The sequence below is a fragment of the Rhizobium sp. 1399 genome (assembly GCF_031455475.1).
GTDB lineage: Bacteria > Pseudomonadota > Alphaproteobacteria > Rhizobiales > Rhizobiaceae > Rhizobium.
The window spans coordinates 1-57072 of the sequence record NZ_JAVDSU010000005.1; the positions used below are offsets into that span (position 1 = coordinate 1).

A 57072-nucleotide genomic window follows, 5' to 3' on the forward strand; every position below is an offset into this window, starting at 1 on the left:
GAGTTTCTTTAGAACGAAAGACTTCGTCGCCAGCAGCGCCGCCGCCCTCGTTCAGTGAGTGGGCTTATAATCCTCACACATCGAAACAGTCAACACTACTCATCCAACTTTTTTGACATTTTTGTAACAGGTTGATTCGACAGGGGATTTTCTGGTGGAAAGTTATCCACAGGCCGCCCTTTGGGGCAAAATCCCCGAACAATCTTTTACCAGGCGATAAAAAATCATTCGGAACCCCTCCAGAAAACGCGGAAAGGCCAGGAAAAAACAGTGCCTTGGCCAATTTTATGGTTAACACAGAATAAACGCCGACCCCATCACCACTGTCAAACAACCGTCATATTGGATTGTGGCGAAAGGTTCGGAACCTAACGCGGTTTTTCGTGTTTCCCTCCCCATTGAAGGAAAGGAGACAGACATGGCCGCCAATACCGATGATCTCAGAACTTCCGTCAGCAAGGATATCGCCGCTCTGCAGCAGGAGGTCTCCCGCCTGCAGAAGATGATTTCCGCTCAGGGCGCCGAAGCCTATTATGAAGTGCGCGACCGCGCCGGCAGGGCTTACGAAGACGCGCTTCCCCGCGCAAAGAGCGCTGTCGCCCAGATCCGGGCCGAAGGTGCCGCAGTCGCCGGCACGGCCCGCGAACACCCGGCAGCGACCACGACGGCGCTTCTGGTTGCCGGCGCGATCGGCTTCCTGGCAGGTTATATGTTGTCGGGCGCCTCGCAGCCCGAGCCGCGTCACTGGTGGCGTTGAACTGCCAAGCTCCAGATCCCGTATTCTTACGCATCCTGCAGATCCATTTTTTGCAGGATGCGTAAACACTTATGTCTTAGAAAAACCAATTTTTAATGCGACTGATAGGAACATAAAAATGAAGGGAGGACATTATGGACAATAAGAGAGAGAAGCTGATCGTTGAAGTCAGCGTCGACGGCAGCGATGGACGTCGCGCAGTCGGCATTATGAACATGCGCCAGGCGCTCGATCTGCCCGAAATGCCGAGCCTCTCGTATACGCATCCGGACCCGGCCAAGGCCGCAGCCGGCATTGTGATGAGCCGGCAGGAACTCGCCGGTTTTATGGCCTGCACTTGAGGCGATAGAAAAACTCTTCTTGCCCACTGCGCTTTGCCTAAAGCGTCGATGATTTCTTTCGGCATCCGAAATCCCCTACTCCCCAGAATTTCGAGCACCATTGCTGGCATCCGTGCGTCGTTCGTGCAAGGAACGGCTTTCGCAATCGCATCAGGGATGGCGAAGTGAAAGGCCGGCGATCACCACAGAAAACACACGAACGCAACAGACCTCAGGCCGAACCGGCCGGCAAGCGGGTCACGCTTCCACGTGCGCTCTCCAAGCTTGGCTATTGTTCTCGCACGCAGGCCGAACGGCTGATCGCTGAGGGCCGCGTCGCGGTCGGTGATCGCATTGTCACAGATACCTCGGCATGGGTCGATCTTTCGACCGCCCTTATCAAGGTCGATGACAAAGAGATCGTCGCAGAGGCCAGGATCTACCTGATGCTCAACAAGCCGCGCGGCCTTGTGACTACTCGTCATGATCCGGAGGGCCGCCCGACCGTCTATGACTGTCTGGCCGATTTTGATGCCCCACACCTCTCTCCTGTCGGTCGGCTCGACAAGGCGAGCGAGGGGCTGCTGCTCTTTACCAACGATACGGAATTCGCACAGACGCTGCTCGATCCAATCACCCACGTCTCGAAATCCTACCATGTGCAGATCGATCGGATCGCCGATGACGACATGCTGGCGGCGATGATGTCAGGTCTTCGGCATGACGGCGAACTGCTGCGCGCGACCGCTGCCCGCAAGCTGCGCGAGGGTGACCGCAATTCCTGGATCGAAGTGGAATTGCAGGAGGGCCGCAACCGGCAGATCCGCCGAATGCTGGAAGCGCTCGATATCGCCTGCCTGCGGCTCGTGCGTGTCGCGATCGGTGGGCTGGAGCTTGGCGACCTGCCGAAGGGATCGGTCAGGGCGCTGACTGAATCTGAACTGAAGGACCTTCGCCGGAAGGTCGGTACCGGCAAGGCAATACGGGATTGAGAATGAACGAGATGAAGCCGCATGATTTCTGGCAGGAGATCCATCCGCCGGGCAGTTTCGAACCGGGCGGCCATTTCACCTCCTTCTTTACAGCGGAACTGGAAGATGGCAGGCAGTTGCGGCTGCCAATCCGGGTACTTTCGGATGGTGAGCATGCGCTGGCCTCGCTGATCATCAATCAGGCAAGCTTTGCGGTGCTGGATGTGCTCGCCGAAAACCTTGCGGCAAAGATAGAACCATCAGGCATCGATGTGGTCGCCGGCCTGCCGACACTCGGCCTGACGCTTGCGGCGGCCGTCGCCCAGAAGCTCGGCCACAGCCGTTATGTGCCGCTCGGCACCTCCCGCAAATTCTGGTATCGCGACGAACTGTCGGTCGCCCTCTCATCGATCACCACGCCGGAACAACAGAAACGGCTCTATGTCGATCCGCGCATGCTACCCCTCCTGGAAGGACGCCGCGTCGCGCTGATCGATGACGTCATATCGAGCGGGACCTCGATCGTCGCAGGTCTCGATCTGCTCGCAAGCTGCAGCACAGAACCCGTCGTCATTGGCGCGGCCATGCTGCAATCGGACCGCTGGCGCGACAAACTCGACGCCGCAGGCCCTCAATGGCAGGCCCGCACGAAAGGCGTTTTTACCACGCCCATCCTAGAGCGGACAGCCGAAGGAAAATGGCGAAAACCTGCCTGAGCGACATCAAGATCACATCTGAGGACCGATCAATCTTTCGTCTGAACGGCCTATACAGCGCCGGACGAAGAGCTACATTCGGCGTGTGATCGAAGACAGGAACCACCGATGACGCTTGAGCAAGCAGCCCTCCTGATCCTGCTGGTGGCGATGCTCTTCCTGTTCTCCCTCGACCGCCTGCGCATGGAAGTTATCTCGATCGGCGGATTGCTTGCGGGCTATGTGCTCGGCCTTTATCCCGCCGATAGCATCTTTGCCGGCTTCGCAAGCCCTGTCGTCGTCACCGTGGTCGAAATCCTGCTGATCGTCCAAGTACTGGCGCGCACCAAACTCTTTGACAGCCTCACCGAGCGCTTCGTGGCATCGGGTCTCTCGCATTTCCGGGTCATAACAGGCGTCTCCGCTCTGACCGGCTTCATCTCGATCTTCATGAACAATATCGGTGCCTTTGCGATCAGCTTGCCGCTGGCGTTGCGACTGAGCACGCTCATGAGCATTCCGCGCCGGCAGCTCGTGATGCCGATCTCCTTCGCCGCTCTTCTCGGCGGTCTCGTCTCTTTGATCGGCACGCCCGCAAATCTTCTCGTCAGCGATGCGCTTGAAAAAACCACCGGCGAAGGTTTCCACTTCTTCGACTTCGCTTATGTCGGGCTTCCTGTCGCCATAACGGGCATTCTGCTGATCGCGCTGATCGTGCAGCGATTGTTTTCAAAGCCGGACGAGGCCGCGGAAGTGCCAACTCCGCCGGCCCGCCGCATCGTCGTGGAGCGCAGCATTCCCGAACATTCGCCACTCGTCGGCGTAACACTTGCCCAATGTCCCGAGCGTTTCGGCATCCAGCCGCATGCCCTGATCCGCGACAGGGCGTTCGTCTTTGGCCCACTCGAACAATCGGTCATCCACCCGGGCGATGTTCTGCTGGCGCAGGGCGCGGATTCGGTCTTCGCGGATCTGGCCGCCTCGCAGGCGCTGGTGCCAGACGCCCATCCGCACGGACTGCAGCCGGATTTCGCCAGCATCGAAGCCGTCGTCATGCCGGAGAGCACAGTCGTCGGCTCGCGCATCGCGTCGCTGGAAGTCTTCCGCACTCGCGGCGTCACTGTTTCAGCACTGTCGATGCGTTCTCCCCGCATAGAAGGACATTTTGCGGATCTGCAGCTTTCGATCGGCGACATATTGGTGCTGGAAGGACCGAAAGCAGCGATAGCTGAGGCGTTGGAAGAGTGTGAATGCCTTCCGCTTGCCTCCGCAGCGCCCTCCCCCGGATCGTCAGCTTCATGGCAGCCTTTTGCAATCTTTGCCTGCGGCGTTGTCGCTTCCGCCTTCGGCCTACGCCCCGATATTGCTCTTGCCTTCGTGGTGCTGGCGCTCGCATTGCCCGGCTATCTCAACATTCGCCATGCAATGGCGGATCTCAACTGGCCAATCATCATCATGCTCGCAGCGATGATCCCGATCGGCCAGGCGGTCGCAACAACCGGCACGGCCGAGACCATCGCAGCATGGCTGAGCCTGGCATTCCCGATCAGCCATCCCCTCTGGGGCATTGCACTCGTTCTGTTTCTCGCCATGGCGCTGACGCCCTTCGTCAACAACGCGACGGTCGCAATCGTGCTTGCGCCGATTGCGCTGGAATTTGCAAGAGCCGGCCAGCAGCCGCCGCAGGCCTATCTAATCGCGGTGGCGGCCGGCGCCTCGCAGGATTTCCTGACCCCCTTCGGCCATCACAACAATACCCTGTCGATGAGCATCGGCAGCTACCGCTTCGGCGATTTCCTGCGCGCCGGCTGGCCGCTGACGCTCGCCGGCTATATAGTCACGCTCATTCTCATCGCCCTCTTCTGGCTTTGAATGAGCCTTTGCTTGACTTCCCCGGCAATGAAACTAGAGCAGGGACAGTCTAAGCCGATAGAAGGACAGCCAGGCACCGTGCGTATTCTCTCCGAAGCCCATTTCCCGGAACTGCCGAACTACTATCGTGGCAAAGTGCGCGAGAATTACGATCTTCCGGATGGGCGGCGCATCATCATCAGCACCGACAGGCTGAGCGCCTTCGACCGCATCCTGACCTGCATTCCCTACAAGGGACAGGTGCTGACTGAGACGGCCCGCTACTGGTTCGAGGCAACGAAGGACATTTGCCCCAATCACGTTCTCGACTATCCCGATCCGAACGTCGTCATCGGCAAGCGGCTCGACATTCTTCCGGTCGAAATCGTTGTGCGTGGTTATCTCGCCGGCACGACCGGCACCTCGATCCTGACGCTCTATAAAAAGGGTGAGCGCGAGATGTACGGCATGCTCCTGCCCGACGGCATGCGCGACAACCAGATTCTTCCCGAGCCGGTCATCACGCCGACCAGCAAGGAGTTCGATGGCGGCCACGACGAGCCGCTGACGCCGGCCGAAATCGTCAGCCGCGGACTGCTGACGAAAGAGCAGTGGGAAACGCTTTCGAAATATGCGCTGGCACTTTTCGCCCGCGGCCAGGAAATGGCGGCAAAACGCGGCCTGATCCTTGTCGACACCAAATATGAATTCGGCACGGACGAGAATGGTAACATCATTCTCGCCGACGAAATCCATACGCCCGACAGCAGCCGATACTGGGTGGCGGAAACCTATCCCGCTGCCTTCGAAGCCGGAAAGCGGCCGGACAGCTTCGACAAGGACTTCGTGCGCGCCTGGGTGGTCGAGCGCTGCGACCCCTACAAGGATGAAATTCCGGAAATTCCAGTCGAGCTGATCGAGCAGACCTCGGCCGTGTATATCAAAGCCTATGAATGGATCACCGGTGAGCGCTTCGTACGCGACGACAGCGGCGAAACGCCAGCGGTGCGTGTCCGGGCAAATCTCGCGCCCTATTTTTCCTGAACCGTTAAAGACAAAGCTGCAAGCCTGCTTGCAGCCTTTAAACCAAACGCGCTAGCATTGGGAAAAGGGGTGCCGGGCCAAGCCCGGCGGGGGACAGATGGCACGCAGGCCCAGACGCAAGGCCGAAGAGACCAGGGAGGATATCCTCTCGATGGCGGAGACGCTGTTTCGCCAGCACGGCTTCGTCGCGGTTTCCATCGCCGATATCGCCTCGTCGCTGCACATGTCGCCGGCCAATGTTTTCAAGCATTTTCAATCAAAGGCGCTGCTTGTCGATGCGATTGCCGAGCGCCATCTCGGCAATGCCACGGAGCGCTTCGCCACCGTCGACACCAGCCTGCCACCGAAGGAGCAACTGCTGAGCTTCGTCCTGCGCCTACTCGACAGTCATCTGCAGGACATCCAGCAGAACCCCTACATCTTCGAAATGGTGATCTCGACGATCGACGCCAAGCTCGACGCCGGTCATCGCTATCGCGAACGGATAGAGCAAAAGCTCGGCGAGATCATCCGCGAAGGCGTGGCCGAAGGCAATTACCATTGCGACAATACGGACGCGGCAGCCCGCACCGTTGCAGACGTTCTGGCCTGTGTTCTGCATCCCATTCTCATTGCCAAGGACGACAAAAACACACTTGTTCACCGTGCAGAAAAAATCGTGTGTTTCGTGGATGCCGCACTGCAAAATAACCCTTGCTAAGTGACGATTGCTGAATTACGTCACTTCGTAAAGCTTTTCTTAATATGGGATAACGGCATCTGTTTCCGGATCAATCATCACTCTTATATAGAGCGGCGCCTCATAGGGCCGGCGATTGAACCGCTACTGCCAACCGCACAGGAATTCAGCATGATTCGGCGTGCCCTCATCGTCTCCACGGCCCTTTTGCTCGTTATGGGCCTCGCTGCCTGCAACGAGAGCGGCAGCAAACCCGCCGGCAATGCAGGCGCAGGCGGCGCTGCCCAGCAGGCTGCCCCGGTCGGTGTGGTCACACTGAAGAAGGATACCTATCCGATCACCACGATCCTGCCTGGCCGCGCCGAAGCCTTCCAAGTGGCCGATATCCGCCCGCAGGTGAACGGCATCATCCGTGAAATCGCGTTCAAGGAAGGCGGCGAAGTCAAGAAGGACGATCTGCTCTACCAGATCGACGATGCCGCCTACCGCGCAGCGGTCGAGCAGGCCCAGGCTGCGATTTCCAAGGCTCAGGCAGGCGTGCCGAGCGCCCAGAGCAATTTCGACCGCTACCAGCGTCTGGTCGGCAGCGGCGCAACACAGATCGAATTCGAAACCGCCCGCACGGCCCTTGCCCAGTCAAATGCAGAGGTCGAATCCGCGAAGGCGGCATTGAGCGCGGCGCAGATCGACCTCGATCACACGAAGATCACTGCCCCCTTCGACGGCGTCATCGACCAGACGGCCTACAACATCGGCAACGTCGTTGCGGCCAACCAGTCGACCGCACTGACCACCGTCCGCCAACTCGATCCGATCTACATTTCGCTGACGGAATCGAGCACCAACCTGCTGAAGCTGCGCGATGCGATCGCTGCCGGCGAGGTCAAGGGCGAGGACAACAACATCGCGTTCCGGCTGATCCTCGAAGACGGCCGTGAATATAATCAGAAGGGCAAGCTCGACATGTCGAAGCAGGTCGTCAGCGAAACGACCGGCACCTTCATCATTCGCGTGGTTTTCCCAAATCCAGACCGCGTCGTCCTGCCGGGCATGTATGTCCGCGCCACAGTCGAGCTCGGTGCTGAAGCCGGATATTCCCTGCCGCAGCTTGCAACAGCTCGCGATGCCAACGGCCGCCTGACCGCACAGTTCATTTCCGCCGAGGGCAAGGTCGAGACCCGTGTCTTCGAAAATGCCACACCCTCCAACAATTCCTGGCTGGTGACGCAAGGCGTGAAGGACGGCGATCAGCTGATCGTCAGCGGCCTGCAGTCGATTGTATCAGGCATGCCGGTAAAGCCGGTTCCAATGAAGATCAACGACAACGGCGTGGTTGTCCCTGCCGATCAGCCGGTGGCCGGAGGCGAACAGAAACCTGCAGCAAAGTAATGCGCAGGCACTTTCGTATCGTCACCGTCCCAGCCGTACAGGAATAACCGATGGCCAAGTTTTTCATCCGACGACCGATCTTCGCCTGGGTCATTGCGATCACTATCATGCTCGCAGGTCTGCTCGCCATCTTCACGCTGTCGATCTCGCAATATCCGGACATTGCGCCGACCACGGTCCGCATCAACACCAGCTATCGCGGCGCGAGCGCCGAGACGGTCGAAAAATCGGTGACCACCATCATCGAAGACGGCATGACTGGTCTCGACGACCTCACCTACATGACCTCGACCTCATCGACAGGCTCAGCCAGTATCTCGCTGACCTTCGGGACCAGCATCAATCCTGACATCGCGCAGGTGCAAGTGCAGAACAAGCTGCAGCTCGTCCAGTCGCAGCTCCCAGGCGACGTCATCGATGCCGGCATCAGCGTCACGCGCTCCACCTCGAGCATTCTTCTCGTCGGCTCGCTGGTCTCGACGGACGGCAAGCGCACCTCCGTCGACCTCGGCAACATCATGTCGACCTCGATCGAGGACCAGATCCAGCGCCTGGAAGGCGTGGGCAGCATCAACGTATTTGGCTCCGGCTACGCCATGCGCGTCTGGCTGGATCCGTTCAAGCTGCAGAAATACCAGCTTACCCCTGGCGACGTGACCTCGGCCATTCAGGCACAGAATACCCAGGTCTCCGTCGGCTCGCTCGGCGCCCAGCCGGCTGTCCCGGGCCAGCAGATCAACGTGACCATCACCGCACAGAGCCAGCTCACCACCGTCGCAGATTTCGAGCACATCATCCTGAAGGTGGAAAAGGACGGTTCGACAGTCCGCCTCAGCGATGTCGCCCGCGTCGAGATCGGTCAGGAAAGCTATGGTGGCAGCTCGCGCTATAATGGCCTGCCATCATCAGGTTTCGCCATCAACCTTGCGATCGGCGCGAATGCCATCGACACCGCCACCCGCGTCCGCACCGCGCTCGAAACGATCGGCCGTGGCCTGCCGGAAGGCGTCGAGATCACCTATCCCTACGACACGACCCCCTTCGTCGAGCTGTCAATCGAGAAGGTCGTGCATACGCTGATCGAGGCGATCGTGCTCGTCTTCGTGGTCCTGCTTATCTTCCTGCAGAACCTGCGCGCGACATTGATCCCGACTATCGCCGTTCCCGTCGTGCTTCTCGGCACGTTCGGCGTCCTTGCGGCAACAGGCTATTCGATCAATACGCTGACGATGTTTGCCATGGTGCTGGCGATCGGCCTTCTCGTCGACGACGCCATCGTCGTCGTGGAAAATGTCGAACGCATCATGTCGGAGGAAAAGCTCTCGCCGCTCGAAGCGACCGAGAAGTCGATGGGTGAAATCACCGGTGCCATCGTCGGCATCGCTCTCGTGCTGACCGCCGTTTTCATTCCAATGGCCTTCTTCGGCGGCTCTACCGGCATCATCTATCGCCAGTTCTCCATCACCATCGTTTCGGCCATGCTGCTGTCTGCACTCGTCGCCATCGTGCTGACGCCGGCGCTCTGCGCCACGATGCTGAAGCCGGTCAACGAGCATAAGAAGCATCGCATCGGCGACTGGTTCAACCGCAACTTCACCCGCTCGACCAACGGCTATGTCCGCACCATCGGCTACCTCTTGAAGCGGCCAATCCGCGTCATGTTGCTGTTCCTGCTGGTCGGCGTCGGTTGCGCCTATCTTTTCACGCGCCTGCCCAGTTCGTTCCTGCCGCAGGAAGACCAGGGCGTACTCTTGACCATCGTCACCACGCCGCCGGGCTCCACCACACAGCAGACGCAGGCCGTCGTTGAAAAGGTCGAAAAATACTTCCGCGAAAACGAGAAGGATGCGGTGGATTCCGTCTTCGGCGCGCTCGGCTTCGGCTTCAACGGTTCGGGCCAGAACAGCGCCATCGTCTTTACCAAGCTCAAGGACTTTTCGCTGCGCACCGATCCCAATCTCAGCGCGCAGTCGGTGGTCAACCGGGCTCTCAAGAACTTCTTCACGATCCGCGAGGCGCAGGTCTTTGCGCTGCTGCCGCCCGCGATCCAGGGTCTCGGCGTGTCGAGCGGCTTCTCCATGTATCTGGTGGACACAGGCGGTCATGGCAATCAAGCTCTGACGGCCGCTTCCAAGCGGCTGATCCAGATGGCTGGCGCCACCGGCAAGGTCGTGGCACTTCGTTCGAACAACAAGGAAGTCGAGCCGCAGATGAAGATCCTGATCGATCAGGAGAAGATCGGCGCCATGGGTGTCGACCTCGCCTCGGTAAACTCCATGCTGTCGATCATCTTCACCGGCCGCGACGTCAACGATTTCACGCTGAACGGTGAGATCAAGCCGGTCTACGTTCAGGGCGACGCGCCCTTCCGCATGCAGCCGACCGATCTGAACCACTGGTATGCCCGCAACAACGCGGGCGAGATGGTGCCCTTCTCCGCCTTCACGACAACCCAATGGGTCGATGGCGCGCCGTCGCTCGCTCGCTTCAACGCCGTCAGTGCTATCCCGCTCGACGGAGCGGCAGCTCCTGGCGTCTCCTCGGGTGAAGCCATGAACGAGATGGAAGCCCTGACCGAACAGCTCGGCGGCGGCTACACGGTCGCCTGGCAGGGCATCTCCTATCAGGAGCGGCTCTCCGGCTCGCAGGCACCGATGCTTTACGCGATTTCGGTTCTCGTCGTCTTCCTTTGCCTGGCTGCCCTCTACGAGAGCTGGTCGATCCCGTTCTCGGTCATCATGGCAGTGCCGGTCGGCGTGCTCGGCGCACTTGCCGCAGCAACACTATTCGGGCAGGCGAACGACGTCTATTTCAAGGTCGGCCTGCTCACGACTATCGGCCTTGCCGCGAAGAACGCGATCCTGATCGTGGAATTCGCAAAGGACCGAATGGAGACGGGCATGGGGCTCTTCGAGGCAACGCTGGAAGCAGCAAGGCTGCGCCTGCGCCCGATCATCATGACCTCTTTGGCTTTTATTCTCGGCGTCGTGCCTTTGGCCATCGCAACGGGCGCGGGTTCCGCTGCCCAGAATGCGATCGGCATCGGCGTGCTTGGGGGCATGCTTTCGGCGACGATGCTCGGCATTTTCTTCGTGCCGTCCTTCTTCGTCGTGATCCGCCGCATCTTTGCCACACGGCAAAAAAATGAGGCGGGAGTGTGATATAAATGCACTGTGAGAAAGCTTTCCGGATTGCTACATTGCGCACGGACTGCTTCGGCATGTGTTTAGCGTAAGGAACGAGGCGCGTCAGGCCGATAGTGAAGCATGACGCTTCGGACAAGAATTGACTTGCTCGAGTTACAGGATGAAATGCATGGTATCTCTTCGTTATGCCACACCGGCGCTATTGTTATTGCTGTCGGGCTGTGTAGTAGGCCCTGATCACGTACCTCCTGAAATGGCGCTTCCTGGAAAATTCAGTGAAGGTGGCAAAAAGAACATCGGCGATGTCGCTACCACGGCCTGGTGGACCGCCTATAACGACCGCAAGCTCGACAGCCTTGTCCAGACCGGCCTTAGCCAGAACCTGACGATTCAACAAGCGATCGAGCGCATCAATTCCGCATCCGCCAACGTAACCATCGCCGGCGCCGGTGCCTTGCCCGCCCTCGATGTCGGCGCTTCCCACACCGTCAGCGGCCAGACCGGCGAGCTGCGCGACCAATTTAACACCCGCAATACCAGCGCCGGACAGCTTTCCCTGTCCTGGCTGCTCGACCTGTTCGGGCTCTACAAGCGCAGCAAGGAAAGCGCCCTCGCCTCTCTTGATTCCGCTTACGCGGGTGCCGACATCGCCAAGCTGTCCTACATCCAGGACCTTGTCTCAACCTACATTGATCTGCGCTTCTTCCAGCAGCGCCTGGCGCTTTCGAAGGCCAACCTGAAGTCCCGTCAGGAAACCTACGACCTCACTAAGTTCCAGCTTGATGCAGGTGCGGCGTCCCGCCTCGACGTGGTTCAGGCTGAAGGTCTTGTCCAGTCGACGCTGGCAGAAATTCCCGGCCTCGAAACCAACATCCGCGTTTCGGCTCATCATATCGCCACCCTCCTCGGCCAGCCGGCCGGTTCGATGGTTGATGAACTGTTGCGTGGCTCCGGCCAGCCGACTTTCCGCGGCGGCATCAATTCCGGCATTCCGGCCGACCTGATCCGCAACCGGCCGGATATTCGCCAGGCCGAGCGGAACCTCGCCGCGGCTACCGCCCAGATCGGTGTCGCAGAGGCTCAGCTCTACCCGTCGATCTCGCTATCCGGTTCGATCTCGCCGAGCTACATCAACCAACGCGGCTTGCACGGCGGCCTGTCGGCATGGTCCTTCGGCCCGACGCTGAACCTGCCGATCCTCGATGGTGGCCGCCTGCGCGCCAATGTCGACGTTTCCAAGTCCGATGCAGTCGCATCCTATCTCGCCTGGAAACAGACCGTCTTGACGGCAATCCAGCAGGTCGAGGATGCCCTTTCGGCCGTTCGCCGCGACGCCCAGACGGTTGACGCGTTGCGCGCCCAGGTCCGGACGACGCAGGAAACCCTCGAGCTTTCGACGGCATCCTACAAGGACGGCGCTTCCTCGCTGCTCGACGTTCTCGACGCCCAGCGTCAGGTCTCTCTCGCTCAGGCAAGCCTTGCCGCCGCTGTTCAGCAGATGGCGAAGGATTACGCTGCGCTCAACATCGCAACCGGTGGCGGCTTCGCTCCGGGCGGCAAGACCACCGGTCCGGGACCGGTCAAGGTTACCAAGGGCAGCTAAGGTCCTCGCATAGTGTTATTCGAAGCCCCGCGGTTTCCGCGGGGCTTTTTCTTTGCGTGGATATCTGCCGGGATAGATAATATGCGCATGGGAAGAATTTGGATTCGACAAGCCGCAATCGCTACGCTATGCAGTTGATTAAACGATTAAGCGCAGCACTTCGAAACAATGGCTTCACAACGTCCGGGACCCAACCTCAGCAGGATAGCGACGTCGCTCGGCGTCTCTGTTGCGACCGTCTCGAATGCGCTCTCCGGCAAAGGCCGGGTTTCCGACGCTCTGATCGAGAGAATTCGCACGCATGCTGCCGAACTCGGTTATGTGCCGAGCCAGGCCGGCCGGGCTCTGCGCACCGGCCGCAGCGGCGTGCTGGGCCTCGTCCTGCCCGACATTGCCAATCCTCTCTTTCCGAAGATCGCCCAGGCCATCGAATATGCTGCATCAGCTGCAGGCTATGGCGTGCTGATCGCCGACTCCCGCGGCGATATCACGGCGCAGACTGAGGCGATCAACCGGCTGGTGGAGCGTGGCGTCGACGGCATGGTGGTCGTACCGCGCCGCGCCACCCGCATTTCCGCCGCAAGCTGCCCGGTCGCAGTCATCGATACCGCCTCCACGCCCGGCAATACGGTCGCTGCCGACCACTGGCAGGGCGGCAGGGAAATCGCCGCCCATCTCGCCGGCCTCGGTCACAAGCAGATCCTGATCATCGGCAACAATCACGAATCCAATGTCCAGAATGACCGCGCCGGCGGCATCAGGGCCGGCCTGCAGCCTGGCATGCGCTCCGAAACACTCTGGATCGAGCGGTTGGAGAACGAGACGGGCGCCGGTTGCCGGCTGGGCCTTGCGGAAAAGGCACGTCAGGGCTTCACCGCCTTTGCCGCCCTTTCCGACCTGCAGGCGCTGCGCGCGCTGACCGAACTGCAGCAGGAGGGGATCAGCGTGCCCGCCGATGTCAGCGTCACCGGCTTCGATGATCTCATCTGGTCGCCTGTCGTCACGCCGTCGCTGACGACGGTAAGGATGGACATGGATACCATCGCCGAAATCGCCGTCTCGGCACTGGTCGACAGAATAAACGAAAGCGGCACACGAGAGGGCGTGCTGGTTACGGCGGAGACCGAACGTGTGCCCATGCAACTCATCATCCGCCAGTCATCCGGGCTCGCGAACCCGGCACCAAAAACCTCAGAGATGGAGAACTTATAGAATGAAGAAAGCTCTTATTGCATCAGTGGCGCTCGCCGCACTTTCCCCCCTCGGCGCCGCGGCACAGGAACGCACGCTCACCATTTCCGTCTACGCCTTCGCGCAAGATGACTACAAGACGATCGTCTACGATCCCTTCGAAGCCAAGTGCGGCTGCAAGCTCGTTGTCGAAACCGGCAACAGCGTCGAGCGCATCGCCAAGATGGAAGCCAACAAGGCCAATCCTGTGGTCGATCTCGCCGCTGTCTCCATGGCTGACGGCCTTGCCGCTTCCCGCGCCGGCCTGATCGACAAGGTCGATACGTCCAAGCTCGAAAACTTCTCCAAGCTCTATGATGTCGCCAAGGATCCTAACAGCGACGGCATGAGCGTCGGCTACACTTTTTACGCCACCTCGATCGCCTATCGCTCCGACAAGATGAAGATCGAGTCCTGGGCCGATCTCTTGAAGCCGGAATATGTCGGTCACGTCGCCTTCCCGAACGTCACGACCAACCAGGGCCCACCGGCGCTCTATATGCTCGGCCTCGCGCTCGGCAAGGACACGCCTGATCTCAAGGCGCCGATTGAGGCGCTTGGCGAAAAGAAGGACGAGATCGTCACCTTCTATGAAAAGTCTTCCCAGCTCGTACAGCTGATGCAGCAGGAAGAAATCTGGGCCGCTCCGATCGGCCGCTTCTCTTGGGCAGGCTTTACCAAGCTCAACGTCCCCGTCGCCTGGGCAACGCCGAAGGAAGGCCAGACCGGCGGCATGAACGTGCTGGTCCTGACCAAGGGTTCGAAGAACCAGGACCTCGCCCTGCAGTTCATGGATTTCTGGCTCTCGACCGAAGTCCAAACCAAGCTCGCCGAAAAGCTGATCGACAGCCCGGCCAACAAGGAGGTCAAGGTCTCCGACAAGGTCGCCAACAACATCACCTATGGCGAAGACACCGCCAAGAGCCTGAAGCTGATCCCCTCCGCAGCCGCCCTCGACAACCGCAATGGCTGGCTGAAGGAATGGAACGAAAAGGTCGGCCAGTAAGCCACTGCTGAAATCGGTCCCGGCACCGACCGGGACCGACCCTTCCTCCGCTCGAAAGGCGTCTCATGTTTCAGAACCGCGCAGAAGCCCTGGCGCTTGCCCTGCCGGCAGCGATCTTCGCCGCCGTGGTCTTTCTGCTGCCCGTCGCGATCCTGCTCTCCGAAGGTTTTCGCAGTGGTGGAGCCTGGACACTTGCCGCCTATACGGATTTCTTCTCCGAAACGCTGAACCGCACCGTCTTCTTCCGCACTTTCCGGCTCGGCCTCGAAGTGACGGCTGTTTCAGCCATCATCGGTTATGCCGCTGCCTTTGCGATCGTCAATCTTCCGCCGAAGGGCAAGGGCCGCATGATCGGCCTCATCACCCTGCCGCTGATGATTTCGCCGGTCGCCCGCACCTATGCCTGGATCGTCATTCTCGGCCGCACCGGCATCGTCAATGAAGCCATCACCGGCCTCGGCCTGAGTGCGGAACCGCTGCGACTGCTCTTCACCGAAACCGCCGTCTTCATCGGCCTGCTGCAACTTTTCTTGCCGCTGATGATCCTGTCGCTCATCAGCGCACTCGAGAACATGCCGAAGGATGCCATTCCAGCTGCCCGCGTGCTCGGTGCCAACTGGTTCCAGGTCTTCTGGAAAGTCATCCTGCCGCTCACCAAGGAAGGCCTCGTCGTCGGCGGCACGCTGGTCTTCACCGGCTCGCTGACGGCCTATATCACGCCGGCCATCCTCGGCGGCTCCAAGGTGCTGATGCTGGAAACGCTGCTGTATCAGCAGGTCTCCGTCGCCAATAATTTCGTCTCGGCGAGCGTCATCGCCTTCATCCTGATCGTCATGAGCTTTGCCGCCAATATCCTGCTGAAAAGGCTTGCTACAGCGAGGAACAGCCGATGAGCATCCGCCTCCTCTCGCCGGTCGTACTGTTCCTGCTGCTGGTCTTCCTGATCGGCCCTTTCCTGATCATCATCGCCGCTTCGCTTTCGGCCGGCGACACGCTGGCCTTTCCACCGCAGGGCCTGTCACTGCGCTGGGTCGCCAAGGTCTTCACCATCGATAGTTTCCGCGAGAGCTTCGCCATGTCGATGTTCCTTGCGGTCTTCGGCACGCTGGCGGCCCTCATTCTCGGCATCCCCGCCGCCTATGGCCTGTCGCGCTACCGTCTGCTGGGCGCAGAGACGGTGAGAACCATCGTCTCGCTGCCGATCATCGTGCCCGGCATCATCGTCGGCCTGGCACTACTACGTTACCTGGTCGTGCCTTTCGGCTTCAACATCACGCTGGCTCTCTTCTTCGCCCATACCGCACTCGTGCTGCCCTACGCAGTGCGCGTGGTGTCCGCAAGCCTTGGCAACCTGCGCTCGGACATCGAGGAAGCCGCGGTCTTGCTCGGCTCCTCGCGGCTCGGCGCCTTCTTCCGCGTGGTCATGCCGAATATCCGCGGCGGCATTCTCGCGGCCTTCATCCTCGGCTTCGTCACCAGCTTCAATCAGGTGCCGGTCTCGCTCTTCCTCTCCGGCCCTGGCGTGCGCACGCTGCCGATCGACATGCTGGGCTATATGGAGACAACCTACGACCCGTCCGTTGCCGCGCTTTCGGCGCTGCTCGCCTTCCTTTCGATCGGCATCGTCTTCCTCGCCGAACGCTTCCTGGGATTCTCACGCTATGTCTGATGCCTACCTTCAACTCGACAAGCTGACGCTCGCTTATGGCGATACGGTCGCGGTGAAGGACCTCGACCTGTCGATTGCCAAGGGCGAGTTGGTAGCCCTTCTTGGCCCTTCCGGCTGCGGCAAGACGACGACCATGCGCGCCATTGCCGGCCTGCTGAACCCCGCTTCCGGCCGCATCAATCTCGATGGCGCCGAGATCACCCGCGTCTCCGCCAACAAGCGCGCCGTCGGCCTCGTCTTCCAGTCCTACGCGCTGTTCCCGCATCTGACTGTCTATGAAAACGTTGCCTTCGGCCTGCGCTTGAAGGGCCTTCGCGGCGAGGTTCTGGATGGCAAGGTCAATGCCGGCCTCAAATCCGTCGGCCTTGCGAAATTTGCCGGCCGTAAGCCGGGCGAACTTTCGGGCGGCCAGCAGCAGCGCGTGGCGCTCGCCCGCTCCATGGTCATGGAGCCGAAAGTGCTGTTGCTCGACGAGCCGCTTTCCAACCTCGACGCCCGCCTTCGCCTTGAAATGCGTGCCGAGCTGCAGCGCGTCCAGAAGGAAACTGGCGTAACGATGATCTTCGTCACCCACGATCAGGCAGAAGCGCTTGCGCTCGCCGACCGCATCATTGTCATGCTGAACGGCGGTATCGAACAGATCGGCACGCCCGAGGACATCTACAACAAGCCTGTTTCCTCCTTCGTCGCCGATTTCGTCGGTTTCGAAAACATCTTTGCGCTGAAGGACGGAAAGCTTGCGACGCCGAACGGCCCTGTCGCGCTTTCCGCCGCAGCACCTGACGGTGCGGCGGGCCTGGCCTGGCGGCCGCGTGCGGTGGTCCTTGGTTCTGGCCCTTTCCACGGCACCGTGCGTGGCACATCCTTTGCCGGCAATAGCCGCGAATATCTGCTGGACAGCGTGCTCGGCCCGATCAAGGCGGAAGTCGATGCCGCCCTGCCGCAATACGAACTCGGCAGTATGATCTCCTTCGACCTGCCGGTCGCAGCCTCCGCAAGCCTCAAACGTTTCGGGTGAACATCATGGGCGTCTGGATCGACACGGATATGGGCTTCGACGACATTGCCGCCATCATGGTGGTGACGAATGCCGAGATCGACATCGACGGTGTCTCGCTGGTCTTCGGCAACGCGCCGCTGCCGCAGGTGCGCACCAATGCGGCGGGCGCAGCCAAGGCCTTCGGTTGGAAATTTCCGATCCACACCGGCCGCGACATGCCCGTTCTCGGCAAGCTAGAGACTGCCCAGGCGATCCTCGGCGAAAGCGGCATTCCGACGACCTGTAGACATCTGCCGCCGGCCCCGATCCTGCCGGATAGCGATGCCTTCGTCGCGCTTTGCCGCTGGCTGGAACTGGAAGGCCCTCACCGCATTCTGGCGCTTGGACCGCTGACGAATATCGCCGCACTCGCGCTCGCCCGGCCCGATCTTGCCGCCCGCATCACCGAACTCGTCTGGATGGGCGGCGGTGTTACCTCCGGCAATCATACGGCCTCCGCAGAATTCAATGCGCTCGCCGATCCAGAGGCGCTCGCAATCATCATCGCCCACGAGCTGCCACTGCGCATGGTCGATCTCGATCTCTGCCGCAAGGTTCTTGCGAAACCCGAGGATGCCGATCCGGTCCGCGCTGCCGGCGGCACCAATGCCGAGCTGATCGCCGATATGTTCGCAGGTTATGTTCGCATTGGCACGAACCGCGGTCGTCCCGCTATGGCGATCTATGATCCTTCGGCTGCCGTCGCCTTCGTCGCTCCGCAAGTGGTGAGCTTCCGCCCTGCCCGCATCGACGTCGAATTGCTGGGGCAGCATACGCGCGGGCGCACGGTCGTTGAAACCCGCGCCACTCACGCCACGTTCAATGCACAGTTCGCCGCCGACATCGATGCCGACATGGCGCGTGTCATCATTCTCGCCGCCCTGGTCAACGAGGCTCGCAAATGACCGCTACTCCGCGCCAGGAACCCGCCGATCTCAACGAGCCCGCCTTACGCGCCCGCGCTGTTGCCGCCGCCCGCGGCGATGCTCCCTTCGATGTGCTTGTGGCCGGCGGCCGCATTCTCGATGCCGTCACAGGCCTGATCCGCGAGGCCGATATTGGCCTCATCGACGCTTTGATCGCAAGTGTCCACGCACCGGCGAGCCGCACGGACGCTGCCAAAATAATCAACGCAGCCGGTAGCATCATCTCTCCCGGCCTCATCGATACGCATATGCATATCGAAAGCTCGATGGTCACGCCGGCTGAATATGCTGAAGCCGTGTTGCCTCGCGGCGTGACAACGATCGTCTGGGATCCGCACGAATTCGGCAATGTCCATGGTCTCGACGGGGTACGCTGGGCAATCGAAGCCTCGCGCAATCTGCCGCTGCGCACGATCCTGCTTGCCCCCTCCTGCGTTCCTTCCGCCCCTGGCCTGGAACTCGCCGGTGCAGATTTCGACGCCGGTGTCATCGCCGAGCTGCTGCGCTCGCCGGCGATCGGTGGCGTGGCGGAAGTCATGAACATGCGCGGCGTCATCGACGGCGATCCGCGCATGACTGATATCGTCAATGCCGGCCTCGCCTCCAGCAAGCTCGTCTGCGGTCATGCCCGTGGACTGGAGGGTACCGATCTCAACGCCTTCATGGCCGCTGGTATAACCTCCGATCACGAGCTCACTTCGGGCGCCGATTTGCTGCAGAAGCTGGCGGCCGGAATGACGATCGAGCTGCGCGGCTCGCACGATCATCTGCTGAAGGAATTTGTCGATGCATTGAACGGCATCGGCCACCTTCCACCGACCGTCACGCTCTGCACGGATGATGTCTTCCCCGATGAACTTTATCAGAATGGCGGCCTCGACGACGTCGTGCGTCGCCTCGTGCGCTACGGCATGCGCCCGGAATGGGCATTGCGCGCCGCGACCTTCAATGCCGCGCAACGCCTGAAGCGTTCCGACCTCGGGCTCATCGCCGCCGGACGCCGCGCCGATCTCGTGCTGTTCGAGGACATGAGCGAATTCAAGACCCGCGCCGTCATCGCCAACGGCCGACTAATCGCCGAAAATGGCATGGTCAGGGATCGCCTTCCGTCGTTCGACGCCGGGCCGCTCATGCAATCGGTCAAGCTCGCACCGCTTGCCGAAGACGATTTCCGCATTCCCGCCAACGGCACGAAGGTGCGCCTCGCAACAATCGACCGTCCACGCTTCACCCAGTGGGGAGCAACCGAAGCGGATGTCCGCGACGGCTTCGTCGTACCGCCGGCTGGCAGCGCCATGATAGCGGTTGCACATCGCCATGGACTGGCGGATGGCAAGCCGCGCATCGGCTTCCTGACCGGCTGGGGTGAGTGGCGCGGCGCCTTCTGCACCACGGTTTCACATGACAGCCACAACCTCACTGTGTTCGGAGGAAATATCAGTGATATGGCGCTTGCCGCCAATGCCGTCATCGACGCCGGCGGTGGCATGGCCGTGGCAAAGGATGGGCGCATCGAAGCCCTGTTGCCCCTGCCACTCTCCGGCCTCGTGACGGATGCATCCCTGCAGGAAACCGCCGATGGCTTTGCTGCCATCCGCAAGGCAATGGAAAAGATCGTCGACTGGAAACCGCCCTATCTGGTCTTCAAAGCCTGCTTCGGCGCGACACTTGCCTGCAATATCGGCCCACATCAGACCGACCGCGGCATTGCCGACGTCATTACCGGCAAGGTGTTGGAAAGCCCCATACTGGAAACGTTTTGAGGCGGCTTACGCCTCAGCCTTGAGCTCCCGCTCAACCAGCGCCACCCAATAGGCAGCTCCATATCCGAGCGCCTCATCATTGAAGTCGTAGGCTGTATTATGATGCAGCGCTCCATCGACGGCCGGGCCGTTGCCAAGCCAGACATAACAACCGGGCGCATTTTGCCCGAAGAAGGCGAAATCGTCGCCGGCAGTCGACGGCGGAAAGCTCGTACGCGCCTTTTCACCGAACACCGACTGTGCGGCGCCTAGCGCCCGCACAGTCGCATCCGCGTCATTGACGACGGGTGGAATGCGGCGTTCGAATTCATAGTCTACCGAAATGTCGAACATGGCGGCGGTTCCCTGTGCCAGACGGCCGATTTCGGCTTCAAGCTGGTCACGCACCTCAGGCGAATAGGCCCGCGCCGTTCCGCCGATCTCGACTATATCGGGGATGACGTTCAATGCCTTCGGATTGCCGGCCTGGAGTGAGCAGGCGCTGACGACTGCCGGCTGAAGGGGATCGATGACGCGCCCGACGATCGTCTGCAGAGACGAAAGGAAAGTGGCGGCAGCTGTGATGGGATCGCGGCCGAGGTGCGGCTTTGCGCCGTGCGTACCCACACCCCGGAAGATGATCCGCCAGCTATCCGAAGAAGCAAGCTGCGGCCCCTCGACGACCGCGATCTCATCCACGGCAAGCCCGGGCATATTGTGCAGCCCATAGACGGCATCGCAGGGAAACTGCTTGAACAGCCCTTCCTCCACCATGCGCTTCGCACCGCCACGGCCCTCTTCGGCCGGCTGGAAGATGAAATGCACGGTGCCGGAAAAACCGCGCGTTTCAGCCAGATACCGTGCCGCGCCGAGCAACATCGTCGTATGCCCGTCATGGCCGCAAGCATGCATCTTGCCCGGCACGGTCGACTTGTAAGGGCGATCCGCCGTTTCCGGCATGGCGAGCGCGTCCATATCTGCCCTCAGCCCGATCCTGCGCGTACCATTGCCGATCTGCAGCGTTCCGACGACACCGGTACCGCCAAGGCCGCGGTGCACCTGGATACCCGCCTCATCCAGAAGTTTCGCGACGATATCGCTGGTACGCTCTTCCTCGAAGCCGAGTTCGGGATGGGCATGCAGATCACGGCGGAGAGAGGTTAGAAAAGGCAGATCGTTGCTGATCCGGGCGGGAATGCTCATGAGCCTGGATATCCTGTAAAGCGAAACGGGCGCCCGACGGCGCCCGCATCAGATCGTTCTTTTTTCAACAAACAGGCCGTAAGCGCAAGCCCTTACGCCTCTTCGACGAAGACCTCCTCGCGCTTGCGCTTGACGCTCGGCAGGAAGACGATGATCAAAACCGCCACGGCAATCGTCAGCAGGATGGCGCTGATCGGCCGCGTGACGAAGGTGGTCGCATCGCCGCGCGACAGGATCATGGCCCGTCGCAGGTTTTCCTCCAGCAGCGGTCCGAGCACGAACCCGAGCAGCAGCGGCGCCGGCTCGCAGCGCAGTTTCGCCAGCACGTAGCCGATGAGGCCAAAGAAGGCGACGGCGTAGAGGTCGTAGACGTTGGAATTGACGCTGTAGACCCCGATCGAGCAGAAGGCCATGATGACGGGGAAAAGCACGTAGTAAGGCACTGTCAGCAGCTTCACCCACAGGCCGATCAGCGGCAGATTGAGGATGACGAGCATCAGGTTGCCGATCCACATGGAGGCGATGATGCCCCAGAATAGCGCCGGCTGCTCCGTTGCCACGTTCGGCCCCGGCACGATGCCCTGGATGATCATCGCGCCGACCATCAGCGCCATGACCGGATTTGCAGGGATGCCGAGTGTCAGCAGCGGAATGAACGAGGTCTGCGCACCGGCATTATTGGCTGATTCCGGTCCGGCGACACCGGCAACTGCGCCGTGGCCGAACTCTTCCGGCTTCTTCGAGACACGCTTTTCCACCGTATAGGAAGCGAAGGAAGCAAGGATCGCTCCGCCGCCCGGCAGGATGCCGAGCGCCGAACCAATGACCGTCCCGCGAATAACCGGCGCGATCATCTCCTTGAATTCCTCCTTCGACGGCAACAGCCCTGAGACTTTTGCCATCAGCACGGTGCGGGTCTTCTCGCCTTCCAGATTGCGCAGGATTTCCGCAATGCCGAAGACGCCTACGGCAAGAGCCACGAAATTCAGCCCATCGGCATATTCGCGGATGCCGAGCGTGAAGCGCGGCGTGCCGGTATAGATATCCGTGCCCACAAGGCCGAGCAGCAACCCAAGCGCCACCATCGCCAGTGCCTTGACGACCGAGCCATGCGCCAGTGCGATCGAGGATACGAGCCCGACAATCATCAGTGAGAAATACTCGGCCGAGCCGAATTGCAGCGCAATCGCCGTTAGTGGCGGAGCAAAGACGGCCACGAGGAAGGTCGATACCGTGCCGGCGAAGAAGGAGCCGAGCGCGGCGATCGCGAGCGCCGCGCCGGCCCTGCCCTTCCGCGCCATCTGATAGCCGTCGATGGCTGTCACTGCCGAGGAGGATTCGCCTGGCATATTGATGAGGATTGCCGTCGTCGAGCCGCCATATTGCGCGCCGTAATAGATGCCGGCGAGCATGATGAGCGAGGAGACCGGCTCGAGCTGGAAGGTGATCGGCAGAAGCATGGCGATTGTTGCCGTCGCGCCGATGCCGGGCAGCACGCCGATCAGCGTGCCGAGCAGCACGCCGATAAGGCAGAAGAACAGGTTTTCCGGGCTTGCCGCCGTATAGAAACCGAGTGCGAGATTGCTGAAGAGTTCCATAACCGCCTCCTAGAACCGGACCCAGGGGCCAAATCGTTCGAAAGGCAGCCCGAGCGCGTAGCTGAAGACTCCAACCGAAAAGACCGTCAGCAGCAGCGAAAGAACCAGCGCGAACAGCACATTCATGCGACTGGATGCAAAGCAGGCGATGAAGGCCGTCAGGAAGATTGCCGGAGCAAAACCGAGCCCGCGGACCGTCAATCCGAAAAAGACCGGTGCCGGCAGGATGAAGAGCATGCCGCGCCAGGCGAAGGGATCGATCGGCTCGCCCTGAACCCGGACCGCCTGCACGAGAATGATCAGGCCAAGCAGCACGAGGATACCGGACAGGACGAGTGGGAAATATCCGGGTCCCATGCGCAGCGCCGTACCGATATCGAGGTTCAGCGACTGATAGGCAAAGAAGGCACCGGTCGCGGCAAGCAACGCGCCGCAGATGACGTTGGTCGTGTCGAAACTGAGGGATTTCATGATGTCTCCTGGGGTTGGAGATGAAGCGTCGCCGCGGACATCGAGCTGAGCAAACACCCTCCTCCCGGCCCGCGAGGAGGGTGCGAATGCGACAGTCTGGCTCAGTCCGCGTATTCGCCGGCTGCTTCGATGACGGGCTTCCAGCGGGCGATTTCGCTCTCGAGCTTCGCCTTCAGCGCAGCCGGTGTCGCATCGGCGTCCGCAGAGGGAGCCGTGCCAAGCTCGGCAAAGCGGGCGGCGACGTTCGGGTCCTTCAGCGCGACCTGCAGCGACTTCGACAGGCGCTCATTGATTTCGGCCGGCGTGCCCTTCGGCGTGTAGATGCCATGCCAGATACCGACTTCGAAGCCCGGCAAGCCGGCTTCGACGGCGGTCGGAATGTCCTTGAGCACATCGAGGCGCGCCGGCGACGTCACGGCATAGGCCTTGATCGTGCCACCCTTGATCTGCTTCGTCGTATTGGTCGTCTGGTCGCACATGATATCGACCTGGCCACCGAGAAGGTCGGTCATGGCCGGGCCGGTTCCCTTGTAGGGAACGGTCGTCAGCGGCGTCTGGATGGCGCTCATGAACATCATGCCGCAAAGGTGGGATGCGGCGCCAATACCGGCATTGGCGACGGTGACCTTGTCCTTGTTCGCCTTCACATAGTCGATCAGGCCCTTCAGATCGGCCGGTTCGAAATCCTTGCGGGCAACGATCGTCATCGGAACATCGGTGACGAGACCTACATATTCGAAGGCGTTCAGTGGGTCGTAGGCGAGCTTGCGGTAAAGCGTGGCGCTGGTCGCCATGCCGATATGATGCAGCAGGATCGTGTAACCATCCGGATCGGCATCGGCGACGCGGCCGGCGCCAAGCGTGCCGCCAGCACCGCCGACGTTTTCGACGACGATCTGCTGACCGAGATCCTTCGACATGGATTCAGCAACGAGGCGCGCGACGGTATCGGTCGGGCCACCGGCTGCGAAAGGCACGACCATGGTGATGGTGCGTTCGGGATAAGTCTGCGCCGAAGCAGAATAAGCGAGCAGCGAAACGGCAGCGGCGGCGGTCACGCCGAGCATGGCCTTCAGGATTTTCATCGTTTTCCTCCCTGATGAAAATGGTCGTTCCGCCGGCGCATCCTCCGCACCGGCTCGGATGTCCCATTTGCAGGCCAGGGACGGATAGTCGCAATCGCGAGGCGAGGAGAGGAATGACGATTTTGCGACAGTGCACCGCAGCATGGGTTGATTTGGAAACAAATGGTTAAAGCGATGGGTGGAAATCCACCCATCGCTGGTCCTTCACCGGTTGGGCGGCAGAACAACCTCGCCCGTTTCCAGCAGCGATTTGAGGTTGGAGAGAATTTGTGGCCACCCGCCGGAAACGGCACCGATGAATTTGGAGCCTTCTATCGGCATCGAATGTGTCAGCGTCAGCTTGATCGCCTCGCCGACCGGCTCGAGCTCCATCACGCACCGGGAAAACCCTTCAGCCTTGAGCTCCGGCCTGAACTCATTATGCCACTTCAGGACAAGCCGCTTGGGCGGATCGAATTCGAGGATTTCGCCTGTATCGGTCACGGTTCCGTCGGAATAGCTCATCTGCCAGGCAGAACCGACTTTCCAATCGGTCTCGAACTGCACGCCGAGCCAGAATTTCTTCATGAATTCCGATGTCGTGAGTGCCGACCAGAGCTGCTCCGGTGTAGTGCGGATATAGGTGACGTAGTTGAATGCGCTGCCAGCCATGATCGTACTCCTTTTGCCAAGGCTTGGTCACACCCTCGCCGGCAGGCGGGACGATTCATTCGTCTTTGCTGCCTTCGAGGCTCTTCTTGAGATCGGAGAGCGCCTCTAACGCACGGCGCTCGAATTTGCTGATCCAACGGTCCGCGATCTCGTTGATCGGAACCGGATTGATGTAATGCAGCTTCTCGCGCCCCTGCCGGCGCGTGGAAACAAGGTTTGCTTCCTCGAGAATGCCGAGATGCTTCGTCACCGCCTGGCGCGTCATCTCCAGCCCTCCACACAATTCGCCGAGCGTTTGGCCACTGCGCGCATGCAGGCGATCCAGCAGACGTCGCCGGCTGCCATCCGCCAGAGCTCGAAAAACCGCGTCTTCATCCATGTCAATACGGAACCATTTGGTTGCCTTTTGTCATTTTATAGGCAACCAAATGGTTGCCTGTCAAGGCATAAATCGAGCGAGGCCTGAAAACAGACGATCACATCAAGAAATTCGGGATTGGATCAGAGCTCGCGGCGCATCTCACCAGCCATGTCGTTGGCCAGCAGCTTCTTGTCGAGGCCGTACTTCTGCATCTTCTCGTAAAGTGTCTTGCGTGAGATGCCGAGCGATTCATAGACCGGCTTCAGGCTACCGCCATGGGCGACCAGCGCACTTGCAATCACGCCACGTTCGAATTCCGCGACACGCTCGGCAAGCCCCGCGACCTCTGCCTGCCTGCCGCCGCCATCGAGACCAAGCACGAAGCGGTCGGCCGCATTGCGCAATTCGCGGACATTGCCCGGCCAGTCGCGCTGCGCGATATCGGAAATCACATCCGGCGGCACGGCCATGTCGTCCTTGCCGTAGCGAGCTGCCGCTTCCCTGACGAGCTGCATGAAGAGCAGCGGAACATCGGCCCGGCGTTGTGAGAGCGACGGCACATGAATGGTCGCGACGTTCAGGCGGTAGAGGAGGTCGGCGCGGAATCGGCCACCAGCGACTTCCGCTTCCAGATCGACCTTGCTCGTGGCGATGAACCGCACGTCGAGCGATACGGTCTCATTCGATCCAAGGCGCGAAATCATTCTCTCCTGCAGCACCCGCAGAAACTTCGCCTGCAGATCAAACGGCATGGAGCCGATCTCGTCGAGCAGGATGGTGCCGCCCCGCCCATGCTCGAACTTGCCGTAGCGCGGCCGCACGGCCCCCGGAAAAGCGCCGGCCTCATGCCCGAAAAGCTCGCTCTCGATCAGGTTTGCCGGAAGTGCTGCGCAATTGATAGCGATGAATGGCCGGCTTGCCCGCGCGCTGATATCGTGCAGCGCCCGCGCCACCACTTCCTTGCCCGCACCAGTGTCGCCGACAATAAGCGTGTCGGCATCGCTCGCCCCGATCGCACGGATGCGATAGCGCAGGTCGACCATGATCTGCGTTCGTCCCGGCAGGCGCGCCTCGATATCGTCGCGCTTGCCGGCCACCGCCTTCAGCAGCCGATTTTCCAAGACGAGGCTGCGCCGTTCCATAGCGCGGCGGATGACGCCCGCGAGCATCTGCGGCGTAAACGGCTTCTCGATGAAGTCATAGGCGCCCTCGCGCATCGCCTTGACGGCAAGCTGTACATCGCCGTGGCCGGTGACGAGAATAACCGGCACTTCGGTATCGAGTTCGCGGATCTTCTGCATCAGCGTCATGCCGTCCATGCCGGGCATGCGGATATCGGTGACGACGACGCCGGGAAAACTGTAGCCGATCAGTTCCAGCACGTGGTCGGCATTGGAAAAGGTCTCGACGCTGAAGCCGGAGAGTTCCAGCGCCTGCGCCGTCGAGCGGCGCAGTTCCTCTTCGTCATCGACGAGCAATATCTTCTGTTCGTTCATTCCGCCGCCTCCGGCATCATGCCAGCTGCCGCAGAAAGCTCGATACGGAACACGGCTCCACCCTCCGGATGGTTGGAGACGGTCAGGCTGCCGCCAAAATCCTTGATGATGTTATAGGAGATGGAAAGCCCCAGCCCGAGCCCCTTGCCGACGCCCTTAGTGGTGAAAAAGGGGTCGAAGATGCGCTCGGCAATCGCCGCCGGCACACCTGGCCCATGATCACGCACGGTCAGGATTACCCTGCCGGCCTCTTCGGACGCCGAAACCTCGATGCGCCGATCCTCCAGCCCCTCGACGGCATCAGCCGCATTCGAGATCACATTGACCAGCACCTGCTGCAGTCGCACCGAGCCCGCCTTGACCACCGGCGGCCGCGCCCCGAGATGCAGCCGGAGATCAGCATCCGCAGCCTTGAGCCGCCAGGCGATGATCTCCAGCGTATCGCGGATCGCCTCATCGAGCGGCACGGGGCCCAGCTTCTCATTGGGCTTGCGCGCGAAATTGCGCAGATGCCGACTGATGGAAGCCATGCGATCTATCAGTCCGCCAATGCGCTGGATGTTGTCCTGCGCTTCGGCCGTACGGCCGCGTTCGAGCAGGACAGAGGCGCTGTCTGTATAGGTCTTGGCGGCGGCAAGCGGCTGGTTGAACTCGTGCGAAAGTGCTGCCGACATCTGACCGAGACCGGCAAGCTTACCCGCCTGGATGAGATCAGCCTGTGTCTGGCGCAGCTGCTGCTCGGTCAGGCGCCGCTCGGCAATTTCCTCCTCAATGCGGCTGTTGACGCGGGCAAGATCGGCCGTACGCTCATCAACCCGCCGCTCCAGCTCGTTCCGCGCCTCGGCCTGCAGCTGCAGGCGCTCGGCAAGCCGCATGCGTCGTTGCCGAAGAATGGCAAATGTCAGAGCGGCAATGCAGAGAATGAGGAAGACGACGACCAGCGCTGTACGGGCTTGCGCTCGGATGGAGCTCGTGTCCATCAGCACGTTCACCGTCCAGTCCTCGGCCGGCATGTAGTGCGAGAGCACGAGATATTCGCTTTGCCCGCGATCGCTGGCGAGCGTCATCAGGTCATGATCTTCGAAGCGATGACGGATGACCGGCAGTTCGACCAGTTTCGCATTGGCATAACGTCGCGATGCCTCGGTGCGCGCCACCCGATCCGAACTCAGCGGCAGGATCGCCCCATAGAGCCAGTCCGGACTGTCGGACATGAAGATGATACCCTCGGGATCGGAGACGAAGATGCGGTACTCGCCGCCGCTCCAGGAGGATTCGATTACGTCGATATCGACCTTGAAGACAATGACGCCGCGGATTTCGCCATCCACCCAGATCGGCGAAGAGAAATAATAGCCGCGCTTCAGCGAGGTCGTACCGAGGGCATAGAAGCGGGCCTGATGCCCGCCGATCGCCTCCTGGAAATAGGGGCGATAGCTGAAGTTCTCACCGATGAAACTGCCGGGGCCATCATAATTGCTGGCGGCGATCGTCTCGCCATCCGGACGCACGACATAAATATCGGATGATTTCAGCAGCCCGTTGATTTCCTTGAGGTAGAGATTGGCATTGTCGCGCAGGGAGCGATCATCCGGCCGACTCACCAGCTCCTTGACATCGTCATGATCGGCGATCAGCGCCGGCAACGCCTCGTAGCGGCTGAGATGGCCACTCAGCGCCGAGGCCGCAAGCCGGAGTGCCGTGCCGGCCTGCGCCGAAGCCTCGCCCATATAGGCGCGCGTAGCGACCGCGCTCCCGTAATAGAAGAAAGCGAAAATCAGCAAGGGTGCGGCGCAGAGCGCCGCAATGACACGATAGCGCGAAGACAGAGTCTCGCTCCTCCCTTTCCGCCTCCGCTCCCCGTGGAGGCATACCCCGACGGCTTCAAGTGTAATGAGCGCGGTGGAGATTTCCAAGAGGCGCCGAAACTTGACACGTATCAGGCGCGGATGTCTGATTGCTGCACCGCAAGGAGACCGCTATGAGCGATGACCAGATCCCGGAAGACAGCAAGCTCACGACGTCCAAGCGCCGCTGGGCGGTGGAGGGAAAATTTCTGACCGGCCGCATCAGCCGTCCGGAAACCGAGCGCCTGCCGCCGGGCCAGCATCTGGTCAAGAACTGGCCGGTGCTCGACCTCGGCCAGCAGCCGATCATTTCCATTGATAGCTGGCGGCTGGAAGTTCACGGTCTGGTCGAGACACCGCTCGACCTTAGTTGGGCCGCCTTCCAGGCACTGGAACAGAGCACAATGATCACCGACATCCATTGTGTCACAACATGGTCGCGCTACGACAACAAGTGGAAGGGTGTTTCGACCCGAGACCTGCTTGATCTCGCCATGCCGAAAGCCGAAGCCGCTTACGTCATGCTGACAAGCTATGACGGCTACACGACCAACCTGCCACTATCCGATTTCGCCGCCGAAGACGCCATTCTCGCCACCTCATGGGAAGGCCTGCCGCTCACCCGCGATCACGGCGGACCTATGCGTCTCGTCGTACCGCATCTCTATTTCTGGAAAAGCGCCAAATGGCTGCGCCGCATCGATCTGCTGCCGGCCGACAAGGCCGGCTTCTGGGAAAAGAACGGCTACCATATGTATGGTGATCCGTGGCGCGAGCAGCGCTATTCCGAAGACTGAACCCGAAGAAGCCGCCTGAGAACAAAGAACCCTGCGGCGAGGATCGCCGCAAATCCGGTCAGCGAGGCCATGCTCGCCGGATGCAGCGGAATTTCGCTCCAGCGCGGTCGCAGAACATCGGCCGTGTTGAAACCCTCACCACTGAAGCGGCAGGTCACCAGCGAGAGCCCGCGCCTGACCATATCGACATCAACAGCCGATGCGATTTCACCGGCCACCACCGCCTCCTGCGGCATGTCGCGCATGGCGAGCAGCACCGCCTTGGTCGCGGCGAGATAGGCATGGGCGCATTCGTTGAACGGACTTTCCTCATCCGTCACGCTGCCGGGCATCCGACCCCAGAGACAGTAGGAATACTGGATTTCGGCATAGTTCAGCACACGCCGGAAAGGCTCGTTCGTATCAACCGCGCCTGCCGCAAGATCCATGATACGGCCGCGATAGTCGGCAATCACAGCCATTTCCCCGTGAGATATTTCGGGCACCGGCAGGCCCGCACTACTGCCCTCGCCCCCGCCGCCTCCATGCGCGGATGCGCTACCCGCGATCAGCAGGGCAAGGCCGAAACAAAGGAGATTGAATCCGTTTTTCACAATACGTCCAACGTCCCGACGCGGCAGCCCAAGAGCCGACAGGCTTCGCGAGGAAAGAGGGAGCGGCAAGCCCCCTCTCCCGACCCTTATCGATAGGCCGGGAGCAACCCGCTCTTCGCCCCGAGGCGCTTCTCCGCCAGCGCGCCGAAAGCGAGACCGAGCACTAACCAGAGGATCATATGCATGCCGAGCGTGGTCGTGCGGAAGCGCCATAGCACCATTGCCGAGAAATTCTCCGGCACTTCATTGATCGGCGGCAGCAGATATTCCACCAGACCGATGAAGACGACGAAGAGAACACCCGCAACGATCGCCGCATTCCATAAACCGTAGCGCGCTGTCAGGCTGCGGGCAATTGCGACGGCCGCGATCAGCGAAGCAACCGAGACGACAATCATCAGGAAGAACAGCTCTGTGCGCACGCCGATCGTATCCGAGTTGCCGACAGCCGGCGGATTGGCCGGATATTTGATAGCCGGAACGATGACGATGGCGACGAAAGCTGCGATTGCGATAACGGCCGAGGTGCCGCGTGCCGAAAGGCTGCTGAAGCGGCCGTGCACGAAGGCGAAGACAAGCGCAAACAGCCCGCCAATGGCAACGCTATAGGCCATGACACCGATAAGGAGCCCAGGCCCCGCCTGGGTGGCGCGGCTGACGATTTCCGGTTCGGCTGCCGCACCGGCCGCCTGCGATGTAGCCTCTTCAAAGGCAATCGCCGCATCGACCAGCGGCTCGCCGAAGACGCGTGCAAAGGCAAAAACCAGGATGCCAGCAATCATGCCCGCGATCATGCCGCGAAGCAGAAGATTTCCAACCATGTGAGGCACTCCCTTAGTGGCAGGGGAAGCCGAGGAGGTGACGGGCGTCATGCACGAATTCGTGCACATACATGCCGTTGAAGAGCGCCATTGCGCCTTCTTCGGTGCCAACGAAATAGATGGCGATCAGCATCAGCAGGCCGCCGAAGATCGCCCATGGCAGAATCTGGCCTACGGGAATTGGGGCGGGTGACGCGACGGGCGCGAAAGTGGTGTCAGACATGTATTCCTCCTGGAATGACGCGTTCAGTCGAGAATCTTGCGTGCAGTTAGGTCTGACTTCCAACGCGAAGAATTTCGACACGCTGGTCACAGTGGCGCGACCGCGCCGGACTCTCACCGGCTTCCAAACCCGCAACGTGACGGTTATATCTGCACGCCAAAGACACTGTCAACGAAACTTCATATGCGGGCGGCGGCCATCCCGCCCCATCTCCGCAAGGCGCGAAAGACGTGACCACCCGCCTCACATGGATCTGCCACGGCGCGACAGCAGCCAATCGCACCGCCTCCTTTCCGGCGGACGAACCGCTGGAGGAAAAGGTGCTGAGCGATACCACGCTGCCGGCGCCGGGACGGGCGGATAGAGTTTTCACAAGCCCGGCCCTACGCGCCAGACAGACCGCCGAAATGCTGGGCTTCGACGCGACCGTTGCCCCGTCGCTCAGGGATTGTGACTACGGCCGCTGGGTCGGCAAACCGTTGGTCAGTCTCCACGCCGAGGAGCCTGAAAATCTTGCGCTCTGGATGTCCGATCCCGAAGCGACCCCGCATGAGGGCGAGAGCCTGCAACAGCTTGGCAAGCGAATCGCCGGCTGGATGAACGAGGAGATGCCGCTCGGCGGCCATATCATCGCAGTCACCCACGCAGCCGTCATCCGCGCCACGATCCTGAATGTGCTGAAAGCACCGCCGACCGCCTTCTGGACCATCGATGTCCAGCCGCTTGGGATAGTGCGTATGACGCATGACGGTCGCCGCTGGTCGCTGCGTTTCTGAATAGTCCTCGTAAATTAGTCCAGTCTTACACAAGCAAACACAGTCATACATATTGAACCCGGAATCCCGGGCTCTACGTCCTTCCCCGAGGAGACGAAAAATGACCTATGACTGGAGTGGGGAGCGCACGTGGCGTATTCGCATCGTGCGTGTCGCAACTGTTGTCGCCGTTCTCGTCGGCGTCATGATCAGCCTGCCATTGCTGATCAACGTCGTCTGAACTGTCAGAGTACGTCAAAGGCGAGCGTGCTGCGGCTGCTCGCCTTTCTCTTTGCCAATCTATTGCGGAATCTGAATGACAGCGAAGAACAGACCGAGTTGGCCGAGGCTAGCAGGAAGCAACGCGGGCAAGTCTCGGCATCCCGCAGGGTGGAAAGCAGATCGGCTACCGCGCTGCGCACGCGACGTATCTGCGCCACATCATCGGAATAGACGTTGTTTTTCCGCACGAGCCAGAGCGGCGCTCCGATAATTTCCATCAGGATCAGCACGCCGAGCGGCGGTAAAGGCGCCCCACGATCAAGCCGATGATCGCGGGGCGCTTTCAGGCATAGCGACCATAAAAGGGTAGATCAGTGTTTGCTTCCCTTGGGGATTGCGGTGTTGGTGACCGAGACTGGATCGCTGGCGGGGAAGGTGCCTTCCAGCCCTTCGTCAAGCTGCTCTTCCATCGTTCCCGTGTCACCCGCCGCACGGGCACTCCGGAGCACGCTGGCGCCACCATCATCGTCGTCCCGGATCTTCGCCGTGGCAAAACGGCTCATCACTTCCCTCGCCTTTTCGACCGCATTCAGCCGGTTCAATTGCTGGCCGGGGACGTTCTTGATCTGCACGGAGACGACTTCGCCGCCGTCGCCCACGAACTCGACCGTGAAACCGCCTTTGCCGCCGTAGGCGGGGATGACCTGGGTGCCGACAAGTTGCATGAGATTGTCCTCTCTCGTGAATGTTCGCGGAAAACGGCTTCGACGCAATATTGGTTCCGCTCAGGCCGGCCGGATGTAATCCACTTTCAGTTCCAGCCGCAGTCGCACGATCGGAGAGTGATCACCGTTCTGCACTTCTATGCCCAGCGATCCGCCCGGCCATTGCGGCAAACCGTCGAGCGCCATTTCGGCCAGCACATGCTTTGCCTCTTCCACGGCGGCGAAAAGATCGGGAAATTCGAACGGCAGATCGCCGGGAACCGTGCCGTCATTGTCTATGGTCTTGAAATAGAAGAGGGACATCTGCCTGCATCCGTTGCGAAAGCATAAAGCGGCAAGCGGCCAAAGGTTTCAAATCGCCGGTAAAATTCGGTGTTCCGCACACTCGCTTCCGATGAAAGTGCTACCGAATGCATGGCATGGCCTCCAACAATTCGCCTTCAGGTTTCAATAAACATTTCAGACTTTCATGATATTTCCGCCCCGGGTGGAGATGGAGAAGCTCATGCCGGAATTCTTCAGGAGCAGGGCGGGAAGGCAATGTCTGACGATCATGGCGCTCGGTGCAGTGCTGTGGATTTCGGCCACCCTGCTGGATGTCGATAACTGGCTCGTTTCCTTCATGAGCACCTTCGAGAATTACGGTGCCGATAAGTTCGTGCTGGCCCTCGGCATCGCCGGCGCGATGAGCTTCATCTATTCCGTGTTGCGCATTGCCGACCTTCGCAAGGAGATGCAGCTTCGCGACTCCGCCCAGGCGCGCGCCGACTGGACCGCCACCCACGATCATCTGACCAAGCTTCCGAACCGCTACGCCTTCGAACGCAAGATCCTGCCCAAGCCCGCCGATAAGGACGGCAATCTTCCCGAAGAGGCCAAGAGCAACGTCACTATCTTCTCCGTCGATCTCGACGGCTTCAAGAAGGTCAACGACCTCGTCGGCCATAAGGGCGGCGACGTTCTGCTGGTGGAAGTGGCCAAGCGCATTTGCGCGTTGGGCAATGCCGACTGCGTCTACCGTTTCGGCGGGGATGAATTCATCATCATCGCCCTCGGCATGACAGCGGCGCGGGAGGAATGGTTTGCCAAAGTGCTCATCCAGGCGGTTACCCGCCCCATCCTAATCGATGGCTTTGCCGTAGAGGTTGGCGCCAGCGTGGGCTACGACCGCTGGAGCGAAGGCGCAGAGCCGCTGGAGGATGCCGCTCACCGCGCCGACCTCGCCATGTACGAGGCGAAATCGCGCGGGCCCAATCATCAACTGATCTTCGAAACGTCCATGCAGGACAAGGTGGCGGAACGCGCATCGCTCGAAACCAAGTTGCGCGGCGCCATTCAGAACAAGGCGATCAAGACCTACTATCAGCCGCTGATCGATCTCAGGAGCGGCAGGCTCTGCGGCTTCGAGGCGCTGGCCCGATGGACCGACGAGGACGGCATGAATATTCCGCCTCCGGTCTTCATCGGCATCGCCGAAGAAACCGGCATGATCACCGAACTGTTCGAAAACCTTCTCACCCAGGCCTGCAGCGATGCCCTCGCCTGGCCTGACGATGTAAGGCTTTCCTTCAACGTGTCACCCGTGCAGATGGAGGATAAACTCCTTCCCTCGCGCATCTTCAAAGTGCTCGCTGCAAGCCGCCTGCCCGCCAGGCGACTGGAAGTTGAAATCACCGAAAACGCGCTGGTCCAGGATCCGGCGATCGCGGCCCATATTCTCGATGAGTTGCATAAAGCGGGCGTACAGATCGCGCTCGATGATTTCGGCACGGGCTATTCGAGCCTTGCTCAGCTCGCCCGTTATCGCTTCGACAAAATCAAGATCGACAAGAGTTTCATCGCCACCTGCCGGGAGGACGAGAAGCAGGAAAAGATCGTCCGCGCCATGCTCGCTCTCGGAAGAAGCCTCAACATCAAGACAACGGCTGAAGGCGTCGAGGAGCACGCCCAGCTCGCCTATCTACTGCAGCTTGGCTGCGACATCGGTCAGGGCTATCTCTTCGGCAAGGCGATGCCCGCCGCGGAGGCGGGCATCTTCATCGAAAGCCAGAATACCAATCTGGCCTCTACGGCCTGAATAAAGCAATTCCAGCAAAAGTGTGAAGCGGTTTTGCGTCCGGAATTGCGTGAAAACAAAGAGATAAAGCATTTCCGTGTTTCGAAGAAAAACGGAAATGCTTTAAACTAGAAGACTTGCCGCAGGATCACGAACAGCAGGAAGGCGATCGCGATCGAGGCCGGCAGCGTCAGCACCCAGGCCATGAGCATGTTGCGCACGGTGGACCATTGCAGGCCCGAGCCGTTCGCAGCCATCGTGCCCGCCACACCGGAAGACAGAACATGCGTGGTCGAAACCGGCAGGCCGAGATGGTCGGCCGAGGCGATCGTCACCATGGCGACGACTTCCGCGGCGGCACCCTGGCCGTAGGTCAGGTGCGTTTTGCCGATCTTCTCACCAACCGTCACGACGATGCGCTTCCAGCCGACCATGGTGCCGAGGCCGAGCGCCAGCGCAACGGCGACCTTCACCCACAAGGGGATGAACTTCGTCGCATTGTCCACCGCCGCGTGATAGCCGGTGACGGCCTTGAGATCGCTGGCATCCATCGGCAGCAGCTTCTGCTTGTCGATGAGCTTCAGCGCCTCGCCGATCAGGTAAATGTCGTTGCGGACGTTGCTGACGAGATTGGTCGGAACGGCTTCCAGCGTCGGGAAAGCGGCGACTTCGGCGCTCGTCTGATGGATATACTGCTGCAGCGCCGGCGTGGTCGCATCCGTCCAGACCTTGTTCTTGACGGCATTGCCGACTTCAGCCTTGAAATCGGTAACGGTCACGCCCGGCTTTATATATTTGCCGAGCGCCGTTTCCACCTGCGCCGAAGCCGATTTGTAGGCTTCGAGATAGTTGACGTCAGGCGTGCGGTTCAGCGCGAAGGCGGTCGGCACCAGACCGATCAGGATGAGCATGATGAGACCCATGCCCTTCTGGCCGTCATTCGAGCCATGGGCGAAGCTGACGCCCGTGCAGGTGAAGATCAGGATGGCGCGGATCCATAACGGCGGCGGCTGGTTGCCCTTCGGCTCCTGATGGAGCTCGGGTTTGCGCACCAGGAACTTCATAACAACGAGCAGGATGGCCGAAAGGCCGAAACCGATGATTGGCGAAATCAGGAGTGACAGGCCAATGTTGGTCGCCTGCGACCAGTCCACACCGCTGGTGGCCGAGCCTGCCGGCGCCAGGAACTGGTTGGCGAGGCCGACACCAATGATCGAGCCGACCAGCGTATGCGAGCTCGATGACGGCAGGCCGAGATACCAGGTACCAAGGTTCCAGACAATCGCTGCTATCAATAGAGCGAAGACCATGGCCAGACCCGAGCCGGAGCCGACCTGCAGGAGGAGCTCGACCGGTAACAAGGCCAGGATGCCGAAGGCGACGGCGCCCGTCGACGTCAAGACACCGAGAAAATTGAAGAAGCCCGACCAGATGACGGCAATTTCCGCCGGCATGGAGCGCGTATAGATAACGGTCGCCACGGCATTGGCCGTATCGTGGAAACCGTTGACGAACTCGAAGCCGAGCGCGATCAGCAGCGCAAGGCCGAGAAGCAGCCAGGGAACGGCAACTGCGGCAGTCAGATCACGGGCGAGGGCATAGCCGACATATCCGAGACCGCAGACCACAACGAGCCCGAACACCGGCAGGAACCATTTGCCGGCGGAGTTCGAATGATACAGCGGATGGGAAGCGTCGCTATGGCTGGGGGCAATGTCGGCCATGGCATAGTTCCTTGTTCCATTTGCAAATTGCCGTTTGTTAATAAATCCCTAGCGTGAAGCCCTCATGACGCGACCATTCCCGCCATCCGGATCCGGAACCGAAATCAGCAACCAAAAATTGCCTGCCGGGACGCAAAAGACTTCCCACCCGGCACGATGACGCTAAGTTCGTCATCGTCACGCTTGCCGGGGAGCATCAAGCAAAATGCCGTCGACCGACCTTCTCCTGACCTTCAATGCCGGCTCGTCGACGGTGAAGATCGGCATCTTCGCAATCGAGGATGCAAAGGTGCGCCGCATCGGCAAGGGCATGATCGACTTCCGCTCCAACCCACTCGCCTTCAAGCTGACGGAAGGTCCGCAGGCATTTGATACACCGTTGAAGGCGGAACTGACAGACGATCTGCACGCCGTCATCGACGAAACGTTCAAACTGCTCTCGGAGCATTTCGATATCGGTGACGTCCGCGCTGCCGGCCACCGCGTCGTCCATGGCGGCGACCGTTTTACCGCGGCAACCGCGCTCGATGATGCCGCAATCGCGGCGGTCGACGCGCTCACGCCGCTCGCACCCCTTCATCAGCCGCAGGCGCTTCGCTTCATCCGCGCCCTGAAGCACCTGAAGCCACAGCTTGCCCAGACGGCTTCCTTCGATACCGCCTTTCATGCCACGCAGACCGATCTCGTCCGCCGCTTCGCCATCCCCCGCGCGCTTCATGACGAGGGCATCAAGCGCTACGGCTTTCATGGCCTCTCCTACAAATTCATCGCAGGGGAGGTAAGCCGCAGGCTGTCGAACAAAGCGAAAATCGTCGCCGCCCATCTCGGTAGCGGCGCAAGCCTCTGCGCTCTGGAAAAGGGCATCAGTCGCGATTGCAGCATGGGCTTTTCCACGCTGGACGGCATTCCCATGGCCACAAGGCCCGGCTGGCTCGATCCCGGCGTGATCTTGCATCTGCTGCAGCAGAGGAAGCAGTCCGCCGATCAGGTAGAAGATCTGCTCTACCATCGCTCCGGCCTGCTCGGTGTCTCCGGCATCAATGCCGATACCCGCGATCTTCTCGAGGATGACCGCGCAGAAGCCCAGGAGGCGCTCGACCTCTTCACATTGCGCATCGCAGGCGAGATCGGCCGCATGTCGGTGACGCTCGGCGGGCTCGACGCCATCGTCTTTACGGCCGGCATCGGCGAGCATCAGCCGCAGATCCGCGCAGCAGTCCTCCAGCGCTTGAGTTGGCTCGGTCTTGCCGTCGATGAAAAGGCGAATGCCGCCAACGGCTTCACAATCACGACACCCGCAAGCCGCATAACGGCGCATGTCATTGCAACCGACGAAGAACAGATTATCGCGCAGGAAGCACTCTCTATTCTTCGCTCCTGATGATCCAGATCAAATGCATGCCAGCGCCAGCCGCTAGAATTGACGTTGAACAAGTTTAAACGGGAGAAATCCATGGAAAAGCATGTCTCGACTCCAGCAGTTCTGTCAGACGCCGAACTCACACTCATCGACCGCTACTGGCGTGCCGCCAATTATCTCTCGGTCGGGCAGATCTATCTCCTGTCCAATCCTCTCCTGCGCCAGCCCCTGAAGCCGGAACATATCAAGCCCCGCCTGCTCGGCCACTGGGGTACCACGCCCGGCCTCAACTTCATCTATGCACATCTGAACCGTGTCATCCGGGCCCGCGATCTCGACGTCATCTATATGTGCGGTCCCGGCCATGGCGGACCGGGCATGGTCGCCAATACCTATCTCGAAGGCATCTACAGCGAGATCTATCCCGATATCGCCGAGACCGAGGACGGCATGCGCAGGCTCTTCCGCCAGTTCTCCTTCCCCGGCGGCATCCCGAGCCATGCAGCGCCGGAAACGCCCGGCTCCATCCATGAGGGCGGCGAACTCGGCTATGCGCTCGTCCATGCCTACGGCGCAGCCTTCGATAATCCCGATCTGATCGTCGCCTGCGTCATCGGCGACGGCGAAGCCGAGACCGGGCCGCTGGCGGCAAGCTGGCATTCCAACAAGTTCCTGAACCCCGCCCGCGACGGCGCCGTCCTGCCGATCCTGCATCTGAACGGCTACAAGATCGCCAATCCAACCATCCTCGGCCGGGCGAGCGACGAAGATCTGACGCATTTGTTCAAAGGCTATGGTTACGAGCCCTTCTTCGTCGAAGGCCACGAGCCGGCAAAGATGCATCAGCAGATGGCCGCCGCCTTCGACAAGATCTTCGACCGCATTCGGGCAATTCAGAAAGAGGCACGCGACGGCACGGCTCCGCAGGCCTGCCCGCGTTGGCCGATGATCGTGCTGCGCAGCCCCAAGGGCTGGACTGGCCCGAAAGAAGTGGATGGCAAAAAGGTCGAAGGCTTCTGGCGCGCCCATCAAGTGCCGGTTTCCAATTGCCGGGAGAACGACGGACACCGGAAAATCCTCGAAGACTGGATGCGCGGTTACGATCCCGAAGACCTCTTCGATGCCTCGGGCACACTGAAGCCGGAACTGCGGGCGCTGGCCCCCTCAGGAAAACGCCGCATGGGTGCCAATCCGCACGCCAATGGCGGCCGGCTGCGCAAGGAGCTGATCGCGCCCGATATCCGCACCTATGAGGTAAAGGTGGAAAAACGCGGGGCTGAGATGGTGCAATCCACCGAAATCCTCGGCCATTACCTGCGCGACACGATGAAGCTCAATGAAGCCAACGCGAACTTTCGCATCTTCGGCCCCGACGAAACGGAATCAAACCGTCTCGGCAGCGTCTTTGAAGTCACCGATCGCGTCTGGATGGAGAAGATCGAACCCTATGACGTGAGCCTCGCCAGCGACGGCCGCGTCATGGAAGTGCTGAGCGAACATCTTTGCCAGGGATGGCTGGAAGGCTACCTGTTGACGGGCCGGCATGGCCTGTTTTCCTGCTACGAGGCCTTCATCCACATCATCGATTCCATGTTCAACCAGCATGCCAAGTGGCTGAAGGTCACCCGCGAACTGGAATGGAGGAAGCCGATCTCCTCGCTCAACTATCTCTTGACCTCGCATGTCTGGCGGCAGGACCATAACGGCTTCTCGCATCAGGACCCCGGCTTCGTCGATCTCGTCGCCAACAAGAAGGCCGATATCGTCCGTATTTACCTGCCGCCGGACGCCAACACCCTGCTCTGGGTCGGTGATCATTGCCTGAAGACCTACGACCGCATCAACGTCATCGTCGCCGGCAAGCAGCCAGAGCCACAATGGCTGACCATGGACGAGGCGGTGAAACACTGCGAAACCGGCATCGGCATTTGGAACTGGGCGAGCCACGAGGACGATACGGTCGCGCCCGATGTCGTCATGGCCTGCGCCGGCGACGTACCGACCATGGAGACGCTCGCTGCCGTCGATCTGCTGCATCGGCATATTCCGGAGCTGAAGATCCGCACCGTCAACGTGGTCGACCTTCTCGCCCTGCAATCGCAGGATCAGCATCCGCACGGCCTGACGGACGAGGCCTTCGACGCAATCTTCACGAAGGACAGGCCGGTGATCTTCGCCTATCACGGCTATCCCTACCTCATCCACCGGCTGACCTATAAGCGCACCAACCACCGCAACATCCATGTGCGCGGCTTCATCGAAGAGGGCACGACAACCACGCCCTTTGACATGACAGTGCTCAACGAACTCGACCGCTTCCACCTCGCCATCGAGGCTATCGAACGCGTTCCGGGCCTGAAGGAGAAAGTGCCTGAAGTGCTGGAAAGCCTGAGGGCCAAGCTCGTCGAGCATCATGCCTATGTCCGCGAATATGGCGAGGACATGCCGGACGTGCGCAACTGGAAATGGCCCGCAGCCTGAAAGGGATGCTCCCTGATATGAAAAGGGCCGCGCGGAAACCGCGCGGCCCTTCCCCAGCCGTGATGCGAAGTTACTGGCCGTTCTGCGTGCCGTTTGGTGCGGTCGCGCCCGTCGGCCCGCTGCCGTCAGGCGTCGGGTTGCGATCTGTCGGCTCCAGCGGCTTGATGGAGCCGGTCGCCGGATTGTTGTCTAAAGTACCGGCACCCGAAGGCTGCCCGGTGATCGCATTGGGCGTTGTGGATGCGGTCGAAGCCGGTTCTGTGGTCGTGCCCGGCCAGATGGCAAAGCTCACCGCAGCGATCAGAATGACCAGAATGCCGGCTGCGAGCACACCCCAGAGCGAGACGCTACGCCGCTCATCGGCGAGCACTTTCTCCTCTTCATAGGATGCCTGCCCGAGTGGCATGCCGGTATTCTCATCCACGATTCGGTTCTTGTCGTCACCATATTGGGTCATCGCTTGATCCTCCAATCTGTGCGGGAGAAACCAAATTGGAGGGAAGATGTTCCATCAGGCCGGTTTTTGGATCCATACGGGCAGCGATAAGGTGCCGACGTTGTTGACTAGGCTGCACTTCCTTAACATCATCAATGACATCAAATCAGGAGTGATCCATGGCATTCGACGGCCGCCTGCTTTCCGGTGTCAGCACGCTCGCCGCGGTGGTCGAAAGCGGCAGCTTCGTCAGGGCAGCCGATGCGCTCGGCCTTTCAGCCTCCGGGGTCAGCCGCGCCATATCGAGACTGGAGGCCCGTGTCGGCGTGCGCCTGCTCGACCGTACCACCCGCTCGGTACGGCTGACGGACGAAGGCGCCCGTTTCTACGAACAGGTCGCTCCGCATCTCGATGGCATAGAGGAAGCCGCGACGCTTGCATCAGGTGCGTCTCTGACCGTGCGCGGCCGCCTGCGCGTCGATGTCGATCCGATCTTTTCCCGCATGGTGCTGGCGCCGCATCTGAAGCAGTTCATGACCCGCTATCCGGCACTGGAACTCGAATTGATAACCCGCGACCTGATGAGTGATCTCGTCGCCGACGGCATCGATATCGCCATCCGCTTCGGCCAGCAGCCGAACTCGTCGCGCATCGCCCGCAAGCTGATGGAGACCCGCGTTCTCACGGTCGCCACACCTGCCTATCTCGCAGAGCACGGCATGCCGAGGACACCTGCCGAAATCGCCAATCACTCCTGCATCCAGTTCCGCGATCCGCTGATAGGCCAGACTTTCGAATGGGAACTGCACAGGGGCAAGAAGATCGTGCCGCTCGACGCCCGTGGACCGCTTCTGATGAGCGACCCCGGCACCATGCTCGATGCCTGCCTTGCCGGCGCCGGCATCGCCCAGGTTCTTGCCCTCAGCGTCAAGGACCTGCTTGCCGACGGACGCCTTGTAGAGCTCTATCCAGACTGGCCGGGCGAAACTTTCCCCCTCTATGCTGTCCACCCTTCCCGGCATCATGTACCGGCCAAGGTCAACGCCTTTATCGAGTTCTGCCTGGAACTTATCCGCGACTAAAGCATGTCGCGCAGGAATGTGCAGCGGTTGCGACAGCGCTAAGCGAAGCTGAAAGATTGCAAGACGCTTTAAATGCCGATCTTCGAAAGTTGGTGACAACCTCGCGGCCCTTGTTCCGGACCGGCCTGAACGTAGGCTATGAAATTTCACAACTGGAAACGCCGCCGAGGAAAGCCATGAAGGGTTTCGCCACCAGCCTCACTGCCTCCCGCCTGGAGGAAATGCTGGCCTTCTACATGACACCGGCAGCGGGTAGCCCTGACGAAGCCGACGACCGCGAGGAAAGCGGAACGGTGTCCACCAAGACGGCAGATCACACCGCCGAGCGCACGGCGTCCCTCGCCGCCCTGACGGAAAACTAAGCCGCCTACTTTACCACCAGCACCGGGATAGCCGCCTCGGAAAGGACCTCGGACGTCTGACTGCCGAGCATGAGCCGCGAGATCCCGCGGCGGCCATGCGAGGAAATAACGATCAGGCCGCAGCCCCGCTCTGCTGCCGTTTCCAGAATGGCGACTGCCGGCGAAAGATGCACCTTGCTGACGAAGTCGGCGACGACGCCGGCGCTCTTCGCTTTTTCCCCGATGATCTTTTCCAGATCCTCGATCTCCTTCCGGCGGCCCTCATTATAGCTGTCCATCGCCTCAGCCTGCACGATCCCTTGCAGCGCAAAACCGGTCAGCGGCACGATGACGCTGATAACGGTCACGGGAAGGTTAAGCGCCTTGGCAAGCGCAAGACCATGATCGACACCCCGACCGGCAAGTTCCGAACCGTCGGTGGGCAGCAATATGCGATTGTACATGGGAGATCCGTTCTGCTGGCTGAATTCAAATAAGAAGGGAATTCAGCAGTGATCGTAATCCCGCGCCTTGACGTAGGTCAACATCAGGCGAAGCTGACACCCCTCTTCAGTCCCAGAGGAAATCTTCGCTTTCAATACGGGAGGCAAGCTTGAGCGTACCGTCAGGCTGAACGACATAACGTTCGAACTGCCGAACGCCAAATTTGCCGAGGAAAGTATGCTTCACCACCGTGCCGGGCTTATAGGGCGAATGGATAACCTTGCCGCCATAGGTCAGGCTGCCTGGGATAGGCTGGTCTTCCGTCGTCGTGCTGCAGCCAGCAGCGAGAAGAAGAATTGCGACAACAGCATATTTCATCACGCACCCCCGATGACGAAGCGTCTTCCGACGAAATTATATCGCCTGCGCTACGAGCGCGCACTGATAGTTTTAATTTCGGGGACAAGTGGTAGCGGAGGAGGGATTTGAACCCCCGACACAAGGATTATGATTCCTCTGCTCTGACCTACTGAGCTACTCCGCCACTGGTCAAACGATACCGTTCGCGAAGCGCTTCCGGTTCGTGGGATGTGCGGCTTATAAGGTGCGCTTCCGCTTTGTGTCAAGCACATGATGGAGAAAAACGGTGGGCTTTCCGAAGTGACGTTTTTCGCCGTTTCAGGCCATCGCGTAGTTGGAAAGCAGCGCCTTCAGCGAGGCTTCTGCGTCAGGCTCGCGCTCGGAACGTTCGATGAAGCCGCCGCCGAAGACGCGGGCGTCATCGCCGGGTGCCGAATAGAGCGCGCAGGCCTGGCCGGGCGCAATGCCCGCCTCGCCGACCGTCAGGTCGACATAGACGCCACTTGCATCGATGTGCAGCACGGCAGGCGCCGGCGCACGGGTGGAGCGCACCTTGGCGTAGCAGGCAAAGCCTTCGCCTGACGCCGCGACCTGAAGTGTCTCGTCACCCAGCCAGTTGACGTCGCGTAGATAGACGCGATGCGTTTCCAGCGCTTCCTTCGGACCGACGATGACGCGGCGCGAGCGAGCGTCGAGAAAGACGACATAGAGCGGCTCGCCGGTGGCAATGCCGATGCCGCGGCGCTGGCCGATCGTGTAATGCAGGATACCCTCGTGCTGGCCGAGGATGCGACCGTCGAGATGAACGATATCACCGGCCAAAGCCGAATTCGGCTTCAGCTTGGTGATGATGTCGGAATACTTGCCCTGCGGCACAAAACAGATGTCCTGGCTGTCGGCCTTCTTGGCGACAACAAGGCCCATCTCTTCGGCCAGTCGGCGGGTTTCCGACTTTGGCAGACCGCCGAGCGGGAAGCGCAGATAGTCGATCTGCTCCTGCGTCGTGGCGAAGAGGAAATAACTCTGGTCGCGGTCGGCATCAGCAGGGCGATAAAGCGCGCGACGCCCGGGATTGTAGGACGATGGGTTTGGACGCGACCGAATATAATGGCCGGTCGCCAGCGCATCGGCGCCGAGTTCCTTGGCTGTCGCCAGAAGATCGGCGAACTTGACCGTCTGGTTGCAGGCAACGCAGGGGATCGGCGTCTCGCCGGCTACATAGCTCTCGGCAAAGGGATTGATGACGGTTTCGCGGAACCGCTTCTCGTAGTCGAGCACGTAATGCGGAATACCGAGCGTCTCGCAGACACGGCGTGCGTCGTCGATATCCTGGCCCGCGCAGCAGGAGCCGGCGCGGTGAACCGCAGCGCCATGATCGTAAAGCTGCAGCGTGATGCCAAGCACATCATATCCCTGGCGTTTGAGAAGCCCGGCCACGACGGAGCTGTCAACGCCGCCAGACATGGCGACGACGACACGGGTGTCTTCCGGCTTCTTGTCAAAATCCAGTGTGTTCACGGGGTACTGCCAAATTCTGTGCTGTTTCGATCCGCCTTTTCTCACGTCGGAATGTGGCGGATTTCCTGTGTTCCGGCGGGATCGGCCGCCAGCTTGCATGGGTGACGGATATAGAAACTATTGCGTCTCCGCGCAAGGGCCGGCGTTTCCGGCAGCGTCATGCGCGGGTCACGCATTGCAGCTATTCGCAATCGACCTTTGATAGGCCGTATTTAATCACGTAGATGAAATGACCCACCTCTTAAAAGATTCGGATAAATGACAGCCGCCTCCACCACGCTTCGTGGCGTCCTTGTCGCATTTGCGGCCTATGCCGTCTTTGCCTTCAGCGATGCGTCCATCAAGGCCCTGCACGGCACGGTTCCTTCCTTCCAGGTCGCCTTTACGGGTGCGATCCTCAGCCTGGCAGCCCTGCCCTTCATCAAGGGGCCAAGCGATTCATGGCTGGACATTTTCAGGACGACGAACCGGCCGCTCTGGCTGGTGCGCTTTGCCGCCGGTGCAACCGGCGCAATCGCCTCCATCATCACCTTCACCAAGCTGCCGATGGCAGAGGCCTTCTGCCTGCTCTTCCTGCTGCCCTCCTTCGTCACCATCCTCTCGGTGATCTTCCTGAAGGAAGACGTGCGCTGGCAGCGCTGGGCCGCCGTCATCGTCGGCTTCCTCGGGGTGCTCGTGGTTCTCAGGCCGGGTTTCCGCGAACTGTCCGTCGGCCATCTGGCTGCGACTATTGGAGCGATCGCGGCAGCCATTGCCATCGTCATCCTGCGCAAGCTCGGCCCGGCCGAAAAGCGCCTCTCGCTTTATGGCGCCTCGCTGCTCGGCACGCTCATCGTCAGCGGCCTGCTCATGCTGTCGCAAGTGGTCGTGCCAACGCCGCAACAATGGTTGTTTCTCGCAAGCTACGGCTTGCTTGGTGCCGCCGGCAACGTCATGCTGATGACGGCAGCCCGCCTCGCCCCGGCAACGCTGGTCGCGACACCGCAATATAGCCAGATGATCTGGGCAATCGCCTTCGGTTATTTGTTCTTCAACGACAGCGTCGACCTGCCTATGGCTCTCGGCATCGTGCTCATCATCTGCTCAGGCCTCCTGACGCTGATCCGCGAACGCAAGCGCCAGGTGCCTCTGCCCGCAGCCGTCGCCTCCGGTGATGCGCAATCCCAGATCGCTACGACGCCGGTGGAAGGCGAAGCAGAAGCGCCGGTGCGGTAGATCTATTCTGCCGCCTCGCGCCGGTCTCGAGCGGGTGGCTCGCTCATCACTGCCCGCATGCGCGGCAAGGATGCCGGATATTCGCGCTGGATGAAATCGATCAGCTTCTCGCGAACCTCGCAGCGCAGATCAAAAGTGCGGCCGGAATTCGATGCCGATACGAGAATGCGGATTTCCATCACCGCTTCGCGGAAATCGGTCACTGCGATATTGACCACACGGCGATCCCAGAACTTCGAGCCCTGCGCGATCTCCTCGACCTTCTTTCGGATGGCGGCGACGGGCACGCTGTAATCGAGATAAATCATGACAGTGCCGATCAGCGCCGAGCTTTCGCGCGTCCAATTCTGGAACGGGTTCTCGATGAAGTAGCTGAGCGGCAGGATCATCCGCCGCCAATCCCACAATTGCACGACAACATAGGTCGAGGTGATCTCTTCCACCCTGCCCCACTCGCCTTCTACCAGCAGCGCATCGTCGATGCGGATCGGCTGCGTGATGGCGAGCTGAATGCCGGCAAACAGGTTTTTCAGCACAGGCTGGAGCGCGAGACCGACGACGATACCCGCCACACCGGCGGAGGCGAGCAGGCTGACACCATATTGCCGGACCGCATCGAAAGTCATCATGCAGGCCGATATCGCCACGACGACGATCAGCAGATCGGCGACGCGCTCCATGATACGCGTCTGCGTCACGTGCTTGCGTGCCAGAAGATTATCCTCGGCATCGAGCTTGAAGCGCCTGAGATAGACCGTCATCCAGATATGTTTGACGATCCTGGCCATCCAGGCGACGAGCACGATGAAGAAAATGAGCAGGATGTGACGAACGGTTGCCGACTGCATGTCCGTCAGCGGCGCGACCGTCGCCCCAAAGGAAAGGCCGGCCACCAGCATTGCAAGCCGCACGACACGCTTCAGGCGCGAGACGAGCGAACGCCAGAAGAGATCCTTGCTTTCAACCAGCCGCGTCAGCAGGCGGAAGAGAATGCGATGCGCAAAAAGCGTAACTGAGAGGTGACCGCGGCGAAGATGATGGCACTTGCAAGCCAGTCCGGCAGCCAGACGCCTTCTGCGCGGATATCGTCCAGAAACTCCGTCATGCGCGCACAGTTAGGGTGCAACGCAGCATGGAAAAGGGAAAGGCATCAAAAAAGGCGCAGCCGGAGCTGCGCCTTTAAGAAAAGGATGGGTGGTATCGGCTCAGGTGCCGATCAGTTTGTTGCAGGCAAGTGCGATGCCCGGATTGGCGATGATGGCAGTCACGAGCGCCAGACCGATCATCGACAGCGTGTAGCGTTTCATGTGATCCTCCTTTTTCAGCCCCGCCGAGAGTATGCAATGCTGACTAGCATTCTCAAAATAACGAATGATTGAGGCAGTTGTGTAAGCGCCAAGCGATCAACTCTCCAGGCTCGGATCGACGAAGAGCGAACCATTATAGGCGCCGCAACTCGTGCGGATGGCGACGACGACCCAAATTACGGCAAGGGCTGCGATCAGAACCTCCCCGAACCCTGTCAGCGCCGGCAACGGAAAGATACCGGCAAGCCGCAGCGTCGCGACGGCATAGACGCCGATCGGGAAGGTGTAACCCCACCAGCCGAGATTGAAGGGCAAGCCCTGCCGCAGGTGGTTGATGGTGATGGCGACCGCCAGGCCAAGCCACCAGAGGCCATAGCCCCACAGCAGGACAGCACCAAGCAAAGCCGCACCCGAGATCGCCGGAGCCAGCGTACCAAGGCCGCCGGTTGCAAGAGCTTGCCCGCCATTGGTGGAAAACAGAGCAAGGCCGAGTGCGCCGGTACCAACAGGACCGAGGGCAAGAAAACTCGTCGCTGCCATGCTGGCGTGCGGCAGCTTGTGCAGAGCCAGGCGCAGGAAGAGGATGACGAGAATGCCGAGCGCCAGCGGCACCGAGCAGGACCAGAGCACGAAGCTCGCAAAAAGCACCGGAAGCTGCGCGCCTTCGGCAAGATGCGGCACCAATAATCCGCCGCTTGCAGCTGCGACCTCAGAGGCCACGATCGGCAACAGCCAAACGGCGCTCATATGCTCGATTGCATGCTGCTGCCGCGTGAACATGACCAGTGGAATGGCAAGACCCGCCAGAACCGCCAGCGCTGCATCCAACCACCACAGCTCCGCTGCGATAGAGACGCTCGCCTCACCTAAAAGGCCCGGTCCGAAGATCAAGAAACCATTGACGATGGTCGCAAGGCCCATCGGAATGCAGCCGAAGAACATCGAAACGACGGGATGGTCGAATGCCCTGAGTGCAGCGTCGGGATACAGCAGCCACTTTCCGGCATAGATGCAGGTCAATGTTGCAAACAGGCCGATATTCGCGAGCCACAGCATCTCGCCTGCTGCGTGGACTGTCGGCAAATCCGGAAACTGACCGAAGCAGACGGCAAGGATGCCGGTCCCCATTGTCGTCGCAAACCAGTTCGGCGTGAAGTGGCGCAGGACATGCGTCCGCAAGCGAACAGTCGGGACAGAAGGAGATAGATGCAGCGCGGTCATGGCGAATTCCTTTCGTTGACCGCTTTCATACCGGCATCAAATAATCGCTTCCAACGATTTATCTTTGTCATTTCGTTCGATAAAATCGAATGATTAATGGAGGCGACATGACACTGGAGCAGCTGAGAATATTCGTAGAGGTGGCAGCGCGTCAGCACATCACGAAGGCGGCAGCTCACCTGAACATGACCCAGTCGGCCGTCAGCGCCGCAATCACCGCATTGGAGACACGACACGGCGTCACCCTCTTCGACCGGGTTGGCCGTTCGATCGTGCTGAACCGGACCGGCCAGTTGTTCCTGAAGGAAGCACAGGCCGTACTGACCAGCGCAAAGGCGGCGGAGGCCGCCCTGATGGACCTCTCCGGCCTCATGCATGGAGAGCTCACGATCATGGCGAGCCAGACGATCGGCGGCTATTGGCTATCGCCGCGACTTGCCACGTTCCGCCGAAATTATCCCGGCATCGAACTGGCAATCCGCATCGGCAACACTGCTGAAGTGTCTGACGCCGTTGCCAATGGCGAGGTGGAGGTAGGCCTCATCGAGTGGCCGAGCGACAGGCGCGGCGTTTCGGCAAGGCAGATCGCCCTGGACGAGATGATCGTCGTCGTTGCTTCCAACCACCCATGGGCTGACGGCAAATCACGCGCCCCGACCGATTTTTCTCAGACGCAATGGGTCCTGCGCGAACAGGGGTCCGGCACCCGCCTCGCCTTCGAAAGCCTTCTGCAAAGGGCGGGCCTCGATATCGATGCGCTTGATGTGGCGATGGTGCTGCCGGAGAACGAGCCGCTCGTCGGCGTCGTTGAAGCTGGCATCGGCGCGACGCTGGTGTCGCGGAGCGTGGTTTCCATGAAGCTGCGCAACGGTCTTCTCACCGAGGTGAATGTGCCGCCCCTGCCCCGTCCCTTCTTCCTCCTGCGCCATGAGGAGCGCTATCGCAGCAAGGCGGGCGATGCTTTCGATGCTATGATCTCAGGCTGATGCCTTCTTGAGTTGGCGTCCGTAGATCAGTGCTTCGGCCTCATGCTGCGGCATGGGTCTGCCGAGAAGATAGCCCTGCACTTCGCCAAACCCTTCGGCCCGCAGCTGCTGCAATTGCTCCTCGGTCTCGATGCCTTCGGCGAGCGTAACCGCATTGAAGCCGGAGCCGATGCCGGCCACGGCCCGCACGATGGCCAGATTGCCGGGATCGGTCTCGATGCCGGACACGAAGCTGCGGTCGAGCTTGATCTTGTCGAAGGTGAAGGCGCGCAGATAGCTGAGCGACGAATAGCCCGTGCCGAAATCGTCGATCGCGATGCGCACACCGAGTTCCTTCAACGCCCGAAGCAGCGGCAGGCTCTGCGCCACATCGGCCAGGAAGACGGATTCAGTGATTTCGATTTCCAGCCGTTCGGGACGCAGACCCGCCTCATCAAGCGCGCCAACAACGCTGGAAAGCAGGCTCGCATGGCGGAACTGGCTGACGGAAAGATTGACCGCGATCTTCAGATGGCCCGGCCAGGAAGCGGCCGTACGGCAGGCCTCCCGCAGCACCCAGTCGCCGATCGGAATAATTAGCCCCGTCTCCTCCGCCAGCGGAATGAATTCCATCGGCGGCACAAGACCACGCACCGGATGCCGCCAGCGGATCAGTGCTTCGAAACCGCCGATTCCATCATCCTCGAGCTGGACGATGGGCTGATAGTAAAGCTCGAACTGCCCGTGTTCCAGCGCACTACGCAGTTCGCCGGTCAGATGATGGCGACGCTCGGCCTCGAGCCGCATCGCAGGCTCATAGAAACGATAGGTCGAGCGGCCGCTTTCCTTGGCGGCATAGAGCGCGAGGTCGGCATGGCGCATCAGCACATCGGCCTCGCCGGCATCGACAGGCGCCAGCGCAATGCCGATGCTGCAGGTGACATGCTCCCGGGTGCCATCAAGATCAAAAGCTCTGGCAAGCGACTTGAGCAGCAGATCGGCGAAACGCTCTGCCCGATCGGGCTCGACAAGCTGCAGCACGACCGCGAATTCATCGCCGCCGAGACGCGCCACGAGGTCGCCGTCATCGCCAAGTGCCAGCAAGCGCTCCGCCACCTGGCAGAGAAGCGCATCGCCTGCGGCGTGGCCCTTGCTGTCATTGATCGTCTTGAAGTGGTCGACGTCGATGTAGAGCAGCGCCACCGGCTTTTCGATAGAAGCGGTAATGGCCTGCTTGCGGATATGTTTGGAGAAGGCGGCGCGGTTCGGCAGGCACGTCAGCGAGTCATGCATAGCAAGATGCGCAAGCCTCGCCTCCACTGCGCGCTCTTCCGTCACATCGTGAGAGATGCCCAGCAGATAGCGCGGCTCCTTCCCTTCAGGCGCCGGCAGGGCACGCTTGACGGTGCGAAGGATCCGCTGGCCACCGTCGGCTCGCTCCATTGTCTCCTCGAAGCTGATCGTCGCACCGGCGACGAACGCTTCGTGATCCTGTTCGCGAAAGATGTCGGTCTGCTCAGAGGGGAAGAAATCCCGGTCCGTCCTTCCAACCACGTCGCCGGTATGAAAGCCCATGATCTCGCCGCACGCCTCGTTCAGCAGGATGTAGCGGCCATCCTCTTCCATATCCTTCACGAAGACGCCAACGGGCAGGTTGTCGACGATGCTGTCCAGTAGCGAACGTGTATCGGTGATCTGGCGCTGCGCGGCATTCACCTCGGTACGGTCCTGCACGATCGCCAGGATCGCAGCCCTTCCTTCGAAGCGCACTTCCCGGCCGTAGGTCAGAACCTCGATGGCCTCGCCATTGGCCTTCAGATGCGTCCAGCGCTCGGCCTTCTCCATGTCAGTGCGATCATGAACGGCGCTGAGCATCCGCTCGCGCTCGGCAGCTGGGCGGATATCGAGCACGGTCATGCCCTGATAGTCCTCTGCGCTGTAGCCATAGAGCATGAGCGCCGCATCATTGACGATCAGGAAGCGTAGCGTATCCGGATCGTAGACCCACATTGGAGAGGGATGCGTCGTAAACAGCGAACGGAAATCATCAACAAGAGCTTCGGACTGCCCGGATATCGTCTGAAACGAGGCCATTGAGAAATTCACGCAAAATTGGAACCAATATTGAAAGTGGTATAGCCGAGAAAGCTAAATAAAATCACAATCATAAGGGGCCTAAACTTTGAGCGCACGCCCTTAAAATAAGCAGTGAAAGTTTCTCGAACCGGCCATTTCGCGGCTCAGTTGAAAATTTCAGTGGCCGGCCAAGCCAAGGGCTCGGCCACGCGGCTGATTGTCGGGCGGAACCAAATCATTTCCAAAGAGTTATTTTCGATTGAAAATACAACCCATCGGCAGGGAGGCGATGATGGGCACACCCGCAATGACAGATCATGATAAGATCCGGGAATGGATCGAAGCACGCGGCGGCCATCCAGCCCGGATGAAAAGCGGCCTGGTCGGCGTTGATTTCGGCAGGCAGGAAAGCTCTGTCGAGAACATTTCCTGGGACGAGTTCTTCAGGGTTTTCGACGCGAGCAGAGACACTTTCCTGCATCACGACACCAACGCCACCCGCCACTGATCACAGGTTACTAACGACATGCACTGAACCATGCAAAAAACCGGCCCAGAGACCGGGCCGGTTTTTCATGTCTTTCCTTGGGAGGAAAACTCAGTCGACGTTGAAGGCCAGTAGCTTTGCCTGGCGGATCGCAGCATTGGCCGTGAGTTTGCCTAGAACGACATCGTCAACCGCGGCGTCAACATAGAGCAGAGCAATAGCATCGCCCCCCTGTTTGTCGCGGCCGAGCTGGAAGTTGGCGATATTGACGCCGGCAGCACCAAGCGTCGTGCCGATGAAGCCGATCATGCCGGGAACGTCGGTATTGGCGATGTAGATCATGTGGCTGCCGACATCGGCGTCGAGGTTGATGCCCTTGATCTGGATGAAGCGCGGCTTGCCGTCGGAGAAGACCGTGCCGGCAATCGAGCGCGTCATGGATTCAGTGGTCACCGTCAGCTTGATGTAGCCGTCGAAGACGCCCGACTTGTCGCGCTTGACCTCGGAAAGGATAACACCCTTTTCCTTGATCATGATCGGTGCCGAAACCATGTTGACATCGGCCACCTGCGAACGGATCAGGCCGGCGAGAACCGCCGAAGTCAGCGCGCGGGTGTTCATGTTGGCCGTGACGCCATCATAAAGGATTTCGATTTCCTTGATCGGCTCTTCCGTGACCTGGCCGACGAAGGCGCCGAGAACATCGGCAAGCTTGATGAACGGCTTCAAGATCGGCGCTTCTTCAGCGGTAATCGACGGCATGTTGATGGCGTTCGAAACCGCACCCTTGACGAGGTAGTCCGCCATCTGCTCGGCAACCTGCAGAGCGACGTTTTCCTGCGCTTCGGTGGTCGAGGCGCCGAGATGCGGCGTGCAGACGACGTTCGGCAGCCCAAAGAGCGGGCTTTCCTTGGCGGGTTCGACTTCGAAGACGTCAAAGGCGGCACCGGCGACATGGCCGGACCTGATGGCATCGGCAAGGGCTGCCTCATCGACGAGACCGCCGCGAGCGCAGTTAATGATGCGAACGCCGGGCTTGGTCTTGGCAAGCGCTTCCTTGTTCAGGATGCCGCGCGTCCTGTCGGTCATGGGCACATGCAGCGTGATGAAATCGGCTTGGGCCAACAGTTCGTCGAGCTCGACCTTGGTGACGCCCATCTCCTCGGCGCGCTCCTTGGAGAGGAACGGGTCATAGGCGATGACATGCATCTTCAGGCCAATGGCGCGGGCACAGACGATGGAGCCGATGTTGCCGGCGCCGATGACGCCGAGCGTCTTGCCGGTGATTTCGACACCCATGAACTTCGACTTTTCCCACTTGCCGGCCTGCGTGGACGTATCGGCAGCCGGAAGCTGGCGGGCAACCGCAAACATCAGGGCGATCGCATGTTCAGCCGTCGTGATCGAGTTGCCGAAGGGCGTGTTCATGACGATGATACCGCGGCGCGATGCGGCCGGGATATCGACATTGTCGACGCCGATACCAGCACGGCCGACGACCTTGAGGTTCTTGGCCGCTTCGATGATCTTCTCTGTCACCTTCGTGGCGGAACGGATGGCGAGACCATCATAGTTTCCGATGACTTCGAACAGCTTGTCCTTGTCCTTGCCGAGCTGCGGCTGGAAATCGACTTCGACGCCGCGATCGCGAAAAATCTGGACAGCGGTTTCCGACAGTTCGTCGGATACGAGAACGCGAGGTGCCATGAGGGCCTCCTTCAAAGAGTTCAGCGATGAATGAATTCGGAATGCGAGGCTCCGCCATCAGGCGGAGCCGGATGCGATCACGTCAGGCAGCAGCCTGGGAAAGCGTTGCTTTCTGGGTTTCAAAGGCCCAGGAAAGCCAAGGCATCAGCTTCTGCATGTCAGCGGTTTCGATCGTGGCACCAGCCCAGATGCGTAGGCCGGACGGAGCGTCACGGTAAGCGCCGATGTCGTAAGCGACGCCTTCCTTTTCGAGGAGAGCGACGAGACCCTTGGCGAAATTCGCCTGACCATCGGCATCGAGAGCAGCCACATCCTTGTCGACGATCTTCAGGCAGATCGAGGTGTTGGATTCGGTCTCCGGCTTGACAGCCAGATTGGCGATCCAGTCGTTTGCGGCGACGAAATCGGCAATAGCCTTTGCATTGGCGTCAGCGCGGCCGATCAAAGCCTTGAGACCGCCGAGCCGCTTGGCCCAGAGAAGCGCATCGATATAGTCCTCGACGCAGAGCATCGACGGCGTGTTGATCGTCTCGCCCTGGAAAATGCCTTCGATCAGCTTGCCGCCCGAAGTCAGGCGGAAGATCTTCGGCAGCGGCCATGCCGGCTGATAGGAGACGAGCCGTTCGACGGCACGCGGCGACAGGATGAGGATGCCATGCGCACCCTCGCCGCCCAGAACCTTCTGCCAGGAGAAGGTGACGACGTCGAGCTTGGCGAAATCGAGGTTTTGCGCGAAGGCGGCCGAGGTCGCATCGCAGATCGTCAGGCCCTTGCGATCAGCCGGGATAAAATCGGCATTCGGAACGCGGACGCCAGAAGTGGTGCCGTTCCAGGTGAAGACCACGTCACGGTCGAAATCGACGGTGGAAAGGTCGGGAAGTTCGCCGTAACCGGCTTCGATCTTGCGCACGTCCTTGAGCTTGAGCTGCTTGACGACATCGGTAACCCAGCCGGCGCCGAAGCTTTCCCAGGCGACCATATCGACGCCGCGCTCGCCGAGCAGCGACCAAAGCGCCATCTCGACGGCACCGGTATCGGAAGCCGGCACGATGCCGATGCGGTAATCCGCAGGCACTTCCAGAATTTCGCGGGTGAGATCGATCGCCTGCTTCAGCTTGGCCTTGCCGACTTTCGCGCGGTGCGAACGGCCAAGGGCCGCATCGGAAAGGGCTTCGAGCGTCCAACCAGGACGTTTCGCGCAGGGGCCAGAAGAAAAATGAGTGTTTTGCGGACGCACGTCCGGCTTTGCGGTATTTGCCATATTGCTACCCTTCCAGATAGATGGCTCCTCGTTGGGGAGGAGTGTCCCGCCGCCGTGTTTATGGGTGAAGCCGGTCATAGTCAAGCGGGAGATGTCGTTTCTGGAGGCTATTTTGCCGCAGCAGCGATCACAGCTCGGGTTAAACCGCGCCGCTGGCGGCGCGATGGCCTGCGTTGAAGATATCGCTGCCAATGCGGCGCGCCATCTCAATATGCGCGGCACCATTTCCTGCATCCGAGTCGAGAAGCAGTTCCGACGTCACCACAGGAGCACCGCAATAGTCGAAAATGCCATGATTGATCTGCGTCTTGATGGCGCTGAAATAGCCGTGCCGCTCATAGGTGCCGGCATCCGCACCGCCGATGCCAACGAGATGGACTGGCAGATGTCTTAACTTTTTCACAACCTTGCCAGACGTGTCGTCATAAGCCCAGCCATTGGCAAAGACACGATCGATCCAGCCCTTCATCAATGCCGGCATGGACCACCAATAGACAGGATAGACCAATACGAGCGCATCGGCGCGATCGATCCTTGCCTGCTCGGCGGCGACATCGGCAGGTGCCGCGGCTTTCCTGCGATGAGCCGCAATATCGGCCTCGTTAAATCTGGGATCGAAAGCCTCTTCCGTCAGGTCTGCGATCTCGAAGGAGCTGCCGGCATCGGAAGCCGTTATACCTTCGGCAATTCCCGCGGCGACGCCATGACTGAGAGAGCCGAAATCGGGATGAGCGAGAACGATGAGCGCATGCATGTCGAAACCTCCTGATCGGCGATTGCGAGCAAAGCCAATCGCTTATATACTTTTCGTAAGCTACTTTTAGTAAGTTACTTTTCGTAGGTTACGATGTCAAGCACCGACAAAGACCACATCGACGCTCTTCCTCGCCCCCGTCGCCGGCTTTCGAGAGAAGAACGCCATCGCCAGCTCCTGGATGTCTCGTGGCGATTGATCAGGGAGGAAGGAACGGACGCGCTGACGCTGGGGCGCCTCGCCGAACAAGCCGGCGTGGCAAAGCCTGTCGTCTATGATCACTTCGGCACGCGGCCGGGATTGCTTGCGGAACTCTACCGCGAATTCGACGATCGGCAGACGGCGCAGATGGAAACTGCACTTCGCGAAAGCGGACCTGCATTGAGCGACAAGGCCAAGGTCATGGCGGTCGCCTTTATCGATTGCGTTCTCACACAGGGGCGCGAAATTCCTGACGTCATCGCCGCTTTGGCAAGTTCTCCGGAGCTGGAAAAGGTCAAGCACAAGTGTCAGGTGGTTTTTATGGACCAGTGCAGATCCGTGCTTACTCCCTTCGTTGGTGCAGGGACAATCGCGTCAGCCAGCCTTTGGGCAATGCTCGGCGCTGCGGAAACTCTCTCCTATGCTGCGGCAACCGGCGAGATCAGTGCCAGCCAGGCTGAAAGCGAACTTTTCGAAATCATTCTGGCAATGGTCGCCAGAAACGTCAGCTGAAACGAAAAAGCCGCCCTTGCGGGCGGCTTTCGATAATCCTTGAAGCTATGGCTTACTTGTAGACCGGCTGCTGCAGCGGAATTTCCGGCGGTTCGTAGGCAACCGGCTGAGCGCAGCCGCCGAAGAGATAGCGCGCGCCGACACGGGCTTCGTGGACGTTGACGCCACGGTCGCGACCCGGGCCGCCGTTTTCGTTGTAGCCGAACATGTTGCCGCCATCGATATGCAGATAGCGGTAGCCGACATCGGCCTTGACGTTGCAGGTCACGTCGATCGAGGCGCCGGCCATGAGGGCGTAGCTGAAGCGCCAGCCGCCGCGACCGCCATGGACGACTTCATCATCGCACCCGCTGCCATCATCGGCGCAGGCGACGTTGTGGAGGTCCTTCCACTTGACGTAGGAACCGCCGATACCAGCGCCGACATAAGGCGTGAAGTAGGCGTAGGTGCCGAGATCCACATAGGCGTTGGCGAGCAGCGTGTAGGCCGTCATCGACGATACGTCTCTCGACGTACATGCGATCACGCAGGCACCGAAGTCAGCGCCGCCGCCGACCGTCGAACCACGGAAGTCAGACTTGGTGAGATAGTCGAAGGTCAGGTCGGTGCGCAGATAGCTGTTGATCTGGTAGCCGACACCGCCGCCAA

The 57072-nt window shown here is 60.4% G+C and carries 54 protein-coding genes, 1 tRNA gene and 1 riboswitch (1 of these 56 only partly in view); of the genes, 28 read left to right on the forward strand and 27 right to left on the reverse strand.

Translation table 11 applies throughout. The features are described from left to right. Window positions 1-418: 418 nt before the first annotated feature. From J2X71_RS17420 to J2X71_RS17500, 17 genes are all read left to right on the forward strand, one after another. Complete coding sequence (locus J2X71_RS17420; RefSeq protein WP_310383326.1) at window positions 419-757, forward strand: hypothetical protein; 339 nt, start codon at window positions 419-421, stop codon at window positions 755-757. A gap of 134 nt (window positions 758-891) precedes the next feature. Next, on the forward strand, window positions 892-1098 hold the full coding sequence (locus J2X71_RS17425) for a hypothetical protein (protein ID WP_025555529.1): 207 nt from the start codon (window positions 892-894) through the stop codon (window positions 1096-1098). A 164-nt stretch (window positions 1099-1262) separates the two neighbouring features. Continuing rightward, window positions 1263-2069: a pseudouridine synthase gene (locus J2X71_RS17430; protein ID WP_113323746.1), complete on the forward strand. Its 807-nt coding sequence runs from the start codon at window positions 1263-1265 to the stop codon at window positions 2067-2069. A gap of 11 nt (window positions 2070-2080) precedes the next feature. Further along, window positions 2081-2764 (forward strand): phosphoribosyltransferase, encoded by a 684-nt coding sequence (locus J2X71_RS17435; protein ID WP_310383977.1) that lies wholly within the window; start codon window positions 2081-2083, stop codon window positions 2762-2764. 108 nt (window positions 2765-2872) lie between these two features. After that, the gene (locus J2X71_RS17440) at window positions 2873-4615 is read left to right on the forward strand and encodes an SLC13 family permease (protein ID WP_310383331.1); all 1743 of its coding nucleotides are present in this window, start codon (window positions 2873-2875) and stop codon (window positions 4613-4615) included. Between the two features lie 78 nt (window positions 4616-4693). Continuing rightward, window positions 4694-5638, forward strand: coding sequence for a phosphoribosylaminoimidazolesuccinocarboxamide synthase (locus J2X71_RS17445; protein ID WP_310383334.1), 945 nt, complete (start codon window positions 4694-4696; stop codon window positions 5636-5638). A 97-nt stretch (window positions 5639-5735) separates the two neighbouring features. Continuing rightward, window positions 5736-6338, forward strand: coding sequence for a TetR family transcriptional regulator (locus J2X71_RS17450; protein ID WP_025555532.1), 603 nt, complete (start codon window positions 5736-5738; stop codon window positions 6336-6338). Window positions 6339-6488: 150 nt separating this feature from the next. Beyond that, a complete protein-coding gene (locus J2X71_RS17455) occupies window positions 6489-7706 on the forward strand; it encodes an efflux RND transporter periplasmic adaptor subunit (protein ID WP_310383336.1) in 1218 nt (405 codons plus the stop codon). 50 nt (window positions 7707-7756) lie between these two features. Further along, window positions 7757-10867, forward strand: coding sequence for an efflux RND transporter permease subunit (locus J2X71_RS17460; protein WP_310383338.1), 3111 nt, complete (start codon window positions 7757-7759; stop codon window positions 10865-10867). A gap of 154 nt (window positions 10868-11021) precedes the next feature. Continuing rightward, complete coding sequence (locus J2X71_RS17465) at window positions 11022-12455, forward strand: efflux transporter outer membrane subunit (protein ID WP_310383340.1); 1434 nt, start codon at window positions 11022-11024, stop codon at window positions 12453-12455. 168 nt (window positions 12456-12623) lie between these two features. Next, a complete protein-coding gene (locus J2X71_RS17470) occupies window positions 12624-13667 on the forward strand; it encodes a LacI family DNA-binding transcriptional regulator (protein WP_310383342.1) in 1044 nt (347 codons plus the stop codon). 1 nt (window position 13668) lies between these two features. After that, window positions 13669-14691, forward strand: a complete 1023-nt coding sequence (locus J2X71_RS17475) for an ABC transporter substrate-binding protein (protein ID WP_310383343.1) — start codon at window positions 13669-13671, stop codon at window positions 14689-14691. A gap of 65 nt (window positions 14692-14756) precedes the next feature. Beyond that, window positions 14757-15584 carry an ABC transporter permease gene (locus J2X71_RS17480; protein ID WP_310383345.1) on the forward strand — a complete coding sequence of 276 codons (828 nt, stop codon included), beginning with the start codon at window positions 14757-14759 and terminating at the stop codon, window positions 15582-15584. Further along, window positions 15581-16360 carry an ABC transporter permease gene (locus tag J2X71_RS17485; protein ID WP_310383347.1) on the forward strand — a complete coding sequence of 260 codons (780 nt, stop codon included), beginning with the start codon at window positions 15581-15583 and terminating at the stop codon, window positions 16358-16360. The genes J2X71_RS17480 and J2X71_RS17485 overlap by 4 nt, the downstream gene beginning before the upstream one ends. Then, entirely contained in the window at window positions 16353-17378 is a 1026-nt protein-coding gene (locus tag J2X71_RS17490) for an ABC transporter ATP-binding protein (RefSeq protein WP_113323757.1), read from the forward strand. The genes J2X71_RS17485 and J2X71_RS17490 overlap by 8 nt, the downstream gene beginning before the upstream one ends. A 5-nt stretch (window positions 17379-17383) precedes the next feature. Then, window positions 17384-18304 (forward strand): nucleoside hydrolase, encoded by a 921-nt coding sequence (locus J2X71_RS17495; RefSeq protein WP_310383349.1) that lies wholly within the window; start codon window positions 17384-17386, stop codon window positions 18302-18304. Further along, on the forward strand, window positions 18301-20088 hold the full coding sequence (locus tag J2X71_RS17500) for an adenine deaminase C-terminal domain-containing protein (RefSeq protein WP_310383351.1): 1788 nt from the start codon (window positions 18301-18303) through the stop codon (window positions 20086-20088). The genes J2X71_RS17495 and J2X71_RS17500 overlap by 4 nt, the downstream gene beginning before the upstream one ends. 6 nt (window positions 20089-20094) lie before the next feature. Here the strand turns inward: J2X71_RS17500 and J2X71_RS17505 are convergent, their stop codons facing one another. The 8 genes from J2X71_RS17505 to J2X71_RS17540 all read right to left on the reverse strand — a co-directional run bounded on the left by J2X71_RS17505 (window position 20095) and on the right by J2X71_RS17540 (window position 28848). Further along, complete coding sequence (locus J2X71_RS17505; RefSeq protein WP_310383353.1) at window positions 20095-21270, reverse strand: M20 aminoacylase family protein; 1176 nt, start codon at window positions 21268-21270, stop codon at window positions 20095-20097. Between the two features lie 92 nt (window positions 21271-21362). Next, the gene (locus J2X71_RS17510; RefSeq protein WP_113323760.1) at window positions 21363-22868 is read right to left on the reverse strand and encodes a tripartite tricarboxylate transporter permease; all 1506 of its coding nucleotides are present in this window, start codon (window positions 22866-22868) and stop codon (window positions 21363-21365) included. A gap of 9 nt (window positions 22869-22877) precedes the next feature. Further along, window positions 22878-23339 carry a tripartite tricarboxylate transporter TctB family protein gene (locus tag J2X71_RS17515; RefSeq protein WP_007826966.1) on the reverse strand — a complete coding sequence of 154 codons (462 nt, stop codon included), beginning with the start codon at window positions 23337-23339 and terminating at the stop codon, window positions 22878-22880. A gap of 101 nt (window positions 23340-23440) precedes the next feature. Continuing rightward, complete coding sequence (locus J2X71_RS17520) at window positions 23441-24424, reverse strand: tripartite tricarboxylate transporter substrate-binding protein (protein ID WP_310383356.1); 984 nt, start codon at window positions 24422-24424, stop codon at window positions 23441-23443. 204 nt (window positions 24425-24628) lie between these two features. Further along, window positions 24629-25075 (reverse strand): SRPBCC family protein, encoded by a 447-nt coding sequence (locus J2X71_RS17525; protein ID WP_310383358.1) that lies wholly within the window; start codon window positions 25073-25075, stop codon window positions 24629-24631. Window positions 25076-25130: 55 nt separating this feature from the next. Beyond that, window positions 25131-25454, reverse strand: coding sequence for a metalloregulator ArsR/SmtB family transcription factor (locus J2X71_RS17530; protein ID WP_310383360.1), 324 nt, complete (start codon window positions 25452-25454; stop codon window positions 25131-25133). Between the two features lie 122 nt (window positions 25455-25576). Beyond that, entirely contained in the window at window positions 25577-26932 is a 1356-nt protein-coding gene (locus J2X71_RS17535) for a sigma-54 dependent transcriptional regulator (protein WP_310383362.1), read from the reverse strand. Further along, window positions 26929-28848, reverse strand: coding sequence for an ATP-binding protein (locus J2X71_RS17540; RefSeq protein ID WP_405049727.1), 1920 nt, complete (start codon window positions 28846-28848; stop codon window positions 26929-26931). The genes J2X71_RS17535 and J2X71_RS17540 overlap by 4 nt, the downstream gene beginning before the upstream one ends. Window positions 28849-28913: 65 nt before the next feature. Here J2X71_RS17540 and J2X71_RS17545 point away from each other — a divergent pair, with 65 nt between their 5' ends. Continuing rightward, on the forward strand, window positions 28914-29576 hold the full coding sequence (locus J2X71_RS17545; protein WP_310383364.1) for a sulfite oxidase-like oxidoreductase: 663 nt from the start codon (window positions 28914-28916) through the stop codon (window positions 29574-29576). Here J2X71_RS17545 and J2X71_RS17550 read toward each other — a convergent pair. From J2X71_RS17550 to J2X71_RS17560, 3 genes are all read right to left on the reverse strand, one after another. Continuing rightward, window positions 29561-30169 carry a hypothetical protein gene (locus J2X71_RS17550; protein WP_310383366.1) on the reverse strand — a complete coding sequence of 203 codons (609 nt, stop codon included), beginning with the start codon at window positions 30167-30169 and terminating at the stop codon, window positions 29561-29563. The two genes, J2X71_RS17545 and J2X71_RS17550, sit on opposite strands and share 16 nt — an antisense overlap. 86 nt (window positions 30170-30255) lie before the next feature. Next, window positions 30256-30990: a CbtA family protein gene (locus J2X71_RS17555; protein ID WP_310383368.1), complete on the reverse strand. Its 735-nt coding sequence runs from the start codon at window positions 30988-30990 to the stop codon at window positions 30256-30258. Between the two features lie 13 nt (window positions 30991-31003). Continuing rightward, a complete protein-coding gene (locus J2X71_RS17560; RefSeq protein WP_113323767.1) occupies window positions 31004-31213 on the reverse strand; it encodes a CbtB-domain containing protein in 210 nt (69 codons plus the stop codon). Between the two features lie 50 nt (window positions 31214-31263). Beyond that, window positions 31264-31338: riboswitch (cobalamin riboswitch) on the reverse strand. Window positions 31339-31443: 105 nt separating this feature from the next. On the opposite strand from J2X71_RS17560, the gene J2X71_RS17565 reads away from it, so the two are divergent. After that, entirely contained in the window at window positions 31444-31989 is a 546-nt protein-coding gene (locus tag J2X71_RS17565) for a histidine phosphatase family protein (protein WP_310383371.1), read from the forward strand. Window positions 31990-32213: 224 nt separating this feature from the next. Here J2X71_RS17565 and J2X71_RS17570 read toward each other — a convergent pair whose 3' ends face one another. The 3 genes from J2X71_RS17570 to J2X71_RS17580 form a co-directional block, all read right to left on the reverse strand. Continuing rightward, complete coding sequence (locus J2X71_RS17570) at window positions 32214-32480, reverse strand: hypothetical protein (protein WP_310383373.1); 267 nt, start codon at window positions 32478-32480, stop codon at window positions 32214-32216. Window positions 32481-32561: 81 nt separating this feature from the next. Then, window positions 32562-32915: a hypothetical protein gene (locus J2X71_RS17575; protein ID WP_310383375.1), complete on the reverse strand. Its 354-nt coding sequence runs from the start codon at window positions 32913-32915 to the stop codon at window positions 32562-32564. Window positions 32916-32975: 60 nt separating this feature from the next. Further along, window positions 32976-33218 carry a DUF6894 family protein gene (locus J2X71_RS17580; RefSeq protein ID WP_113323771.1) on the reverse strand — a complete coding sequence of 81 codons (243 nt, stop codon included), beginning with the start codon at window positions 33216-33218 and terminating at the stop codon, window positions 32976-32978. Between the two features lie 202 nt (window positions 33219-33420). Here J2X71_RS17580 and J2X71_RS17585 point away from each other — a divergent pair, with 202 nt between their 5' ends. After that, window positions 33421-34992, forward strand: coding sequence for a bifunctional diguanylate cyclase/phosphodiesterase (locus J2X71_RS17585; protein ID WP_310383378.1), 1572 nt, complete (start codon window positions 33421-33423; stop codon window positions 34990-34992). 107 nt (window positions 34993-35099) lie between these two features. On the opposite strand, the gene J2X71_RS17590 is transcribed toward J2X71_RS17585, so the two are convergent. Further along, entirely contained in the window at window positions 35100-36695 is a 1596-nt protein-coding gene (locus J2X71_RS17590) for an inorganic phosphate transporter (protein WP_310383380.1), read from the reverse strand. Between the two features lie 205 nt (window positions 36696-36900). Between J2X71_RS17590 and J2X71_RS17595 the strand changes: the two genes are divergently transcribed. Both J2X71_RS17595 and J2X71_RS17600 read left to right on the forward strand, forming a co-directional pair. Then, window positions 36901-38076 carry an acetate/propionate family kinase gene (locus J2X71_RS17595; RefSeq protein WP_310383381.1) on the forward strand — a complete coding sequence of 392 codons (1176 nt, stop codon included), beginning with the start codon at window positions 36901-36903 and terminating at the stop codon, window positions 38074-38076. A 72-nt stretch (window positions 38077-38148) separates the two neighbouring features. Then, window positions 38149-40536, forward strand: coding sequence for a phosphoketolase family protein (locus J2X71_RS17600; protein WP_310383382.1), 2388 nt, complete (start codon window positions 38149-38151; stop codon window positions 40534-40536). Window positions 40537-40606: 70 nt separating this feature from the next. Here the strand turns inward: J2X71_RS17600 and J2X71_RS17605 are convergent, their stop codons facing one another. Further along, window positions 40607-40993, reverse strand: a complete 387-nt coding sequence (locus J2X71_RS17605; protein WP_310383384.1) for a hypothetical protein — start codon at window positions 40991-40993, stop codon at window positions 40607-40609. A 158-nt stretch (window positions 40994-41151) separates the two neighbouring features. Here J2X71_RS17605 and J2X71_RS17610 point away from each other — a divergent pair, with 158 nt between their 5' ends. Continuing rightward, window positions 41152-42054, forward strand: coding sequence for a LysR family transcriptional regulator (locus J2X71_RS17610; protein WP_310383385.1), 903 nt, complete (start codon window positions 41152-41154; stop codon window positions 42052-42054). A gap of 176 nt (window positions 42055-42230) precedes the next feature. Continuing rightward, window positions 42231-42416, forward strand: coding sequence for a hypothetical protein (locus J2X71_RS17615; RefSeq protein WP_310383387.1), 186 nt, complete (start codon window positions 42231-42233; stop codon window positions 42414-42416). A gap of 5 nt (window positions 42417-42421) precedes the next feature. On the opposite strand, the gene J2X71_RS17620 is transcribed toward J2X71_RS17615, so the two are convergent. The 4 genes from J2X71_RS17620 to mnmA all read right to left on the reverse strand — a co-directional run bounded on the left by J2X71_RS17620 (window position 42422) and on the right by mnmA (window position 44717). After that, entirely contained in the window at window positions 42422-42859 is a 438-nt protein-coding gene (locus J2X71_RS17620) for a universal stress protein (protein ID WP_007827014.1), read from the reverse strand. Window positions 42860-42965: 106 nt separating this feature from the next. Beyond that, the gene (locus J2X71_RS17625; protein WP_310383390.1) at window positions 42966-43217 is read right to left on the reverse strand and encodes a hypothetical protein; all 252 of its coding nucleotides are present in this window, start codon (window positions 43215-43217) and stop codon (window positions 42966-42968) included. Between the two features lie 89 nt (window positions 43218-43306). Next, window positions 43307-43383: transfer RNA gene (locus tag J2X71_RS17630), tRNA-Met, on the reverse strand. Between the two features lie 134 nt (window positions 43384-43517). After that, window positions 43518-44717: a tRNA 2-thiouridine(34) synthase MnmA gene (gene mnmA / locus J2X71_RS17635; RefSeq protein ID WP_310383391.1), complete on the reverse strand. Its 1200-nt coding sequence runs from the start codon at window positions 44715-44717 to the stop codon at window positions 43518-43520. Window positions 44718-44975: 258 nt separating this feature from the next. On the opposite strand from mnmA, the gene J2X71_RS17640 reads away from it, so the two are divergent. Beyond that, window positions 44976-45932, forward strand: a complete 957-nt coding sequence (locus tag J2X71_RS17640; RefSeq protein ID WP_310383393.1) for a DMT family transporter — start codon at window positions 44976-44978, stop codon at window positions 45930-45932. A 2-nt stretch (window positions 45933-45934) separates the two neighbouring features. Here the strand turns inward: J2X71_RS17640 and J2X71_RS17645 are convergent, their stop codons facing one another. After that, on the reverse strand, window positions 45935-46843 hold the full coding sequence (locus J2X71_RS17645) for a mechanosensitive ion channel family protein (RefSeq protein ID WP_310383395.1): 909 nt from the start codon (window positions 46841-46843) through the stop codon (window positions 45935-45937). Window positions 46844-47335: 492 nt separating this feature from the next. Continuing rightward, window positions 47336-48460 (reverse strand): TDT family transporter, encoded by a 1125-nt coding sequence (locus J2X71_RS17650; RefSeq protein WP_310383397.1) that lies wholly within the window; start codon window positions 48458-48460, stop codon window positions 47336-47338. A gap of 107 nt (window positions 48461-48567) precedes the next feature. Here J2X71_RS17650 and J2X71_RS17655 point away from each other — a divergent pair, with 107 nt between their 5' ends. Further along, window positions 48568-49446 carry a LysR substrate-binding domain-containing protein gene (locus tag J2X71_RS17655; RefSeq protein WP_310383399.1) on the forward strand — a complete coding sequence of 293 codons (879 nt, stop codon included), beginning with the start codon at window positions 48568-48570 and terminating at the stop codon, window positions 49444-49446. Here J2X71_RS17655 and J2X71_RS17660 read toward each other — a convergent pair. Continuing rightward, the gene (locus J2X71_RS17660) at window positions 49438-51519 is read right to left on the reverse strand and encodes an EAL domain-containing protein (RefSeq protein WP_310383401.1); all 2082 of its coding nucleotides are present in this window, start codon (window positions 51517-51519) and stop codon (window positions 49438-49440) included. The two genes, J2X71_RS17655 and J2X71_RS17660, sit on opposite strands and share 9 nt — an antisense overlap. 271 nt (window positions 51520-51790) lie before the next feature. Between J2X71_RS17660 and J2X71_RS17665 the strand changes: the two genes are divergently transcribed. Then, entirely contained in the window at window positions 51791-52009 is a 219-nt protein-coding gene (locus tag J2X71_RS17665; RefSeq protein ID WP_113323785.1) for a hypothetical protein, read from the forward strand. 90 nt (window positions 52010-52099) lie between these two features. Here the strand turns inward: J2X71_RS17665 and serA are convergent, their stop codons facing one another. The 3 genes from serA to J2X71_RS17680 all read right to left on the reverse strand — a co-directional run bounded on the left by serA (window position 52100) and on the right by J2X71_RS17680 (window position 55710). Next, window positions 52100-53695, reverse strand: a complete 1596-nt coding sequence (gene serA / locus J2X71_RS17670) for a phosphoglycerate dehydrogenase (protein ID WP_310383403.1) — start codon at window positions 53693-53695, stop codon at window positions 52100-52102. An 82-nt stretch (window positions 53696-53777) separates the two neighbouring features. Further along, the gene (locus J2X71_RS17675; protein ID WP_310383404.1) at window positions 53778-54956 is read right to left on the reverse strand and encodes a phosphoserine transaminase; all 1179 of its coding nucleotides are present in this window, start codon (window positions 54954-54956) and stop codon (window positions 53778-53780) included. Window positions 54957-55095: 139 nt separating this feature from the next. Then, window positions 55096-55710 (reverse strand): NAD(P)H-dependent oxidoreductase, encoded by a 615-nt coding sequence (locus J2X71_RS17680; protein WP_310383406.1) that lies wholly within the window; start codon window positions 55708-55710, stop codon window positions 55096-55098. 93 nt (window positions 55711-55803) lie between these two features. On the opposite strand from J2X71_RS17680, the gene J2X71_RS17685 reads away from it, so the two are divergent. Continuing rightward, window positions 55804-56424, forward strand: coding sequence for a TetR/AcrR family transcriptional regulator (locus J2X71_RS17685; protein WP_113323789.1), 621 nt, complete (start codon window positions 55804-55806; stop codon window positions 56422-56424). A gap of 52 nt (window positions 56425-56476) precedes the next feature. On the opposite strand, the gene J2X71_RS17690 is transcribed toward J2X71_RS17685, so the two are convergent. Further along, window positions 56477-57072, reverse strand: partial view of a porin family protein gene (locus J2X71_RS17690; protein ID WP_310383410.1) — the 3' portion only. It continues 250 nt past the right edge of the window; 596 of the gene's 846 nt are visible here — the last part of the coding sequence; the start codon falls outside the window, past its right edge — the gene reads right to left on this strand; its stop codon occupies window positions 56477-56479.

What these genes read in the sequence shown, in the direction of transcription:
- J2X71_RS17525 (WP_310383358.1), bottom strand. Translation starts at nt 25,075, where the DNA reads ATGGCTGGCAGCGCATTCAACTACGTCACCTATATCCGCACTACACCG.
- J2X71_RS17655 (WP_310383399.1), top strand. Translation starts at nt 48,568, where the DNA reads ATGACACTGGAGCAGCTGAGAATATTCGTAGAGGTGGCAGCGCGTCAG.
- J2X71_RS17625 (WP_310383390.1), bottom strand. Translation starts at nt 43,217, where the DNA reads ATGAAATATGCTGTTGTCGCAATTCTTCTTCTCGCTGCTGGCTGCAGC.
- J2X71_RS17605 (WP_310383384.1), bottom strand. Translation starts at nt 40,993, where the DNA reads ATGACCCAATATGGTGACGACAAGAACCGAATCGTGGATGAGAATACC.
- J2X71_RS17660 (WP_310383401.1), bottom strand. Translation starts at nt 51,519, where the DNA reads ATGGCCTCGTTTCAGACGATATCCGGGCAGTCCGAAGCTCTTGTTGAT.
- J2X71_RS17450 (WP_025555532.1), top strand. Translation starts at nt 5,736, where the DNA reads ATGGCACGCAGGCCCAGACGCAAGGCCGAAGAGACCAGGGAGGATATC.
- J2X71_RS17510 (WP_113323760.1), bottom strand. Translation starts at nt 22,868, where the DNA reads ATGGAACTCTTCAGCAATCTCGCACTCGGTTTCTATACGGCGGCAAGC.
- J2X71_RS17600 (WP_310383382.1), top strand. Translation starts at nt 38,149, where the DNA reads ATGGAAAAGCATGTCTCGACTCCAGCAGTTCTGTCAGACGCCGAACTC.
- J2X71_RS17560 (WP_113323767.1), bottom strand. Translation starts at nt 31,213, where the DNA reads ATGTCTGACACCACTTTCGCGCCCGTCGCGTCACCCGCCCCAATTCCC.
- J2X71_RS17520 (WP_310383356.1), bottom strand. Translation starts at nt 24,424, where the DNA reads ATGAAAATCCTGAAGGCCATGCTCGGCGTGACCGCCGCCGCTGCCGTT.
- J2X71_RS17475 (WP_310383343.1), top strand. Translation starts at nt 13,669, where the DNA reads ATGAAGAAAGCTCTTATTGCATCAGTGGCGCTCGCCGCACTTTCCCCC.
- J2X71_RS17680 (WP_310383406.1), bottom strand. Translation starts at nt 55,710, where the DNA reads ATGCATGCGCTCATCGTTCTCGCTCATCCCGATTTCGGCTCTCTCAGT.
- J2X71_RS17495 (WP_310383349.1), top strand. Translation starts at nt 17,384, where the DNA reads ATGGGCGTCTGGATCGACACGGATATGGGCTTCGACGACATTGCCGCC.
- J2X71_RS17465 (WP_310383340.1), top strand. Translation starts at nt 11,022, where the DNA reads ATGGTATCTCTTCGTTATGCCACACCGGCGCTATTGTTATTGCTGTCG.
- J2X71_RS17585 (WP_310383378.1), top strand. Translation starts at nt 33,421, where the DNA reads ATGCCGGAATTCTTCAGGAGCAGGGCGGGAAGGCAATGTCTGACGATC.
- J2X71_RS17470 (WP_310383342.1), top strand. Translation starts at nt 12,624, where the DNA reads ATGGCTTCACAACGTCCGGGACCCAACCTCAGCAGGATAGCGACGTCG.
- J2X71_RS17460 (WP_310383338.1), top strand. Translation starts at nt 7,757, where the DNA reads ATGGCCAAGTTTTTCATCCGACGACCGATCTTCGCCTGGGTCATTGCG.
- J2X71_RS17490 (WP_113323757.1), top strand. Translation starts at nt 16,353, where the DNA reads ATGTCTGATGCCTACCTTCAACTCGACAAGCTGACGCTCGCTTATGGC.
- J2X71_RS17685 (WP_113323789.1), top strand. Translation starts at nt 55,804, where the DNA reads ATGTCAAGCACCGACAAAGACCACATCGACGCTCTTCCTCGCCCCCGT.
- J2X71_RS17500 (WP_310383351.1), top strand. Translation starts at nt 18,301, where the DNA reads ATGACCGCTACTCCGCGCCAGGAACCCGCCGATCTCAACGAGCCCGCC.
- J2X71_RS17580 (WP_113323771.1), bottom strand. Translation starts at nt 33,218, where the DNA reads ATGTCCCTCTTCTATTTCAAGACCATAGACAATGACGGCACGGTTCCC.
- J2X71_RS17640 (WP_310383393.1), top strand. Translation starts at nt 44,976, where the DNA reads ATGACAGCCGCCTCCACCACGCTTCGTGGCGTCCTTGTCGCATTTGCG.
- J2X71_RS17650 (WP_310383397.1), bottom strand. Translation starts at nt 48,460, where the DNA reads ATGACCGCGCTGCATCTATCTCCTTCTGTCCCGACTGTTCGCTTGCGG.
- J2X71_RS17610 (WP_310383385.1), top strand. Translation starts at nt 41,152, where the DNA reads ATGGCATTCGACGGCCGCCTGCTTTCCGGTGTCAGCACGCTCGCCGCG.
- serA (WP_310383403.1), bottom strand. Translation starts at nt 53,695, where the DNA reads ATGGCACCTCGCGTTCTCGTATCCGACGAACTGTCGGAAACCGCTGTC.
- J2X71_RS17485 (WP_310383347.1), top strand. Translation starts at nt 15,581, where the DNA reads ATGAGCATCCGCCTCCTCTCGCCGGTCGTACTGTTCCTGCTGCTGGTC.
- J2X71_RS17420 (WP_310383326.1), top strand. Translation starts at nt 419, where the DNA reads ATGGCCGCCAATACCGATGATCTCAGAACTTCCGTCAGCAAGGATATC.
- J2X71_RS17535 (WP_310383362.1), bottom strand. Translation starts at nt 26,932, where the DNA reads ATGAACGAACAGAAGATATTGCTCGTCGATGACGAAGAGGAACTGCGC.
- J2X71_RS17620 (WP_007827014.1), bottom strand. Translation starts at nt 42,859, where the DNA reads ATGTACAATCGCATATTGCTGCCCACCGACGGTTCGGAACTTGCCGGT.
- J2X71_RS17440 (WP_310383331.1), top strand. Translation starts at nt 2,873, where the DNA reads ATGACGCTTGAGCAAGCAGCCCTCCTGATCCTGCTGGTGGCGATGCTC.
- J2X71_RS17675 (WP_310383404.1), bottom strand. Translation starts at nt 54,956, where the DNA reads ATGGCAAATACCGCAAAGCCGGACGTGCGTCCGCAAAACACTCATTTT.
- J2X71_RS17545 (WP_310383364.1), top strand. Translation starts at nt 28,914, where the DNA reads ATGAGCGATGACCAGATCCCGGAAGACAGCAAGCTCACGACGTCCAAG.
- J2X71_RS17590 (WP_310383380.1), bottom strand. Translation starts at nt 36,695, where the DNA reads ATGGCCGACATTGCCCCCAGCCATAGCGACGCTTCCCATCCGCTGTAT.
- J2X71_RS17555 (WP_310383368.1), bottom strand. Translation starts at nt 30,990, where the DNA reads ATGGTTGGAAATCTTCTGCTTCGCGGCATGATCGCGGGCATGATTGCT.
- J2X71_RS17480 (WP_310383345.1), top strand. Translation starts at nt 14,757, where the DNA reads ATGTTTCAGAACCGCGCAGAAGCCCTGGCGCTTGCCCTGCCGGCAGCG.
- J2X71_RS17435 (WP_310383977.1), top strand. Translation starts at nt 2,081, where the DNA reads ATGAAGCCGCATGATTTCTGGCAGGAGATCCATCCGCCGGGCAGTTTC.
- J2X71_RS17615 (WP_310383387.1), top strand. Translation starts at nt 42,231, where the DNA reads ATGAAGGGTTTCGCCACCAGCCTCACTGCCTCCCGCCTGGAGGAAATG.
- J2X71_RS17425 (WP_025555529.1), top strand. Translation starts at nt 892, where the DNA reads ATGGACAATAAGAGAGAGAAGCTGATCGTTGAAGTCAGCGTCGACGGC.
- J2X71_RS17530 (WP_310383360.1), bottom strand. Translation starts at nt 25,454, where the DNA reads ATGGATGAAGACGCGGTTTTTCGAGCTCTGGCGGATGGCAGCCGGCGA.
- J2X71_RS17575 (WP_310383375.1), bottom strand. Translation starts at nt 32,915, where the DNA reads ATGCAACTTGTCGGCACCCAGGTCATCCCCGCCTACGGCGGCAAAGGC.
- J2X71_RS17515 (WP_007826966.1), bottom strand. Translation starts at nt 23,339, where the DNA reads ATGAAATCCCTCAGTTTCGACACGACCAACGTCATCTGCGGCGCGTTG.
- J2X71_RS17505 (WP_310383353.1), bottom strand. Translation starts at nt 21,270, where the DNA reads ATGAGCATTCCCGCCCGGATCAGCAACGATCTGCCTTTTCTAACCTCT.
- J2X71_RS17665 (WP_113323785.1), top strand. Translation starts at nt 51,791, where the DNA reads ATGATGGGCACACCCGCAATGACAGATCATGATAAGATCCGGGAATGG.
- J2X71_RS17595 (WP_310383381.1), top strand. Translation starts at nt 36,901, where the DNA reads ATGCCGTCGACCGACCTTCTCCTGACCTTCAATGCCGGCTCGTCGACG.
- J2X71_RS17455 (WP_310383336.1), top strand. Translation starts at nt 6,489, where the DNA reads ATGATTCGGCGTGCCCTCATCGTCTCCACGGCCCTTTTGCTCGTTATG.